This window comes from Arthrobacter sp. GQ119, from assembly GCF_059759125.1.
In genome coordinates this window covers 113618-171288 of sequence record NZ_JCAXEA010000008.1, presented here as the reverse complement: position 1 = coordinate 171288, position 57671 = coordinate 113618, and the positions used below count along the sequence as shown (strand labels likewise).

52 protein-coding genes and 3 pseudogenes (2 of these 55 running past the window's edge) are annotated in these 57671 nt (G+C 61.7%); 18 read left to right on the top strand and 37 right to left on the bottom strand.

The genetic code is table 11. From position 1 onward, the window contains the following. The 8 genes and pseudogenes from AC6CH3_RS09805 to AC6CH3_RS09770 form a co-directional block, all read left to right on the top strand. Positions 1-188: the 3' end of a YidH family protein gene (locus AC6CH3_RS09805; RefSeq protein WP_498132252.1), read on the top strand. Its footprint begins 208 nt before the window's first position; only the last 188 of its 396 coding nucleotides appear in the window; its start codon lies beyond the left edge, outside the window; the stop codon is at positions 186-188. Positions 189-193: 5 nt separating this feature from the next. Next, complete coding sequence (locus AC6CH3_RS09800) at positions 194-538, top strand: DUF202 domain-containing protein (RefSeq protein ID WP_498132251.1); 345 nt, start codon at positions 194-196, stop codon at positions 536-538. An 86-nt stretch (positions 539-624) separates the two neighbouring features. Continuing rightward, positions 625-1383: an IclR family transcriptional regulator gene (locus tag AC6CH3_RS09795; RefSeq protein ID WP_498132250.1), complete on the top strand. Its 759-nt coding sequence runs from the start codon at positions 625-627 to the stop codon at positions 1381-1383. A gap of 99 nt (positions 1384-1482) precedes the next feature. Beyond that, a complete protein-coding gene (locus tag AC6CH3_RS09790) occupies positions 1483-2673 on the top strand; it encodes a 4-hydroxybenzoate 3-monooxygenase (RefSeq protein ID WP_498132283.1) in 1191 nt (396 codons plus the stop codon). Positions 2674-2732: 59 nt separating this feature from the next. Continuing rightward, positions 2733-3602: a protocatechuate 3,4-dioxygenase subunit beta gene (gene pcaH / locus AC6CH3_RS09785; protein ID WP_498132249.1), complete on the top strand. Its 870-nt coding sequence runs from the start codon at positions 2733-2735 to the stop codon at positions 3600-3602. A gap of 14 nt (positions 3603-3616) precedes the next feature. After that, positions 3617-4183, top strand: a complete 567-nt coding sequence (pcaG, locus tag AC6CH3_RS09780) for a protocatechuate 3,4-dioxygenase subunit alpha (RefSeq protein ID WP_498132248.1) — start codon at positions 3617-3619, stop codon at positions 4181-4183. Positions 4184-4211: 28 nt separating this feature from the next. Further along, positions 4212-4703: pseudogene (locus AC6CH3_RS09775) on the top strand (lyase family protein); the annotation flags it as partial. Positions 4704-4742: 39 nt separating this feature from the next. Further along, positions 4743-4943: pseudogene (locus AC6CH3_RS09770) on the top strand (4-hydroxybenzoate 3-monooxygenase); the annotation flags it as partial. A 364-nt stretch (positions 4944-5307) separates the two neighbouring features. Here the strand turns inward: AC6CH3_RS09770 and AC6CH3_RS09765 are convergent. The 22 genes from AC6CH3_RS09765 to AC6CH3_RS09660 all read right to left on the bottom strand — a co-directional run bounded on the left by AC6CH3_RS09765 (position 5308) and on the right by AC6CH3_RS09660 (position 27194). Then, a complete protein-coding gene (locus AC6CH3_RS09765; protein ID WP_498132247.1) occupies positions 5308-5457 on the bottom strand; it encodes a PDDEXK nuclease domain-containing protein in 150 nt (49 codons plus the stop codon). 178 nt (positions 5458-5635) lie between these two features. After that, positions 5636-6328: a GntR family transcriptional regulator gene (locus AC6CH3_RS09760; RefSeq protein WP_498132246.1), complete on the bottom strand. Its 693-nt coding sequence runs from the start codon at positions 6326-6328 to the stop codon at positions 5636-5638. A 417-nt stretch (positions 6329-6745) separates the two neighbouring features. Beyond that, positions 6746-8020: an NAD(P)/FAD-dependent oxidoreductase gene (locus AC6CH3_RS09755; RefSeq protein ID WP_498132245.1), complete on the bottom strand. Its 1275-nt coding sequence runs from the start codon at positions 8018-8020 to the stop codon at positions 6746-6748. After that, the gene (locus AC6CH3_RS09750; protein ID WP_498132244.1) at positions 8017-8349 is read right to left on the bottom strand and encodes a 2Fe-2S iron-sulfur cluster-binding protein; all 333 of its coding nucleotides are present in this window, start codon (positions 8347-8349) and stop codon (positions 8017-8019) included. Before AC6CH3_RS09750 ends, AC6CH3_RS09755 begins: the two co-directional genes overlap by 4 nt. A gap of 36 nt (positions 8350-8385) precedes the next feature. After that, positions 8386-9360, bottom strand: a complete 975-nt coding sequence (locus AC6CH3_RS09745) for a phosphotriesterase family protein (RefSeq protein ID WP_498132243.1) — start codon at positions 9358-9360, stop codon at positions 8386-8388. A gap of 34 nt (positions 9361-9394) precedes the next feature. Beyond that, the gene (locus tag AC6CH3_RS09740) at positions 9395-10168 is read right to left on the bottom strand and encodes an HpcH/HpaI aldolase family protein (protein WP_498132242.1); all 774 of its coding nucleotides are present in this window, start codon (positions 10166-10168) and stop codon (positions 9395-9397) included. Beyond that, positions 10165-11253, bottom strand: a complete 1089-nt coding sequence (locus tag AC6CH3_RS09735) for an amidohydrolase family protein (RefSeq protein ID WP_498132241.1) — start codon at positions 11251-11253, stop codon at positions 10165-10167. The genes AC6CH3_RS09740 and AC6CH3_RS09735 overlap by 4 nt, the downstream gene beginning before the upstream one ends. Then, a complete protein-coding gene (locus AC6CH3_RS09730) occupies positions 11250-11816 on the bottom strand; it encodes a Rieske (2Fe-2S) protein (protein WP_498132240.1) in 567 nt (188 codons plus the stop codon). Before AC6CH3_RS09730 ends, AC6CH3_RS09735 begins: the two co-directional genes overlap by 4 nt. Positions 11817-11833: 17 nt before the next feature. Next, positions 11834-13042 (bottom strand): alpha-hydroxy acid oxidase, encoded by a 1209-nt coding sequence (locus tag AC6CH3_RS09725; RefSeq protein ID WP_498132239.1) that lies wholly within the window; start codon positions 13040-13042, stop codon positions 11834-11836. A gap of 2 nt (positions 13043-13044) precedes the next feature. After that, complete coding sequence (locus tag AC6CH3_RS09720; RefSeq protein WP_498132238.1) at positions 13045-14208, bottom strand: amidohydrolase family protein; 1164 nt, start codon at positions 14206-14208, stop codon at positions 13045-13047. Between the two features lie 35 nt (positions 14209-14243). Beyond that, positions 14244-15533: an MFS transporter gene (locus AC6CH3_RS09715; protein WP_498132237.1), complete on the bottom strand. Its 1290-nt coding sequence runs from the start codon at positions 15531-15533 to the stop codon at positions 14244-14246. Between the two features lie 321 nt (positions 15534-15854). After that, complete coding sequence (locus AC6CH3_RS09710; protein ID WP_498132236.1) at positions 15855-16295, bottom strand: DUF4913 domain-containing protein; 441 nt, start codon at positions 16293-16295, stop codon at positions 15855-15857. Between the two features lie 9 nt (positions 16296-16304). Next, complete coding sequence (locus tag AC6CH3_RS09705) at positions 16305-18080, bottom strand: type IV secretory system conjugative DNA transfer family protein (protein WP_498132235.1); 1776 nt, start codon at positions 18078-18080, stop codon at positions 16305-16307. Further along, positions 18077-19648 (bottom strand): helicase HerA domain-containing protein, encoded by a 1572-nt coding sequence (locus AC6CH3_RS09700; RefSeq protein ID WP_498132234.1) that lies wholly within the window; start codon positions 19646-19648, stop codon positions 18077-18079. The genes AC6CH3_RS09705 and AC6CH3_RS09700 overlap by 4 nt, the downstream gene beginning before the upstream one ends. Continuing rightward, complete coding sequence (locus tag AC6CH3_RS09695; RefSeq protein ID WP_498132233.1) at positions 19648-21156, bottom strand: SCO6880 family protein; 1509 nt, start codon at positions 21154-21156, stop codon at positions 19648-19650. Before AC6CH3_RS09695 ends, AC6CH3_RS09700 begins: the two co-directional genes overlap by 1 nt. Further along, a complete protein-coding gene (locus AC6CH3_RS09690) occupies positions 21143-22411 on the bottom strand; it encodes a TrbL/VirB6 family protein (protein WP_498132232.1) in 1269 nt (422 codons plus the stop codon). The genes AC6CH3_RS09695 and AC6CH3_RS09690 overlap by 14 nt, the downstream gene beginning before the upstream one ends. Next, positions 22408-23151, bottom strand: coding sequence for a DUF8175 domain-containg protein (locus AC6CH3_RS09685; protein WP_498132231.1), 744 nt, complete (start codon positions 23149-23151; stop codon positions 22408-22410). Before AC6CH3_RS09685 ends, AC6CH3_RS09690 begins: the two co-directional genes overlap by 4 nt. 20 nt (positions 23152-23171) lie before the next feature. After that, on the bottom strand, positions 23172-23444 hold the full coding sequence (locus AC6CH3_RS09680; protein WP_498132230.1) for a hypothetical protein: 273 nt from the start codon (positions 23442-23444) through the stop codon (positions 23172-23174). Positions 23445-23484: 40 nt separating this feature from the next. Continuing rightward, entirely contained in the window at positions 23485-24075 is a 591-nt protein-coding gene (locus tag AC6CH3_RS09675) for a DUF6668 family protein (RefSeq protein ID WP_498132229.1), read from the bottom strand. Positions 24076-24121: 46 nt separating this feature from the next. Further along, complete coding sequence (locus AC6CH3_RS09670) at positions 24122-25573, bottom strand: MinD/ParA family ATP-binding protein (RefSeq protein ID WP_498132228.1); 1452 nt, start codon at positions 25571-25573, stop codon at positions 24122-24124. A 35-nt stretch (positions 25574-25608) separates the two neighbouring features. Beyond that, positions 25609-26127 (bottom strand): hypothetical protein, encoded by a 519-nt coding sequence (locus AC6CH3_RS09665; RefSeq protein WP_498132227.1) that lies wholly within the window; start codon positions 26125-26127, stop codon positions 25609-25611. Then, entirely contained in the window at positions 26124-27194 is a 1071-nt protein-coding gene (locus AC6CH3_RS09660) for a CHAP domain-containing protein (RefSeq protein WP_498132226.1), read from the bottom strand. The genes AC6CH3_RS09665 and AC6CH3_RS09660 overlap by 4 nt, the downstream gene beginning before the upstream one ends. Before the next feature lie 173 nt (positions 27195-27367). Here AC6CH3_RS09660 and AC6CH3_RS09655 point away from each other — a divergent pair, with 173 nt between their 5' ends. Beyond that, a complete protein-coding gene (locus AC6CH3_RS09655; RefSeq protein ID WP_498132225.1) occupies positions 27368-28519 on the top strand; it encodes an alpha/beta hydrolase family protein in 1152 nt (383 codons plus the stop codon). Here AC6CH3_RS09655 and AC6CH3_RS09650 read toward each other — a convergent pair. Genes AC6CH3_RS09650 through AC6CH3_RS09640 form a run of 3 tightly spaced genes read right to left on the bottom strand, consistent with a single transcriptional unit; the run spans position 28516 to position 30336 of the window. Beyond that, complete coding sequence (locus AC6CH3_RS09650) at positions 28516-29430, bottom strand: hypothetical protein (protein WP_498132224.1); 915 nt, start codon at positions 29428-29430, stop codon at positions 28516-28518. The two genes, AC6CH3_RS09655 and AC6CH3_RS09650, sit on opposite strands and share 4 nt — an antisense overlap. A gap of 3 nt (positions 29431-29433) precedes the next feature. After that, a complete protein-coding gene (locus tag AC6CH3_RS09645) occupies positions 29434-29883 on the bottom strand; it encodes a hypothetical protein (RefSeq protein WP_498132223.1) in 450 nt (149 codons plus the stop codon). After that, a complete protein-coding gene (locus AC6CH3_RS09640; protein WP_498132222.1) occupies positions 29884-30336 on the bottom strand; it encodes a hypothetical protein in 453 nt (150 codons plus the stop codon). Between the two features lie 634 nt (positions 30337-30970). Here AC6CH3_RS09640 and AC6CH3_RS09635 point away from each other — a divergent pair. Together AC6CH3_RS09635 and AC6CH3_RS09630 are read left to right on the top strand one after the other, a co-directional pair. Then, a complete protein-coding gene (locus AC6CH3_RS09635; protein WP_498132221.1) occupies positions 30971-31207 on the top strand; it encodes a hypothetical protein in 237 nt (78 codons plus the stop codon). Positions 31208-31410: 203 nt separating this feature from the next. Beyond that, positions 31411-33252 (top strand): MarR family transcriptional regulator, encoded by a 1842-nt coding sequence (locus tag AC6CH3_RS09630; protein ID WP_498132220.1) that lies wholly within the window; start codon positions 31411-31413, stop codon positions 33250-33252. 144 nt (positions 33253-33396) lie between these two features. On the opposite strand, the gene AC6CH3_RS09625 is transcribed toward AC6CH3_RS09630, so the two are convergent. From AC6CH3_RS09625 to AC6CH3_RS09615, 3 genes and pseudogenes are all read right to left on the bottom strand, one after another. Then, positions 33397-34149 carry a hypothetical protein gene (locus AC6CH3_RS09625; RefSeq protein ID WP_498132219.1) on the bottom strand — a complete coding sequence of 251 codons (753 nt, stop codon included), beginning with the start codon at positions 34147-34149 and terminating at the stop codon, positions 33397-33399. Next, positions 34146-35087 carry a ParA family protein gene (locus AC6CH3_RS09620; RefSeq protein WP_498132218.1) on the bottom strand — a complete coding sequence of 314 codons (942 nt, stop codon included), beginning with the start codon at positions 35085-35087 and terminating at the stop codon, positions 34146-34148. The genes AC6CH3_RS09625 and AC6CH3_RS09620 overlap by 4 nt, the downstream gene beginning before the upstream one ends. 742 nt (positions 35088-35829) lie before the next feature. Further along, positions 35830-36584, bottom strand: a pseudogene (locus tag AC6CH3_RS09615) (DNA/RNA non-specific endonuclease). Between the two features lie 497 nt (positions 36585-37081). On the opposite strand from AC6CH3_RS09615, the gene AC6CH3_RS09610 reads away from it, so the two are divergent. Beyond that, on the top strand, positions 37082-37297 hold the full coding sequence (locus AC6CH3_RS09610) for a hypothetical protein (protein ID WP_498132217.1): 216 nt from the start codon (positions 37082-37084) through the stop codon (positions 37295-37297). An 88-nt stretch (positions 37298-37385) separates the two neighbouring features. Here AC6CH3_RS09610 and AC6CH3_RS09605 read toward each other — a convergent pair whose 3' ends face one another. Next, entirely contained in the window at positions 37386-37922 is a 537-nt protein-coding gene (locus AC6CH3_RS09605) for a calcineurin-like phosphoesterase C-terminal domain-containing protein (RefSeq protein ID WP_498132282.1), read from the bottom strand. Here AC6CH3_RS09605 and AC6CH3_RS09600 point away from each other — a divergent pair. The 3 genes from AC6CH3_RS09600 (at position 37902) to AC6CH3_RS09590 (ending at position 43356) form a co-directional block, all read left to right on the top strand. Next, positions 37902-38540: a ParA family protein gene (locus AC6CH3_RS09600; protein WP_498132216.1), complete on the top strand. Its 639-nt coding sequence runs from the start codon at positions 37902-37904 to the stop codon at positions 38538-38540. The two genes, AC6CH3_RS09605 and AC6CH3_RS09600, sit on opposite strands and share 21 nt — an antisense overlap. Next, positions 38537-38893, top strand: a complete 357-nt coding sequence (locus AC6CH3_RS09595; protein WP_498132215.1) for a ParB family protein — start codon at positions 38537-38539, stop codon at positions 38891-38893. The genes AC6CH3_RS09600 and AC6CH3_RS09595 overlap by 4 nt, the downstream gene beginning before the upstream one ends. Positions 38894-40104: 1211 nt before the next feature. Then, positions 40105-43356: an SNF2-related protein gene (locus AC6CH3_RS09590; RefSeq protein WP_498132214.1), complete on the top strand. Its 3252-nt coding sequence runs from the start codon at positions 40105-40107 to the stop codon at positions 43354-43356. Positions 43357-43416: 60 nt separating this feature from the next. Here AC6CH3_RS09590 and AC6CH3_RS09585 read toward each other — a convergent pair whose 3' ends face one another. Next, a complete protein-coding gene (locus tag AC6CH3_RS09585) occupies positions 43417-44640 on the bottom strand; it encodes a helix-turn-helix domain-containing protein (RefSeq protein ID WP_498132213.1) in 1224 nt (407 codons plus the stop codon). A 20-nt stretch (positions 44641-44660) separates the two neighbouring features. Further along, a complete protein-coding gene (locus AC6CH3_RS09580; protein WP_498132212.1) occupies positions 44661-44852 on the bottom strand; it encodes a hypothetical protein in 192 nt (63 codons plus the stop codon). A 295-nt stretch (positions 44853-45147) separates the two neighbouring features. On the opposite strand from AC6CH3_RS09580, the gene AC6CH3_RS09575 reads away from it, so the two are divergent. From AC6CH3_RS09575 to AC6CH3_RS09565, 3 genes are all read left to right on the top strand, one after another. Next, positions 45148-45729 carry a recombinase family protein gene (locus AC6CH3_RS09575; RefSeq protein WP_231456028.1) on the top strand — a complete coding sequence of 194 codons (582 nt, stop codon included), beginning with the start codon at positions 45148-45150 and terminating at the stop codon, positions 45727-45729. A gap of 118 nt (positions 45730-45847) precedes the next feature. After that, positions 45848-46438 (top strand): recombinase family protein, encoded by a 591-nt coding sequence (locus AC6CH3_RS09570; RefSeq protein WP_498132211.1) that lies wholly within the window; start codon positions 45848-45850, stop codon positions 46436-46438. Positions 46439-47225: 787 nt separating this feature from the next. Continuing rightward, a complete protein-coding gene (locus AC6CH3_RS09565) occupies positions 47226-47855 on the top strand; it encodes a hypothetical protein (RefSeq protein ID WP_498132210.1) in 630 nt (209 codons plus the stop codon). Between the two features lie 137 nt (positions 47856-47992). Here AC6CH3_RS09565 and AC6CH3_RS09560 read toward each other — a convergent pair whose 3' ends face one another. The 6 genes from AC6CH3_RS09560 to AC6CH3_RS09535 form a co-directional block, all read right to left on the bottom strand. Beyond that, positions 47993-48445, bottom strand: a complete 453-nt coding sequence (locus tag AC6CH3_RS09560) for an ASCH domain-containing protein (protein ID WP_498132209.1) — start codon at positions 48443-48445, stop codon at positions 47993-47995. Beyond that, positions 48418-49869 (bottom strand): GNAT family N-acetyltransferase, encoded by a 1452-nt coding sequence (locus tag AC6CH3_RS09555; RefSeq protein ID WP_498132208.1) that lies wholly within the window; start codon positions 49867-49869, stop codon positions 48418-48420. The genes AC6CH3_RS09560 and AC6CH3_RS09555 overlap by 28 nt, the downstream gene beginning before the upstream one ends. Positions 49870-50081: 212 nt before the next feature. Continuing rightward, the gene (locus AC6CH3_RS09550; RefSeq protein WP_498132207.1) at positions 50082-50801 is read right to left on the bottom strand and encodes a restriction endonuclease; all 720 of its coding nucleotides are present in this window, start codon (positions 50799-50801) and stop codon (positions 50082-50084) included. Between the two features lie 214 nt (positions 50802-51015). After that, positions 51016-53073, bottom strand: a complete 2058-nt coding sequence (gene brxL / locus AC6CH3_RS09545) for a BREX system Lon protease-like protein BrxL (RefSeq protein ID WP_498132206.1) — start codon at positions 53071-53073, stop codon at positions 51016-51018. Further along, positions 53070-55400 (bottom strand): BREX-1 system phosphatase PglZ type B, encoded by a 2331-nt coding sequence (gene pglZ / locus AC6CH3_RS09540; RefSeq protein ID WP_498132281.1) that lies wholly within the window; start codon positions 55398-55400, stop codon positions 53070-53072. Before pglZ ends, brxL begins: the two co-directional genes overlap by 4 nt. Positions 55401-55405: 5 nt before the next feature. Beyond that, positions 55406-57671, bottom strand: partial view of an Eco57I restriction-modification methylase domain-containing protein gene (locus AC6CH3_RS09535; RefSeq protein WP_498132205.1) — the 3' portion only. 935 nt of this gene lie beyond the right edge of the window; only the last 2266 of its 3201 coding nucleotides appear in the window; the start codon falls outside the window, past its right edge; it ends in the stop codon at positions 55406-55408.

The window sequence follows — 57671 nt, the reverse complement described above, 5'->3', positions numbered from 1 at the left end:
AAGGCATAGCTGTCCTGCTGCTTCTGCTCGGCATGCTCCTTAGCGGAGGAGCCGCTATGCGTTGGCTGAAGGTTGAGCACAGTATGCGGCACAAGGCGCCCCTGCCCCTGCCACTGATTGTGCCCCTGCTGGCCGCGGCGGGGGCACTGGCTGCCGCCGTCGTGCTGGTCTTCATCGTCTTGCCCTGAGTTCTATGGAATCGAAGTTCAGCGGATCACAAGGCGGAAAGCACGGGGACCCCGGGCTGCAGCCGGAGCGGACAACCCTTGCCTGGGGCAGGACGGTGTTGGCCCTGGTGACGGTTAGCGCCATCTTCCTGCGCTGGCTGCCCCACCATGGCTTCCCCGTCTTGGTGCTCATCGCGGTGGCCGCCAGTGCAGCCTCGGCCATCTACCTCACGCAGCGCCGTCGTTACACAACCAGCTCCCATGGGATTTCACGTGGAGCGGCCGCCCCCGACATTTCCGGAGTGCTATGGACCGCTTTCGCTGCCATGGCACTGGGCGCACTGGGTATGAGCGTCGTCCTGATACCTTGAACCTGCTATTAGGGATGATTCCCGGCATAGTTCTTCTTTCAGTAGTCCAAACCTCGTGAAGTGGCGTTCTATGGGAGGGCTTGCAGGTGGCGAATTCGAGTTCAGGGGATTCGATGGTGGACCGGATTGTCCGGCTGCTCTCGGCCTTTCCGCAGGATGTTCATGCCTTGCAGTTGTCTGAACTGGCTCAGCGGGCCGGTTTGCCGTTGACCACCACTCACCGCTTGGTTCAGCAGTTGGCCGGCCACGGCCTGCTGGAAACTCGTCCGGGCGGATCGGTACGTCCGGGGTTACGGTTGTGGGAGCTGGCGAACCGCACTTCTCCTACTCTTGCTTTGCGGCAGGCGGCTATCCCTTTTATGGAGGACATTCAACAGGTCCTGAATCAGAACGTGAACCTAGCGGTGCTGGACGGATGGGATGTCCTTTTTGTGGAGCGCCTGTCCCGGCGGGGTTCCGTTGTTAACCGCGCACAGGTTGCCGGGAGGATGCCAGTCAACATCTCGTCGGCCGGGCTGGCGCTGATGGCGTTTCAGGACAAGGCGCTTCAGAACCGCTACGTGGAACAGTTCGAGGACCTTGGCGATAACCTGGCCGCGAATTCACTGCGGGCCTTGTTAAGCGAAACAGCCCGCCAGGGTTACGCCCAACTGCCGGGGGTGTTGGATGCCGACACATGGGGCATCGCGGTTCCCGTGCTCAACCGGAGGCAACGGGCGGTGGCCGCACTCGGCGTCGTGGTCCCCCTGCGGGAAATGCGACTGCAAGCGCTGGTTCCGGTCCTGCAGACCGCGGCCAGAGGGGTTGGCCGCAGCCTGACGGACTTTGATCAAATCTCCCATTGAACGGAATTGTCGTAACTATCGTCACGGTCGGTGGCTCACACTGGTGCAGACGCAATCACCGGCACCGCCAGCGGAGCCCACAATGAAGTGAGAGAGATCATGGGAGCACGCAAGATCATCACCACCCAGGTGGCCATCATGGGAGCCGGTCCGGCCGGGCTGATGTTGTCCCACCTGCTGGCCAAGGCCGGCATCGAATCCACGGTCATCGAGGTGCGGAGCCACAAGGAAATTTCCGAAACCGTCCGCGCCGGCATTTTGGAACACGGCACCGTGAACATGCTCGTGGACAGCGGTGTCTCGGACCGGGTGCTGCGCGACGGCGACCGGCACGACGGTATTGAACTGCGCTTCAACGGCGAGAGCCACCGCGTCGACTTCAAGGAGTTGGTGGGGGAATCCGTGTGGCTCTACCCGCAGACGGATGTCTTTCTGGACCTCGCCGCGCGCAGGAAGACCGACGGCGGCGACGTCCGCTACAGCGTCACGAACACCACCGTCCACGACCTCGAAGGTAAGCCGAAGGTCTGGTTCACCGACGCCGAGGGCGTGGAGTATGAAATCCAGGCGGACTTCCTGGTGGGTGCAGACGGCTCCCGCAGCCACTGCCGGTTCCAGATCCCCGAGGCGAACCGCAAGTGGTACTTCCATGAGTACCCGTTCGCCTGGTTTGGCATCCTGGCCGAAGCCCCGCGCAGCTCCGACGAGCTGATCTACGCCAACTCGGCCAACGGGTTCGCCCTGATCAGCCAGCGCACCGAGACAGTCCAGCGGATGTACTTCCAGTGCGACCCCAAGGAAAACGTCGCGGAATGGGACGATGACCGGATCTGGTCCGAATTCCGCAGCCGGGTCAACGGCAACGGCTTCGAGCTCAAGGAAGGGCCGGTCATCGAAAAGATGGTCCTGCCGTTCCGGAGTTTCGTCCACACCCCCATGCGCCACGGCAACCTATTCCTGGCCGGCGACGCCGCACACACCGTGCCGCCCACCGGCGCCAAGGGCCTGAACCTTGCCATCCACGACGTCAAAGTCCTCTTCGAAGGGCTGGACAGCCACTACAACTCCGGGTCCGACCAGCTGCTGGAAACCTACAGCGACCGAGCCCTGGAGCGGGTGTGGAAGGCCCAGCAGTTCTCCTACTGGATGACCACCATGCTGCACACCCCCACTGATGCGGACGACTTCTCCCGCGCCCGGCAGCTCGGCGAACTGCACTCCGTCGTCTCCTCCCGGCACGGAATGGCCTACCTTGCCGAGGCTTACACCGGCTGGCCCGGCTTGGCGTAGAACAATCAAGCAACGCCGATAATCGCCCCGACCAACCACCAATAAGATAGGAGTCCGCCGTGCCGCACCAGACCGAGAGCCAGACGGACGAGCTTGTCCAGGCTGCCGAACCCAAGGCAGGCCACGCACCCTTAGACCGCGCCGTCGAGACCCAGGCGGATCTCAGTGCTGAGATCAACGCACTCGGGGACGCCTATGTGCGGGCTCTCAAGGACGGTGCACCGGCGGAGACCCACCCCCGGCTGGACTACGCGCCGTACCGCAGCAGCATCCTGCGGCACCCCACCAAAAGCCTGCACCACACGGACCCGGAGACCATCGAGCTGTATTCTCCCGCGTTCGGGCACCAGGACGTGCATGCCTTGGAGTCGGACCTGACCATCCAGCACAACGGCGAGCCCCAGGGTGAGCGGATCATCGTGGCCGGCAAGGTGCTGGACGGCAACGGCCGCCCGGTCGCGGGGCAGCTGGTGGAAATTTGGCAGGCCAACTCCTCCGGCCGTTACATCCACAAGCGTGACCAGCACCCGGCCCCGATCGACCCCAACTTCACGGGCATCGGCCGCTGTATCACCGGCCCGGACGGCTCCTACCGCTTCACCACCATCAAGCCCGGCGCCTACCCGTGGAAGAACCACCTGAACGCCTGGCGGCCGGCGCACATCCACTTTTCGCTGTTTGGCACGGAGTTCACCCAGCGGATCGTCACGCAGATGTACTTCCCCGGCGACCAGCTCTTCCCGCTGGATCCGATCTACCAGACCATCGTGGACCAGGACGCCCGCGACCGGCTGGTGGCCGACTACGACCACAACCTCACCGAGCCGGAGTGGGCGCTGGGCTACAACTGGGACATCGTCCTCACCGGTCCAAAGCGGACCTGGACCGAAAACGAAGCGCTCGGTACTGCAGGCGACGAAAGCGAATAGGTAGAGATAAGCACATGAGCAACCAGACCACCCAGCTTGTCCCCACCCCCGGCCAGACCGTCGGCCCGTTCTACGGCTACGCACTGCCGTTCGAGAAGGACAACGAACTCCTGGCCCCCGGCTCGCCCGGTTCCATCCCGCTCCAGGGCACCGTGTACGACGGCGCCGGCGAGACCGTCCCGGACGCGATACTGGAAATCTGGCAGCCCGACTCCGAGGGCAACGTCGTCCAGAAGACCGGCTCCCTGGTCCGGAACGGCTACACCTTCACCGGTTGGGGCCGCGGCTCCGTGGGATACAGCGGCGTGTTCACCTTCACCACAGTCAACCCCGGCCCCACCAAACCCGGCGCGGCACCGTTCATCTCAGTGGCCCTCTTCGCCCGCGGCCTGACCACCCGCCTCTTCACCCGCATCTACCTGCCGGAAAACGAGGAGGCGCTGGCCAACGACCCGTTGCTCAGCTCCCTGGAACCGGAGCGCCGACAGACCCTCATCGCGCGCCGCGATGCCGACGGCGGACTCACCTTTGATATCCGCCTTCAGGGTGAGGGCGAGACAGTTTTCCTAGATTTCCAGTGACTGAAGCGGCCAGTTCAGTGGGCGACGCCTGCTCAGCCCTGTCTCGGCGTCCCCTTTGGTGGGCGCGCTGACGGGGGACCGGGCAGTGCTGGCGGCGATCCTCGCTGTCGAGTCCGGCTGGGCTGCCGTGATGGAGAAGGAGGGTCTGGCGCCCGCGGGTGCTGCTGCCGTCGTGGCTTCCGCCGCTGAGGCGGGCCGCTACGATCCCGCCGATATCGCACGCCGGGCGCAGGGTGGCGGCAACCCGGTGATCCCGCTGCTGGCCGACCTCCGCAGGCACGTCGCGGCGCTGGATACCTCCGGTGCCGGGGCTGGGAAAGGGGTGCACACCTCGCTGCCAAGCCAGGACGTGCTGGACACGGCGCTGATGCTGGTTGCCAGGAACACCGTCGAGGCGCTGCTGGCTGACCTGAAAGGCACCACGAGGGGGCTCGCCACCCTGGCGGAGCAGCATGCGGACACGCTGTGCGTGGGCAGGAGCCTGACGCAGCATTCCCTGCCGTTTACGTTCGGGCTGCGGCTGCCGCTGGACGGCTCCTGTGGGCGGCGCAGTGGTTCCAATTCCTACAGCAACCGCGCCCTCGACCGGGTCTGGAAGGCGCAGCAGTTCTCCTACTGGATGACCTCTATGCTGCACACCCCGGCAGATGCCGACGACTTCTCCCGCGCCCGCCAGCTAGGCGAGCTCAACTAGGTCATATCTTCCCGGCACGGGCGTGCCTACCTCGCCGAGGCCTACACGGGCTGGACCACCGCCTAGGCTGCCAGATTGGGCCAAGAGTTCGGTGAAGAACTTCCTTTGCCGGAGCAAGTGAGCCTGGGCATGGTTTGAGCATGGCCGCACCTGCCCAGATGGCCGCTGTGCAAATGAAGCACACCCCAACCTGACGTCAGGCAGGTAGCCGGAAAGTTGTCAGAGTAGGGTCCGGTTCTGACTTTTCTGGCAACCGCTCGAGGAACTCTTAGATCGCAACCTGACACTCTTGCCTCGGTCCCCAACGGCAGCGTGACGTGGGGGCTGTTATCGGCCCTCTGCTTTGCTGATGGCCTCCGCTTCAGCGGCTTGAGCGTCGGCAGCCCATTCCAGTGCGGCGGTGAGGTGGTCCTGGTCCAGGAAGTGTCCGCTATTCGGCTGGGGGAAGCTTGTCGTAGGTGTAGGCGGCAACGGCCATGGGTGAGGTGGAGCGTCCGAGACTGTAGCGGACGCTGCGGTCGTTCTTGGTGCCGCAGATCAGGATGCCGACGGTTTCGTTGTGGTAGTCCCGGCGGAGCACGTCATCGACGAGGGCAACGTAGTAGTTGAGTTGCCGGCGAACTCGGGTTGGAACTTGCCTGTCGTAAGCTCGATGACCACATAGCCCGTTGACCGTACTAGAAGGCCGCTACTCCCCCACCGAGTTAGAGCGCTGAGGTGTGACTAAGTCAGGCTGCGGTCACGCTCCACAGCCCACCTTAGAGGACTGCGGCTTCTGGTTTAGACTCCCAGAGGTTCATGCCGTCCAGCCAGGTCACCAGCAAATTGCATGTGCTCTCAAAGTGCTTAAACATGAGGAGTCTGGCCCCGGAGGAGTCCCCTGCCTCGATCCGGTCAATAACCTCTGTGTGGCCAAATCGATTGATCTCGGCCCAGCCTGGGACCGAGTGAAAGTTTGAGTCGAATTGCAAAGGTACAAGTCGTCGTGCTGCGTCGGCGAACCAAAGTAATTTAGGGGCATCGGCGATGGTGTGGATTGCGGTATGCAGGTCGGAGTTGAGGTCCAAGGCGTGCTTGCTTTGATGGTCTTCAAGTTTGTGTAATTGGGCGTCGAGGCTGCGAAGGAGGACGATACTTTCCGGCGTGGATCGGCTCGCGGCGCGCGCCGCGAGCTCTCCTTCAGCGGTAGACCACATGAAGTAGGTGTCAATCACGTTGTCCCGTCGTATGGGTACAACGCGAAAGCCTCGGTTTGGCTGATGTTCCACCCATCCGTCTCGGGCCAGCTGCATCAAGGCCTCCCGCACGGGCGTGATACTGACATTTAGCTTTTCTGCAAGGGGAGCAAGCCGAAGAGCGTCACCATGCTTGACTTCGCCGCTGAGGATCTGTTCACGGATGAGGGCTGCAACAGCCTGGCCCATTAGTTCCAGCTTTAGGCTCTTTTGCATAAAAAATAATTTATCACGTCTGCTCGAAAGATCGGCGGTTCTCCTGGCGCTCCGAAGCCTTTGGACATGTTTGAAGTGGAGACAATAGTTGGCCTGATCGCTCAGTGCCGCTCCTCCGCTGGCTCAGTGTGCCACCACCCTTCCCATGCCATTGACGTAAGCTCACCTGAGGGGAAATTGGGAGCGTCCTCGCCCGGATCAGTTAACGTGGCGACAGCCCCGGATAAATGTTCCGCCCTTACGCGCAGCGCATGGCTGAAGGCATGGTCGTGGCTGATAAGGCCTCGACTGTTGAGATGTCCTTGCGAGTGGTGTCCCGAGTTCATATCAGTCATCCTTTATTCCGCTCCGACTCTTCAGTCCTGTCCGGGAGCTGTTTTCGGATGCGTCCAGTGACGCTTTCTGCTGCGCAGCCGCTCAAACTGTCGCCGTTCGTTCAAGGCTTTTCTCGACATTCGGGTTGAGGAACTCCGCCTGTCTGGAAAAGCGTTTCGGGTCGAATCCGGCGTCCACTACTAGTTCGGGGGTGAGCGGAAGCTGTTGTTCAAGAACCTTCCGGGCGGCCATATGCTCGGCAGGGCTGTTTACTGACTCCACTCCGGTGAGGCGTCCGTCCCGGAAGCAGTAGACGGAGAATTTGCCGGTAGCCGGCTCTCCACGGACGATCGATTCATCGTCGCTATGGATAATTCCAGCTATCTGGAGCTTCACCGTTCCCTGCTGGGACCAGAACCACGGCAGGCTATCGTACGGCGTAGGCTTGCCCGTCAGGGTCTTTGCCAGGCTTCTGGCCTGGTCAGTGGCGTTCTGGACCGATTCCAAGCGGATGCGTGTCCCCGTGTGCGGGCTGGGGTAGCTGCTGCAATCGCCGAGAGCGAATATGTGCGGGTCGCTCGTTCGCAAACACGCGTCGACGACGATTCCGTTGTCTATTTCCAGACGTGCCTGTTCTGCGAGTTCGCTGTTGGGAAGGACTCCGATTCCGACGACGATGAGGTCGGCTGGGTATTCGGTGCCTGTGGTGCTGACGGCACCGCTGATCTTGCCTGCGGTCCCGGTAAGTGCGGCGATGCCTTCGCCCAGTTTCAGCTTGATGCCGTTATCGATGTGGACAGCCGCGAAATAGCCTGACATGAATTGAGAAAGGACGCGGCCCATGGGACGGGGCCCGTACTCGAGGACGGTAACGTCAAGCCCTCGCTGCCGGGCCGCTGCTGCGAACTCCAGGCCGATAAAACCCGCGCCGATGACGACAACGTGTTTGGCGCTGCCCAGGTCGGCCTGTAGCGCTTTGGCATCATCCAGTGTCCTGAGATAGTGAATTCCTTTCAGCTCGGAGCCCGGCACGGTGAGTTCCCGGTTACGGGCTCCGGTGGCGAAAACAAGGTTTGTATAGGAGACGGTAGTGCCGTCGCTGGCGAGGATGCTTTGCCGCTCGGGGTCGACCGTAGTGACCTGCACCCCCTGGTGGAACGTTACTGCGCGTTCTTCAAAGAACGTGCCGGCTCTGAGGGGCAGCGGTGTGGCGCTGTCGTCTTCGGACATGAAGTCCTTGGATAGCGGCGGCCGCTGGTAGGGCAGGTGCGGCTCGTCGGCGAATAGGTCGATGGCGCCCTCGTAGCCTTCGGTCCGGAGTGAGTCTGCAAGTTGCACGCCTGCCTGACCACCTCCGATGATGACTGTGCGGCTCATGGTTCGACCTGGGTCAGGGGAAGATCAACGGCTATCTCTCCCAGTGCCGGGCCGACCTTTATTTGGCAACCGAGGCGTGAACGTTCTTCGTCGCGGGGGGATGAGGTGATATCCAGCATTTCGTCCTCGTCCTCATTCATGGCCGGCAGGGATTCGATGTATTCTTCACGGACATAGATGTGGCAGGTTGCGCACATGGCCTGGCCTCCGCATTCACCGATGATTCCATCGACTCCGTTGGTGATGGCGGCCCGCATGACGGATGTGCCCGGGACAGCGTCGATGACGTCTGTTGCGCCGCCAGGGTGGTGGTAGAAGATTTTTGGCACGGTCTTGTTCCTAACTGATAGTGCGTGAATTATGGGTCAGGCCCTGTGGCCGGCCATGACCCGGGCCGCGTTGGTGACCATGATCTGGTGGATGGTTTCGTCGGACACGCCCCGCGCCTTTATGGCGGGAAGAATCCGGTCGGAGATGTTGGCGTGGTGCCAGTTCGGTGCGTGTTTGGCTCGCCAGGACGGGGGTGTGTTGATGCTGAAGAACCCGGCGTCATGCGAGAGTGTGAGGCGGTCGGCGTAGCCGAGCTCGCAGAGTTTGACGAGCATGTCGATTCGTTGTTCGTCCGGCAGTACTTGTTCCATGCCGAACCTGTCGAGGCCGAGCGTTGATCCGTTGTCCATAAGTTCGCGGAGGTAGCTTAGGTCCGTGCTGTCCCCGCAGTGGCCGATAACGAGGTGCTCCAGTGGAACACCGAGGGAGTGGAAGAATTTTTGCTGGTCTCTGCCAGTGAAGTCCTCGGCGTGGGTGTGCGTGGTGATGGTTGCCCCGGTTTCCTGGTGCGCTACGGCCGCAGCACGCATGATCCGGTCAACGTCGGGGGTGATCCCGTATTCGTCGGTGGCGATCTTGATCATGGCCGCCTTCACTCCGGTGTCCGCGATGCCGGTCGTGAGATCTTTGATGAAGAACTCTTCGAGCGGTTCGGAACGGTCCACCATGAGGCCCGGGCCGTTGATCTTGTAGAACATGGGGAGGTCTTTGAAGGAGTAGAACCCGGTTGCGACCACGATGTTGATGTCCGTTTCGGCTGCTACCCGCTGGACCCGGGGGATGTAGCGGCCAAGTCCGGGGACGGTGAGATCCACTACTGTCCGGATTCCTTTGGCGGTGAGGGCGTTGAGGCCATCGATGGCGGTTTGTACCAGTCGTTCTTCGTCCCACTCCGGGTGCGGGTAGTCCTGCTCCAGTTCAGGGTTCTTGGTGAACAGGTGCTCGTGCGTCAGTGTGGTGCCAAGGTCCTCGACGGCAATGGGACCGCGGACGGTTTCGACAGTAGTCATGACGTGCCTTTCTAAAGCAGTTGTGAGGTCTTGCTTAGTGGCCGGCAGCGACTGCGGCCGGCCGGCGTACTTCGCTGATGGCTTTGCGGATCATTGTGAAATCCAACGCGGCGGTGATCATGTTGAAGCCTTCGGCGGCGAGCGTGCCGGGTTCTCCGCTGAGCCCGACGATCCGGTTCCTTTCGACACACGCCCGGCGGATCCTGCTGATAGCGTCCAGCTGCAGCGTGTCGCTGGTCTGCTCGAAGCTAAGAGGTTGGCCGCCGAGGCTCACTCCCAAATCCGCGGGACCGATATAGACGCCGTCGACGCCTGGGGTATCGAGGATCTCTTCAAGGTTCTTGAGGCCTTCGCTGGTCTCGATCATGACCAGGCAGAGCACTTCCTGGTTGACGGTTTGGGGGTCCGATCCGAGGCCGTAGCGCGCCCGGATCGGGCCCCAGCTCCTGATGCCCTGGGGATGGTAGCGGCAGGCTTGCACCGCGAGTCTGGCCTCGTCGGCGTTGTTGATCATCGGCACGATGACGCCTTCGGCACCGGCGTCGAGGGCGAGTCCAATGAGGGCCGTCTCGTTGGCGGCGACGCGCACCAGGGGGGTGGTCTCGCTGCGTGAGATGGCTCTGAGCATCTCGATCAGGGTGTCGTGGGATGTCAGCCCGTGCTGTTGATCGATGTAGATGAAGTCGAATCCTGCCATGGCGAATTCTTCAGCTATTTGTGCACTGCCCAGTGCGCAGGAGAAGCCTACCGCTGCCTGTCCTCTGGCGAGCGTCGCTTTGAGCCTGTTGGGATGGCTGTGGGCGGTCACAGTTTGTACCAGGCCTGGGCAGTTTCGGACATCAGTTTGGTCTTCATCGTGTCGGGGATGATGGCCAGGAGTTCGTCGATGTCGTCGTCGTGGCGGTGCGGATAGTCAGTTGCGAACATGAGAAGGTCTTCGGAGCCGAGCCACTCAATGATCCGTTGCGAATGTTCCCGCGGGCCGAGGTCTGCAGGGGCAACGGAGAATCGGACATGGTCCCTGATGATCTCAAGGGGAAGACGGTCAACCCACGGTGTTTCGCGGCGCAGGCCCTTCCACTTCTTGTTCATGCTCCAGCCCCAGGTGGGGACCCAGCTGAACCCGCCTTCCATGACAGCAACTCTGAGGTCCGGGAATTTCTGGAAAGTCCCTTCGAACACCAGGCTGGTGAGCTGTGCGATGTAGACCTGAGTTTCGGCCGCGTACTGCTCCGCGTACCACGATGCGTAGCCGGTCGGGGATGGTGCGTCCTCTGTGGTGCCACCCCAGTGGAGGCCGATCACGAGGTCATTGCGGGTGGCGGCTTCGTAGATGGGATTGAAGATCCGCTGACCATACAGACGCTCTGACCGCACGGGAAGCATGACCTGGACAAATCCCGGGTGCGATCCGACGCGGTCGATTTCCGCGGCCGCTGCGATCGGGTCGCGAGCCGGGATCACGAGTGATGCGACGAGGCGCGGGTCCTTGTCCAGCCATTCGGCAATGATCCAATTGTTGACGGCGGAAGCCAGGGCTGCCGCCCAGTCAGGGTGCCGCAGGGAGTCAACTCCGTAGTAGCAGTTGAGGACTGCGCGGTCGACCTGCCAAGGGTCGAGGATGTCGTTTTGGAGCATCGACAGCTTTGAGGCGGGCATCAGGCCGTCATGGCGCCATTCGTCCCGCGCGGTGGTGGCGGCTCCGGGCGGGTAGCTCAGGCGGGGACCCGTAGGCCCGTGCCAGCCGCGTTCCTGGGTCCCCTGGACCCATACCGGATCCATGTAGTCGAAAAGTGTCTCGATGGAAGGCACGTTTGCGTGGACGTCGCAGTCGATTACGGGCCCGGTCCACAAGGTGCTTCTCTGGGTGCCGGCGAGCAGGGGTGTGGTCATGGCCTGGCCTCTACTTTCATTTCGGTGGTCACAGCGGGCGGGGGCGCGCAGGCGCCGGGTTTGACGGCAGTACCGGGTCGTTGCGGCCGCATCGACAGAACCACGTAGTCGGATTCAACCGAAACTTCGATCGTTTCTGCCTGGTAGGGACCTTTGATCCGCCCCACACTCCCGCCGTCGACCTGGTCGGCGACGTCTGTGCCGGCTTCAACGTTGACGGCAAACGGGCGGGCGCGCATGTGTTTGGGATCCCAGTAGGACTGTCCGGTTTTGATGTCGAACTCCCAGTTGTGCCAGGGGCAGGTGAGCAGATCTTGTGAGTCGTCCAGGGTGATGCTTCCTGGGACGGTGGCTGTCACGGAGTTGACGAGTTGTCCCTGGCAGAGGGGGCCGCCGACGTGGGGGCAGCGGTTGAGCATGCCGTAGTAGGAGCCTTTGATGTTGAAGATTCCGACTTCGCGGCCGCCGACATCGACGATGAGGCGGCTGCCCGGTGGTATCTCTTCTGCCCGGGCAACGACAAACTTCTGGGGCTTCTTGAGGGAAGCTACTGATTCATTCATGACGTTTCGCTTTCTGCTTACGAGGCAACGGCGCCGGCGAGGGGTTGTTTGCTGAGCCAGGAAGGATTTAGCTCGTGAATCGATGAGCATCCGAGGAGGCGCATGGTGCGAATCATTTCGGTACGTGTGGTTTCCAGAACATGGGATACGCCGGCTTCTCCGTCGACCGCCAACCCCCAGGCGGGCAGCCTGCCTACCATGACTGCCTTCGCGCCGAGGGCGAGGGCCTTCAGAACGTCGCTTCCACGGCGGATTCCGCTGTCGAGGATGACGGCCACGTCGTCTCCGACCGCCTCTACGATCTGAGGGAGGACCGCGATGGAGGCTGGAGCGCCGTCGAGTTGGCGGCCGCCGTGATTGGAGACGATGATTCCGTCCGCACCGAGCTTGACCGCGGTGCGCGCATCGGAGGAACTGAGGATGCCTTTGATGATCAGTGGACCGTCCCAGTTCGCCCTCATCCAAGCAATGTCTTCCCATGACGGGGAATGCGATTCTTTTCCTGTCCGGATCATTTCGGTCAGTTCCATGGGTTTGCCGTCTACCGTGAGATCGGCGGTGTTAGGTAGCACAAACGGCATTCCGTCCCGCATGAACCTGTAGACCCATCCCGGTCGGCTGATCATCTTCGGAGCCATCCTGAAGACGTTTGAGAGATTAATGCTCATGTTGTAGCTGAAGCCGTTGCGGAAGTCCTTTTCCCGGTTGCCGGACACGCTGGTGTCGATTGTTGCCACGAGCCCTTCGAAGCCCGCCGCTTTGGCGCGCCTGATGAGGGATTTCATGGCGTCCTGGCTGGAGAATTTGTAGGCCTGGAACCACTGGGGACCGGGCGTCTCGGCGATTTCTTCCAAGGTGTATCCGGATGCCGAGGTCGCAACGTGGGCGATCCCGGCCTTTGAAGCCGCTGCTGCGATGCCGAGATCCCCATCCGGATGCACGAGCCGCATTCCCCCGCAAGGTGCGGTGAGGATCGGCATCGAGAGGTCAAGCCCCAGTAGATTGGTTCGCAGATCTGGTTTTTCAACCCAGGTTGCACCGCGTGGTTCGAAGACCAGGTCCCGGAATCCTTGAACATTTCTCCGTAGGGTGACTTCGTCTTCGGCGCCGCCGTCGACGTAGTCGAAGATGGCCACGGGGAGCCGCCTCCTGGCGCTGGCCCGGGCGTCGTCGTAGTTGAGGACTGATGCCCGTCGGCGTTTGCCCAAGGCATTTGTGAGCGCCACGGCTATGCCCCGTTCGGGGAGGGCAGTCCGCTGTTTTCGCGAAGCGGGATGCCGTAAAGCTTGCTGGCATTCTCGCCCAGGATGCGGCGGCGGCGATCTTCCGGAAAGCTCTCCGGCACGGATTCGTACGGCGAGTCGTAGTCCCAGTGGGGATAGTCCGAAGAGAACATCAGCCGGTCAGCGAAGCCGGAGTCTTCGAACATCCCGAATACGCCTTCGAGCATGTCTGGCCGTTCCGGTTCCTCCAGTGGCTGGGTGCTGAACCAGAAGTGTTCCTTCAGATATTCCGAGGGCTTGCGCTGCAGATGGGGCAGTTCGTGGCGGAGCTTTTCCCACGTTGCATCCAGGCGCCAGCTGAACGGGGCGACCCAGTCCCAGCCCATCTCGAGCATTGCAATTTTGAGCTTCGGGAAGCGGTCGAACACGCCCTCGAAAATGAGGCTCGGTACAAGAGCCAGCGGCAGAACGCCGAAGGCTGCGTGGGTTTCAGCGTAGAAGTTCTGCCGTCCGGCTCCGGTGGGCTGCCGTCCCATGCCGGGGACATGGAAGGACAGCGGGATGTCGTAGTTTTCGCAGGCCTCGAAGATGGGCCAGTAGCGGCGTTTTCCCAGCGGATCCTGGCCGGAGGGTGACATCAGCACCTGTACGAACTTGTCCCCGGATTCGCCCTCTTTGCAGCGCTGGATCTCCCGCTCGCCGCCGGGCAGGTCGCGGGCCACCGTGACGGAGGCCCGGAACCTGTCATCTGCCGCGCACCAGGTCTCCGCCAAGGCGTTGTTGTAGGCGCGGTACAGACTGGTTGCGAGCTTGTGGGGCATGTTGGCCCCGCCGTTGGTGATGATGTAGGTCTGCGGGCAGGTCAGCACGGCGGCGGTCATATCGAAAGGGTCAAGTACTTGCTCGACGGCCAGATATGGATCCAGGCCAACGCGTCCGTTGTCGTCTACGGCGTCAAGTCGGTGGGTGAATTCGCGCTGGGAGGGATAGACGCCGCCGCCCATGGCGCCAAGGCCATAGCGGCTGATGTATTCCTTCCACTGTTGCGGGAGGTGATCGGCGACCTGGGGGTCCGTGGGCAGGGGCATCGGGTGGAAATCCACGTCAATAACCCCGAGTTTGGATCCGGTTTTGGACGCGCTGGAGACACTCAAGTCAGTGATAGTCATTGTTTCCTTCTAGATTCTTGTCTTTGATGGAATCCCTAGAGCTTTGCTTTGTAGGTTTCCTTTGCCATCAGCACGCCAACCAGCGACAGCAGGCTCACGGCTGCGGTGAAGATGACGACGAGTTCGGAATGGGGGGCGCCGCCACCGGTGATCAGCAGCCAGGTGCAGACAGCGGGGGTCAGTCCGCCGCCCAGGGTGCCTGCGATCTGATAGCCCATCGAGGAGCCGGTGTAGCGAAGATGGGTGGGGAACAGTTCGCCGAGCCATGCCGCCAGGGGTGCGTAGCAGATGGCGTGGGCGATGGAAATGAGGGAGATGGACCAGTAGAGGCCTGCGACGCTGCCGGCGTTCATCTGGGCAAAGAAGATCACGCCTGTGATCGCCTGCAGAATCAGGCCGAGACCTACGACCTTCTTGCGGCCGATGTAGTCAGACCATGTTGCGAAGATCGGCTGCCCGATCACGCCCAGGGCGGCCGCGACGATGGAGGCCGTCAGCAGGTCCGAGCGTGAGAAACCGACCTGCAGACCGTAGGACGCGGCGAACGTCAGATAGACGGCGCTGACGGCAAACGGTCCAATGACCAGCAAGATGGTGACAATCAGAGTCCGGGGGTGCTTGAACACCTCCACAAGCGGTGCCTTCTTCTGGGAGGGAGCTTGCGCCTGCTTCTTCTGTTCGGCGAGGAATACCGGGCTTTCATTCACGCCGAGCCGGATCCACAAACCGATCATGACCAGAACGGCCGACAGCAGGAAGGGAATCCGCCATCCCCAGGCCAGCAGCTGATCTTCGGGCATTGCTCCAGCGACCAGAGCGAACACGCCGTTGGCGACGAGGATTCCGCCTGTCAGACCCATCTGGGGGAAGCTGCTGGAGAAGCCGCGGCGCTTGGGTGAGTGCTCCATGGCCATCAGCACTGCTCCACCCCATTCGCCACCGGCTGCAATGCCCTGGACGAGGCGGAGGACCAGCAACATGATCGGTGCAGCCACGCCAATTTGGGCGTAGGTGGGGAGCAATCCCATTGCCGTGGTACAGACGCCCATAGCCAGGATGGACAGAACAAGCATTTGCTTCCGCCCGACCTTGTCACCGAAGTGACCCCAAATGGCGCCACCAAGCGGGCGAGCGAAGAACCCAACAGCCAGGGTAGTGAAGGCAAGGAACGTGCCGACTAGTGGATCGAACTGAGGGAAGAACAGGACGTTAAACACCATCGCCGACGCGATTCCGAACAGGTAGAAGTCGTACCACTCGATCAAAGCCCCGACCAGACTCGAAACCAGAACCCTCCGCTGCTGCCGGGGAGTAGAGATAGACAAATCGGCATCTATGTCCAGCCCACTTGGAGGGTTAGATGTGCTCGTCTTAGATGTGCTCGTCATTGAGTCGTCCATTAGGGCCTCCGTGTAACAACCGGGCACTTCCCGGCTTTGAGACCGACTCTAGCTTTTATATTTTATTAAATCAACGCCCTTTGTGAAATGAGACACTTAATTTGGACTTGCCGGCGCCGACGCAGCGCCGCAAGAAATCGGACCTCGATCTGCCTTTTGCCATGCGGCCATGATCGCTGGCGGGCCGGCGCCGTGGAGTTCTCCAAGGAGGCAACGCAGCCGGGTTTGGCGTGTCCTCACGTCCGACTAATGTCCAACCAGCCTGACATCCGGGAACCATCCTGCTGGTGCACGCCCTGGCTCAAGGTGGGCGGGATCCCGGTGTCCGGACTTATCGCAGTTGTAGAACGGGCCGTGGGGGTCCATGAGGACGCGCATGTGGTGGTCGGCGTGGTCGCGCCACCACACGCTGATGCCGGTGGCGCCGTCCAGACGCAGGTGCTCCCAGGCCCGCCATAGGGCTTCTACGCGGGACACGGCCTCGGGGTGGAAGTACCATTCCATGCACCACTTGGCGCTTCGGTCATCGACGTCCCGGACGTAGGTGGGAAGCAGCTGTTCGTGCAGGAACTCCTCGGCCGAGCCGAACACCAGCTGGGGCGCATCTGCCGGCTCAGCCGCAGGGGTCGCGTGCGTGTGGCCCGTGTCGTTACCGGTTTCAGCGAATAGCCCGATTTCCTCTGGCATGTCTTGCTCCTACCTGGTGATCCACGGATTGGCTACCTCGGCATCACCGGCGGATACCAGCACATCGTCGTCTTCGCGGCGCGGGCTGTTGGCCTTGATGGAAGCTTCCACTGCTTCCTTGTGCGGGCCGGTGTACCAGGGCAGCGTGCGGACGAGGGTGGCGGGTGCGCCGGAGGCGAGGACGACGGCGCGGCCGCGGTCCAGCTCCGCGAGGTTGGAGACATCGAAGATCCGCTCCTTGGCTTCCTGGCGTGAGCGGCTGCGCCCGGACTTGCCGGAGGAGATGGAAACGTTGGCGTAGCTGTAGTCCCCGATCAGGTCCGAAAGTGCCCTGAGGAACCCGTCTTCTGCGACGCCGCCGCCATAGACCTTGATGTTCGCGGCGGACCAGATCTTGCGCATGTTCGCCTCTCCCCACAGTTCCACGCCCTGGGACCAGGACTGCAGGATCGCCATCACGATCAGGCCCTTGGAGCCGTAGTGGCTGAACTGGTCCGGCAGGCCGGCCCAGCGGACCACGTTGGCCAGCTCGTCCAGGGCGAACAGTGCGGGCAGGTCCAAACGGCCGCCAAGGCGCTCGGCCCGTTCTTCCATGGCTTCGGCGATGGCGACGGTGAGGGCCGTCGTTAGCGGCGCGGCCGAGCCGGCACCTTCCTTGGACAGGATGTAGATCGTCTCCCGGGAGGAGGCGAAGTCTTTGGGGTTGAACTGCCGGCGGGGATCCGTCGCCACGGTTGCCCCGGCACTGGGGGCGACCCAGCGCAGGGTGTTGCGGCTTTTGAGGCACTGGACCATCTTTTCGGCGGTCCCGAAAATACCGTCGCGCTGTTTGTCGGCCAGTTTCAGCGTGGACTCCAGGCCCCTGTACTGGAGCTCGTAGCCGTGTTCCTTCAGGATCTCGATGGGGGCCCGGCTGACCTGTTCTGTGACCCACAGGTAGACCTGCGTGATGGGCAGGTCCCCCAGGGCGGCGGCGAGGAAGTATGAGGAGAGAATGTCCTCGGCCTTCGGATCGAAGTACGCATCGGGCTTGGACCCGGGCGTGCGTGAGCCAACGGCGAAGTGCTGGGTGAGCTTGTACGCCTTTTCTTCGTCGGTGACGTAGGACAGCGGGTTCCACCACCAGGTGGGTTCCTCCTGGGCGATCTTCTGAGGATCGAACACCCATACCGGAGCGACTCCGGCACGGACGCTGCGCGTGCCGTCCACGACGTCGCGCTTGTTCGAGGTGGACACCACCGCGCCGGGAGCATCAAGGATGGCTGGCATGACGCGGGAGGTGGACTTACCCGTCCGCGGTCCCCAGATGTCGATGCTCAGGTCTTCCCAGGGCTGGATGAACTTCTGCCCGGTCGAGACCACGCGGCCGACCGTGATGCCGGGAGTGTCTTTCACTCCCAGGCGTTCGGCGGTGGCCATGGCACCCTTCTCGCAGAACGCCGCCAGTGACTTGCCTCGTCCGAGGTAGCGGGCGGCCTTGTCGACTCTGGCCTTCTTGCCGGCGGTGCTGGTGCGGATGACCAGGACCAGGATGACAGCGGCAACGAGGAGAGCAGCGATCACGGCTGCCACGACGGTGGACTGGACGGGCCAGGGCACACGGCCCTTGGCCAGGCCGGCGACCAGGTCAATCGGGTGTGCGGGAGGCGCGGCAATACCGGCCATCCATGAGCCGAGGTGAGCGGAGACCCAGGAACCGCCACCGAAGAGGACTACGGCGCCGATCGTGGACCAGATGCCCAATGCATCGTCCAGACCCGTTCCTTTACGGTTCGGCGCACTCACAGTGCATCATCCACGGTCAGGCCGGGTCCGGCCAGGAGTGTTTCGGCCGGGGCGTGCCAGCGCTTGTTCGTGTCATTCAACGCGACCTCGATGGAGGTCAGCCCAATCTGCACCGGGATCCCCGGGCGGCCGCCGACCTTGATCAGGAACTTCCCGCGTCCGGGGGGTTCGACCTCGCCGCCGCGCGAGTCCCAGGCGGGCGGGTCCTGCCAGGAGATGAGCTTCTGCTGTTCCTGCCGGGACAGCGGGATGGCCGCGGTCAGCAGCGGCATTTCCGAGGCCGGCAGCCCGCCGCAGATGACCTTGCCGGAGCGTTCGACGAAGCCGCGCGCTTTCATCCGGTCTTCCTCCGCCGGGAGCGCCAGCAGGTCAGACATCGTGTGGGAGATCATGACCTGCCCGACCCCGACGGAGCGGTTGAGCCGCGTGAGCGCATCCACCCGGTCGACCATGCCCTTGCCGGCGCGCAGCGCACGCCACAGCTCATCCAGGACGACGAAGTAATTCCGGCGCGGTTCCAGGCCCGCGTCGGCCAGGGCGTTGGCGACGTTCACTGTGCCGAAACCGTAGGACCAGCAGGCCAGCAGCACAGCAGCCTGCAGGTCCGTTTCCGTCTCATCAATGCTGGAGACGTCGAAAACCACGGCACGGTCCCGCTTCATCGGGTTCGTGGTCTGCCGGGAGAAGATTTCGCCGAGCTTACCGCCGCCAGTCAGGCCCAGCAGCGTGGCCTCCAATGCCCGGGTTTCTTTCAGGTAGACGTCCATGTCCCCGCGGTCCAGCGCCACCTGACGCAGCTCAGCCGGTGCGGCGGTGATGACGTCGAGTAGGTCTTTCAGGACCGGGATGCCCTCGAAAGTGTCGTCGAGGATGCGCAGGGCGCGGTCCAGGATCGTCTGTTCCTGATCGGTGGGAGGGTTGTTGCGGCTGATCGTGATGAGGGAGACGACCATGTTCAGGCGCCGGCCGTGGGCGTCGGCCCGGACCCGGCTAGCCGCCGCATGGTGACCCGCAGCCTCGAGGAGCTGTGCGACCTCCACGGCCTGGCCGGGGTCAAGAATGTTCAGGTATCCGCGCCCTCGCCCGAGCTCAATGACCTGCCCATCGACCGCTTCCACCGCGTCCACGTGCTCGCGTTTCAGGTCGCCCAGGACGAGCGGGTGGACGCCCTGGCCGGAGAGGCCGAGCATCATGCGCCGCACGAGGGTGGACTTCCCCAGGCCGGGCTTGCCGAGGATAAACGCCGAGGGGTTGGAAATCAGGTGCGCCCGCTGGAACCAGCTGATCGGGTCACAGCAGACCGTGGCCTGCGTTTCCTCATGCCGGCCCAGCGGCACCCCAATCATGGGCGAGGATGTGCCCGAGGAGAACGGCCACAGCCCACAGACCTGCACGGTGGTCCCCCGGTACTCCCGGACGCCCGTCACCAGGGACGCTGAGCCGCCGCCACGGCCGCCCCAGCCACGTGAGCCGGGAACGCGTTCACGAACCGTGGCGGACTTCCCCGTCTTGGCAGGACCGTGAGTGGCCTTCTTCTTCTTGGTAGGCAGGAACTTCATGCGGGCCATTACAGGGCCTCCCGGATTTCGCTGGGCAGAAGGATGTGCTTGGGCAGCACCAGGCCCAGCGGCAGGGACGCTGTGAAGGCGGTGTCCTGGGAGCCGTAGGCGCGGCGCAGCAACACCCGGGCGGTGCCGGAGGTCTGTTCGACCGCGGCCACCGCGTCGGGCAGCCTGGCCGCGTCCGTTACGGTCGCTGTGACGACCATGCCGAAGTTCACCAGCCCGGCACCCTGGGCTTCTTCCTGGGCGGTCTGGGCTGCCGACCGGGCATCAACCAGGGCGCGGGCGGACGGCCGGTTCCCGGCAGTAATGCGCACGTTGGCGTTGTTCTGGTCCCGTTCGACCACGGCGGCCGCCCGGGCGGAATCCATCGGGCGGTAAAGCAGGGAGACGCGCTTGCGGTCAATGTCGCCGTGCGGGGCGAGCAGGCGGGACAGGACCGAGGAGTTCACTGAGCCGCGCGGTGCCCCTGTCATGGTCCACGAGACGGAGAAGGCGCTGTCGTGCCGGTAATCGTCCCAGCCGGCCTGGGTGGCGGAGGGGCCGACCTCTCCCCAGGTCAGGGTGACCGGGGATCCTGCGGCGTGGGCTTCATCAATGATCAGCGCCGCGGGCGGATCGTAGGCGATCCGGACGACTTCGCAGAGTTCCTGGGCTGACATCGGCCGGGCGATACCGGCCCCGGTGGACTGCAGGCGGGCACCGAGGCCGGGGATGCGGGAGGCGACGTCGCGGGCGACGTCCCGCGGCTCCCGCCGGCGAGATCCTGCGCGCAGGGACGCGTTGAACGTCAGCGATACCCAAGCCCGGACGGTGGCTGAGCCTTCCGGGTAGGTGCGGACGACTTCGCGGAGGATGGCTTTGGCCGCATCCGGTGCGTTCTCGTCGATGTTCATTTCGACTTCATTGCGCAAACGGTAGCCGGAGTCCGGGGCGGTCTCCACGGTCACGGCAGCGGCTTCGAGTCCGGCTTCATCGCCCAGCCCGGCGATCCAGCCGCCCCAGTTCGCGACCCAGGCATCCACCTGTTCGGGATCCACCAGGGATGCCCCGTCGGGTTCGGTGGAAAAGATCACGGTGAAGTGGTTGGTGGTGGGGACGTGGAGCATGGCGAAGGGGCGGTTATAGGAGTCCGTGAACTGATACAGGCGGGACTTCGCTGCCAAGCCCGGGAGCTGGAACATGCCCCACTCCGTCACCCCGAGCGGACCGGACCGGTAAATGTTGGTTCCACTGGAGCGTGCGAGGCGGAAGTTCAGACGGGTGCCAAAGCGATCCACCACGGACTGTCCGTGCTTGTCTTTGACGGTCAGCAGCAGGACAAGCAGCCCGGCCACCGCCAGGACAGCCAGACCGGCGAAGAGTCCCCAGATTGCGAAGGTGACAATGCCCAGCAACAGCCCGGCCATAACAATGCCGGTCCCGATTGCCCCCAGGTTGCCCAGACCGGCTGATCTGGGGACCCGCCAATTGCCGTAGGACGGCTCCTTGTATTCGGTGTTAATTGCTGCCACTAGGGCCCTCCCCCGTTGAATCCTGCGCGGTCTGTTGTGCGGCCTGAGAGGCCCGTGAAGCTACTTGCGCTCCTGCAGCGACGACCAGGCCCGTTGGCCCTGCAGCCTTGGCCGCCCCTGACGAGACTCCGGCCCCTGCCGTGCTTGCTCCGGCGCCGGTCACGCTCTTGCCGCCGGGCGTGCCGCTTCCGGGAGAGCCACCAGGGCCGGAAGGACCCTGTGAAGCAGGAGCGGGTTTGGCATTACGCCCGTTGTTCCCACCAAGGCCTTGACTACCCTGCGGGTTGGTGCCCGATTGTGATGGCTGGCTGGGCGGCGTCGGGGATGCGTTGCCCCGGCCACTCCCGGAGCGTCCCAGGGAGACGGCACCGGTGGCCACTGCCCCAGCCACCGCTGCCGCTCCCCCGCCAGATCCGGAAGCAACGGCTCCCACCATCGGCGTGACGAAGCGCATCAGCGCAGGAAGGGCGAGCAGCGCGACGATCATCAGGGCGAAGCCAGTGATGGACCCCAATATGACATCGCCGCCCGCGGAGGCTCCCATGAGCTTGAACGCCGCGGCGTAGACGATGGCGGCCGCCGGTTTATAAAGGATGAAGGCGATCGTCCAGCCAACTGCTTTCTGGAACCACTGCCTTCCCATCTCGGTATTGGTGAAGGCGGCGGTGGTGGGCAGAATGCCGGCAAGGATCACGAGCATGCCGGTCCGTACCACCATGAGGACGATCTGCACCAGTGAGGCAATCAGGCCCACGAGCCCCAAGATGATCAGGATGAACACACCGACACCCGTCTGGTTCATCTGGATGAGGACGCTCATCGCTTGGGCAAAGCCCTTGCCGTCTGTTGATGCGTCGATAATCGAGGTGGAAAAGGCATCAGCGGCAACGACAAGAATGGCGATCGTGCCCAGACCCAGTCCCGAGACGAGCGTCAGAGTCAGCAGCGAGCGAAGAAGGTCCTTCAAGGGCGCGCCCCTCTTTTCCCAGACCATGCGTATTCCGCCAAGGATTACGGCGAGAACGGCAAGAGTCATGGTCCACATTGCCAGCTCATCTTGAAGAAACGTCACGGGTACGCTGGGCTTCGTCCCGCCAGCGGTTGTGAGGTTGGCTGTGGGCATCTTCACCCAGAACGTGGACAACGTGGTCAGCATCTGGCTCATGCCCTCCATGATGGCTTTGGCCAAATTGCTGATGGCGTCATCTGCCAGTCCGGAAACCCAGTCCCCCACGGGATTCCAGGTTGGCCTCATGCCCCACTCCAGGGGATGAATCGTGAGAGGTCACTGATCTGCCGCGGCTCTTCAAGGGGCTTCCCGTTCGAGTCGGAAACAAGTCCCTTCCAATCGCCGTCCTGCCACACGAGAGTAGTCCGAACTGAGGCTATGGCCCCGGTGTTGGCCCGGAATGCCAGCTCCACCAGAGCCTGCTGGGAGGTATAGGAGACGTTGAATCCGGCGACTTGGACCTTTACCCCTGCGGCAGATGTGGCTGGCGACTGGGGGGCAGCCATAGCGGCGTCACGCCCTGGCCCCTTGGCGACAAGCTGCTCTGCAATAGCCCGTTCTTTTGAGGTATCACTTCCAAGGGCCCAAAGATTCACGGCTGCGTATAGGGCGCCTTCTGGAGAGTGTGCGAAGCAGGAGCGGATGCCCTGGTCGTCAACCTTCCCTGGCCCGATCTTCGGGTCAGCCGGGGCGGCCATAGTTCCTACGAGTTCCCACTTAGACTTCGGAGCCGCCCCCAGTGCGGTTTCCGGCGTCGAGGGGAGTCCGCAGACACTGTTCCCTGCAGCGTCGGCCGACTTCGTGGGTGTTGCAGATGCCCTGCTTTCAGAGGGTGAAGACACCGGCTGTGCGGTGCCGTCTGCCTTCGGAAGAAAAAGGATCACGATTGCGGCAGCTATCAGCGCGACCACCAGGACGGCCGAAATGATGAATCCGGGCTTAGTAAACGGATTGCGTTCCGTGGTGCTTTGCGTGGATTCGCTCATGATGAACCTCCGATAGGTCGTTAGACGAATGCGCGGACGATGCCCGATGCGCCGGTGATGATGATGCAGCCGGCAAGGACCCAACCGAGCTTTCCGATGGACTCTCCGCCTTCCCCACGGCGAAGCTGGATGACCATACCGATGCCGACGATGATCACGCCCAGGACGCCGAGGACAAGGCCAATACCGGAGGCCCAGTTCAGCACGGTCAACAGGCCCGCCGCCTGCGGAGGGACTACGGGGGTCGGGTCCGGGATGACGCTGAAGGGAAGGGTTGGGGCGAGATTCTGCATGGTGAGACCTTTCGGTAGGTACTGAACTTTGGATTCTTGGTTAGTTAGCGAGGGCTGCGAGGTCGGCGGCGAAGCGCTGGTATTCACGACCGGGTGGATCGGTCAGATCGCCCGTCCGCCAGGCTTCGACCCATGGGAGCATCCAGAGCCGGGGTGCTCCTCCGCCCACGATGACGGCGAACTCTTTGAGGGCCTTGGGCAGCCTTCCAGGTGCGTCTGCCAGGACGGCGAGCCCCAGCAGCTCAACGGCCGGTGCCGCACCGGAGGCCCACTGAATGAGGGCGCTTTGTGCGGCTTTCAACCCCCGCATATCCGAGCGGCAGACCAGTACGACGGCAGGCTTTCTATGACCTTCCTCAAGGACGGGCCAAGTGTGGTCCGTTGGCCGGGCGCCGTCCAGGATGGTGCTGAGGCGGCTCTCGCCTGCTCCCCCATGAGCCCCTATGACCCAGAGCGTGGCCGTGCCGGTCACCGTCCGGCGCCCGAGGCGGTCAGCTGCATCTGGTTCGACGATTCCCAACAGGGGCTCCTTGATCGTGGCTGCCGGAGGAAGATGTGGCTCCACGGCAACGTCTTCAGTCTCGGCGTCCGTAGCCGGGCTGGTGATCCATGGGTTAAGTGGCTGGTTCATGTGTCCCCCTTTCGGAGAAGTTGTCGGGAGAAGGGTTGGCCGCCGGTCAGAAGCCGCGGGCAACGGCGGCCGCCGCTGCCAGCCAGGCCCGCTGCGTCGCAGGCTGCAGCGCTTCATAGCGGATGGGACCGTTGACCAGGGCAGGGTCGTACGGGATCCGCACGACTGCCCGGACGTAAGGGGCGAAGCCATCAGCGATCCGCTGGGCTTCATCCTTGGCCCGCTTGAGCGCTTCGCCGGTCATGCTGCGTTTGGCGTCGGTGGATTCGGAGACGATCACTACGGCGTTTCGGGCAAGTTCGGCGTCGTGGCCGCCACGGGACTCGAGGGTCTGCAGAGTAAGCCGGGCCGCTTCAGCGCGATCCTCGATGGCAGTGACGGGTACGACGAGCTGGTCGGTGTGGTCGATCATCCGCCGCCAGTTTGCTGCCCGGGCCGTGTTACCAGAGTCCATGATGACCAGCCGGTAGTACCGGGTGAGGACCTGGTGGGCGATGTCCACCTCTTCGGCGGTCACTTCGTGGTCGCCTTCCTCGTTTTCATCCGAGCGCAGGACGTCGAATTTATCGCCGGTCTGGTGGTGCACGAACCTGGCTATTTCGGCCGCGTTCGTGGACGGCGAGAGCAGTGACTGGGATGAATCGATCAGGTCCAGGACGCTCCTGTCGTGGGCGCCCTTTTCGGTGCGCCAGCCCAGTGTCCCCTGGGACTCGTTGTTGTCCCACGCGCAGGTGGCTGCACCGCTGTAGCGGGCCAGGATCGCCGAGAGCATCACAACAGTGGGTGTCTTGTTTGCCCCGCCCTTACGGTTCACGACTGCCACTGTGCGGGGGCCGGGCCAGTGCTGGCTGACAGTCCTGATGTCCTCGCGTTCGGCCATCTCTTCCTCGGAAGGGTCCATCCGGAAACCCAGCCGGGTCAGGGTCCCGCGCCAGCCCTTCGTGGCCGGTTCCAACACGGGGGCGCTGACCAGGAAGGAGGTATCCTTCAGGCTGCGCCGTGTCGGTGCTTCCTCGGCCTCTGGTGCCGGTGCGGGCAGGGTTTCGGGTGTAGAGCTCATGGCTGTTCCTGTCGGTACGGGGGCGGCGGCCGGGATTTCACTGATCGGCTCAGGACTAACATCAGCGGACAGGGTCGGCCGGGCCGATGCCGCGAGGGCCGTTTCAGTGTCGGTGGCCAGTGTGGGCGTCGCCAGTGGAGGCTCCGCACGGCGGCGTGCCGTCTTGGCCGTGTAGCTCACGGACTCTTTGCCACCGTCGGGGGTGACGATCAACTCACCGTGGCCCTCGGGGTCCTCAATCTGCACCCGGACAGGCCGGTCAAGCGTCTGCGCCTCCCTGACCACAATGGCCAGGGCGTTTTCGCGGAGTTGCTGCATGGACTCTGATGTCTTCACGGCGCGGGAGTTGCCGGCAACAACAACTTCGGCTGTGCCGTTGTCACGGACTATGGCTTGAATCTTCGGGAAAGCCAGGACATCGGCTGGGTTGAGGCCCATGAAGTTCTTCCTTTCTACGAGGGGGCGGGCTTGGGTTATCTGGAAGCCGGCGGAGTGAGCCGGTTGACCTTCCACGGGGAGTCTTTGGCGGTGCGGAGCAGCTGCAGTGTGTAGATCCCGGCGTCCGTGGGAATCGCGGCGGTGGCCCCGTAGCCGTTGGTGTCATCGACAGTGAGTTGGGCCGGGCCCGTCACTCGAGTGGCGGGAATATTGGCCGGGTCAACAGCGGAGTAATCTGCCGTGGCCTGCGGAGTCAGCCACCGGGCCAAATCATTAGCCCACTGAGCAGCTTCCGTGCGGGGTCGGGCGAAGTCTGACATGGCCTGTTCCGTAACTTCCGCTGCAGACTTCTTGCTGGCTTCATCCCAAGGGATACCGATCGTTGCGGGCGGCGTCGCTCCTGGAGCCTGCGGCCCACTGCTCGCGCTCAGCGAGATGGGAGCGGACGGTGTGGCTGTGGTGCTCGCTGGTCGTTCCGCAGGCTCGGTGCTGGTTGTCTGGGCGCATGAGGTGCACAGCAGGGCAGATGCCAGAAGGGCAAGGGACTTCTTCACGACTTCTCCTGTTCGGTGGGCATGTAGAGGAATGCGCTGGGGACGTCACTCTTGACCGTCCGCGTGTAGTACTTGTGATCCTCCGGTGGAGGATTGCCGTTGTAGCCCTCTTCGACGTAGGTCCCGTCGTCCTTGACGTCCTTGACCACGGCGACGTGCCCATAGGTTGGGTCCGCTCCCCCGGCACCGGGCGCGTACCAAACGACCGCCCCAACCCGGGGCGTCTTGCCGGTGGCCCAGCCCTTGGCGTCCCAGCCGGCCTTCCAGGTCAGCGCAGAACCCAGCTTCTGACCGTCGGGCCGGAAGGTGCCGTTGAGGACGGTGAACGGTGCACTGGTGGACCCCATCTGCTGGTTCACCCGCCACAGGGCAAAGTCCACGCATTCGCGGTAAAACATGCCCAACGGCGATGCCGCCGCCGCTCCGGCCTGCATCCAGGTCGGTGAGCTTTTCCACGGGTAGTCATCCCCGGCGCCGGACTGCCCCGGGATCGCGCAGCCGCTGCCCTCCAGCGAGAACTTGCCGTCAGAGAGTGCCTGGACGAGTTTCACAGCCTCGGGCCAGTGCCGCCGGTAGTGGTACGGGTCAGCGTTGCGCTGGACCTTGTTGCCGGCAATTGCCGGCTCCAGCAGCTCCCAACCGTCCACCTTCTGCAGCGCCTTGATGAAGTTCGTGGCACCGATAGTCGGATCCATCCGGTCCGAGTACGAGCCCCACGCACCGTTCCCGCGCTGCTGGAACAACCCCCGGGAATCCGGACCGGCACCATCGCCGTAATCCAAAACACGCAGCCCCGACTCCCCCAGGGCCACCATGACGCTGATCATCTGGCCCTTCACGGGCAGATTCAGCGTCTTGCCGGCGCCCAGGATCGCCGCAGCATTCTTCAACTGCTCCTGAGAATAGCCATCGACCTTGGTGTCGCCGTTGATAGCCGCTGAGACGGTCGGGCCGCAGTCGGCAGCGGCGGGCTTGGCTGGGGCAAGGAGCAAGAGTATGGAGAAAACCAGCCCGCACGAGATGCCGGGGACCACGATCAGCGCCAGGCCAAGCGACTTCCGCTGCATGTGAATCCCCCTTCGAGCCCCAGCTGTCGACCGGCTCAACCACAACGATACATGCAGGTAGTGAACATGTGCAATGTATGTAGTGAACATGTTTACCTCGAGGGGACTAAGGGAACGTTACGATGATTGGGCTCCGATCCTCTTCCTGGCTCGGCACTGGAGGGTGAGACCTAATGCTGATGACACGGCGCGGGCTGGCCGGTCTGGCGTTCCTTGTACCGGTGGCCGCACTATCTGGATTCGCCGTTGTCATGGCCCGAAAGATCGTTAAACGGGGACCAAAGGACTACCGTCGGGCCGAACTGACAGATGATGGCAGCAGAGTTCGCATCGATTTGGACGACTATACGAAAGCCCAAGGCGACTTTGGCGTGTTTGACCCTGTGGCAGATCGCTACACGAGAGTCGGCGAGGTCACCCTGATCGATGAGGATCGAAAGTACGTGGAGCGGCGGATCCATCCGCTGGACTCCGCGCCGGCATCCCTGGGGCCCCTAGTCGATTGGACCCCTGACGTGTTCTTCGAACCCTCTGCAGTGGCCGGACGGTTCGAAGAGGTGCACATCCCCACCGCCTACGGCGCAGCGCCCGCATGGCTGTTCCATGGAAAAACGCCAGACACATGGGTGATTCATATCCATGGCAGCTGGACCGACCGCTCGATCATGTTCCGAGACGTCCACGCTTTCAGACCCTTGGGATTTACCTCCTTGGTTCCGTCATTCCGCAGTGACCTGGAGGTCAGTCCGCCACAAGCCGAATCGAGCCACCTTGGGCAAACGGAATGGCGTGACGTGGAAAGCGCTGTGGCCTACGCCGTGACTCATGGGGCGAGGCGAATCATCCTCTCGGGCTGGTCAATGGGTGGGACCATTGCCCTGCTCACATCGGAGTGCAGCGCCTACCGGGACCGGATCGTCGGGATCATCCTGGTTGGTCCCGTCACGAGCTGGCGTAAGACCATCACAGCGGGGGCGGCGCGGGCCGGTGTGCCGGCGGTAGGGGCCGGCCTTGTCATGTCCCTGCTGCAGGCTCCCCCATTCGCGAGGATGATCGGACTGGAGGAACCGATCAACTTCAACGCACTTGAATGGGTCGACATACCTAAGAGGGTGGCAGTCCCGACGCTGGTCTTGCACTCCAGCGCGGATCAGGAGGTTCCCTGGGAAATTTCGGCGGCGTTCCAACGCGCGAATCCGGACACCGTCACCCTGATTCCCCTACCTGAGGCGCACCATACCCAGGAGTGGAATGCCGCGCCTCGTACCTTCACCAACGAACTCACGAGTTGGATCAACAAAACGATCCTGACCGAGCAAGGCTAGAACTGGGCGTCCAGCTTGGCCTCAATGTGGCTGATCCTGCCCTGAACAGACTCTGGGAATGTCGTCATGTTCCCCCGCTGGTAGTTGTGCAGAACAATGAGGCTTTTGTAGACCCCATTTTCCAGCGTTTCATTGAAAAGGTCCCACGCCGGACTGACTCGGGAGTGATCTGCATTTACTCGGATCCTCAGCGCAGTAAGCCAGAGCGCATCAATCATCCAGAGCCGCAACTTCGGGAGTTGCTTGGACAGGAAAAGAATCAACCATCCCGCAGCCGTCACCGAGAGGCCTGCGTAGAACAGACGGTCAAACCAAGCTCCGGTCGCCTGGGCGAAGGCTTGCCAGGGGGAGAAGTGGAACAGCAGCACGTATGAAATGTGGCACGAGCAAGCCGCCGCAACCACGAGCAGGCCCGCTGAGAATGTTGCGTACAGGCCCCTCGCCTTGTGCCGAAGCATGTAGATGATCCTGAGCACGGTGAACAACAACGCGAGCATGTACGTGCCGCTGTACGTGGCAGTTGCGAGCTGGTCCATGCGGGTATCAATGAAGTCCGCAGCTGTTGGAGCTTTGTCCTGTATCAGGGCGAAGCTGACAATCATGATGGGAATGCTCAGCAACGGGGCATAGTAGGTCCATCTGACAATGGGTACGTTCGCTAAACGCCGCACGCTGTCGTTGAAGAAGAAGATCGCCAGTAGCGCGAAGATGGCCTGAAGCAGGTTCGTCACGTTGATGCCACCGAGGTAGCTGTCGATGACCTCTAGTGGTGTAACCGTGCCCAGGACATAGAGCGCCGTAAGGCCGAACATCGATGCCAGCCACGACGCCCGGGATTCCGCCACCTTGACCACCGAGGGGATCCGAAGGAGGCATAGGGCACTCAGCAGCGCAAAGAGCAACAGTTTCATGGCCTAGCTGAGGAAAGGATCAGGATCGGACGAACTGCGTGCACGGGTCTTCTTCGACATCTCAAAAGCGAAATCCTCCACCCACCGTTCGACAGGATGATTCGGAACGGACCGGCAGGTAACGCTAATTGCGTCCGCGGTTTCCCTCAGCATCTCTTCAGAGAGATCCGGCAGAGCCAGGGAAATCCGAAAGCTCTCCAAATAGATGTGTCCGAGCTCGTGATAGATGCAGTGAAGTTTGTACTGCCGCGACTTCTGCGGGGGGAAATAGACGTTGATGCGATCTTCAAATTCGGCTTTGAAAGCCGTCAGCGCACCCCAGGACTCCTGGTACTCGATCAGATTGATCGGCTTCTCACAGATCGCGGTCAATCGGTCGATAACTTCCTTCATCGACGTCGTGCCGTCACCGCACAACTCCCGAACCTTGTCCTGAACCGGTGGGAGAGCCATTCACTCTTCCTCTTCGCCGTTTATTGACGCATCGATGATCCTGGTGATCGTCTTCAGCATTTCTGGCGAGGTGGCCCCCAGGTTTCTCGCGGCAAAGTTCTTCACCTTTAGCTTCCGCATCTGCACAAGAAACTCCATGCGCGCTTCCACTTCAGGCGGAGTCTCACTGTTGAGATCGCATAGATAACTGGCTGGTACGGCAAAAACGAACTCAGCTATGCCCTTCAGCAGTTCTTGATCTGTCACCAGGCTTCCAGTGCCATTGATCAAGTAGGACCACCGCGTCCGCGACAGGTGGATTCCGTGGGCGGAAAGTGCTTCTTCGACATGAGGGTAAGTGAGCGCAGTGTTGTTATCGGACTCCCAGATATCCACCAGGATGCCCATGCGATCCGCCAGCCGCTCTTTCTTCTGTTGCTGCGTAAGAAACACGCTGCGGCCCCCATTTGCCATCTATACAGCTCCTTAGCCAAGCTCAGCCACTTGTGTAGGCCGCCAACACAGAGTAGGCGGGCAGCTGACACCAAATGTTACCCGATCACTTCCGGAGGGTATAGGCAATGAGTTGTGCATGTGCGAAGCATGTATGTAGTCTGTCGCTTGCTTGGTCTTTTTAAGGAGCAATGGTTGCTACCGCACCTGGACCTGTATCTACAAGTTCCCTGAAACCGAAGTGAGGTGATGATATCGAGGAATACCGTCCACCGAAGCTAATCGGTAAGAAGGCGCCACTGAACTGCCTTGTGCTCCCAGATCAGCATCACGCCGCCTGGAAGGCGACGCAGCGGTACAACATGTCCTTCGGTGAGTATGTCGGCGCTCTGATAGACCGCGCGGAAGGACGCCCCAACAAGCTTGATGGGATGCAACAGGGGGCATTGCCTGTCGAAGAGTCGTAGGACGCCAAAAGCGACACGTCACAAAGACGACACGCCCCCGTTTTCTGAAAACAAATCCCCAGTGGGCTGCTGGGCCGGTGATAGTTTCGGAGCAGTCGCAAAGGATCATCCTGTGATTCTGCGGGGCGGGCACCACAACGATGAAGCTGTAGCGGCTTAGGTGGCTACAAAATCAAAGGACACAGCAAATGACGGCAGTAGCAGTAAATCGAGGCGGCGGGCGTCCTAGCAAGGGGCTGCGTAAGTTCATTGGTTTTCGCTCACCTGAACCTACCGCTGACGGTATCGCCAAAGTGGCAGCGCACAAGGGCCTGACCGTTACGGAATACCTTCTGTCCGTTGTCGAGCCACGACTCAAGGAAGACCTGGCCGCACTCGACCGGGATGACTTTCAGCAGGAGTTGCCCATCCGCATGGCCTCATAACCAAAAGAAGGCCCGCACTAGGCGGGCCTTCGAAGCTTGAGACTTACCCTCTGGATTGCTTGCCGGCGGATCAGATTGTAAGTCGGTGGAGGGCCTAAAAAGGCCATCCTTTGTGTTGCTATGAAACCGATCTGGCAGGATCGGCCCTTTTTCGTACCTCAATCCTCGAAAGGATTACTCACATCGTACATCAGCATGTCTCCGTGCTGCCAGCACGCCCCCCTTCTGGCGTGTCAGGACAGCGACATGACCCAGCCACCGTTTGGGCAGCACTAACACCGCTTCTGGCCGGCCAGCCGCGCGTACGGTTATCGCGTGATGGGGGCAAGACCTACCCTCAAAGACACGAACGGAACTTAACCGAAACACTTCCCTCGCTGCCCGCGGCGGTGAGAATTTTCGGTAAAGACGGTACCTGTGCGGCCATCTTTCTCGATTTTGACTCCTCGGTAGCTGGATGCGATTGGGTTGAGGCGGATGTCCGAGCCGTCCAGTCCTGGCTGCACTCGGTTGGTGCCCGGTGGATTGAGGACTACTCCCCCAATGGCGGTCGCCACGTCTACGTCCCTCTGGCGCAGCGGGTCACCTTCACCGAAGCGCGTGATCTTGTCGAGGCGATGGGCACCCGGTACCGGACACTGGACAAGACCCCGCATCAGAATCTGCTGCACGGCTGCATGAGAACCCCCGGTTCACCGCACAAGCGCGGCGGCCACCAGGAACTGGCGATGAGTCTGTCCATGGCCTACGACATCGCCCGTCGGCCCAACAATCCCACTGTCTGGGCCGCCATGACCGACGACCTGGCCGCCGAGATCAAGGCCGTCAGGGCCCTGCGGTTTGAGGAGACTTTCACTCCAGTAACCTCCGATGTACCCGCGGTTGAGCAGCCGGTAGGGCGCATGTCCCGGGAAATGCAGGTGCTGGCCCAGACAGGCCTGTACGACACCAACCGGTACGCCTCAGACTCCGAGGCCCGTCAGGCCGTCGTCCTCGGCGCAGCGGCCGCTGGCCTCGAACTGGTCGATGTTGAGCGCCGAATACTTCAAGGAACCTGGCCAGGACTGGCCTCCTTCTACGCTCGCTATGCCGCACGCCACCGCCTTTCGTCCCTGCGCCGTGACTGGATGAGCGCCGTCAGTTACCTCAGAAAACAACCCACCATAGACCACCTGAATAACAATGTCCGCAGATCCCCCACAAGCCAGCCAAACACACAGGGGGGAGGGATAAAGGGGATCACTCAGATTTCTGATCCCGATGCAGAGCATCGGTTCATTCGGACCTGGCGAAATGCGCTCCGGATCAGGGAGGTCAACTACCAGGACTCCAGGACCGGGATGGCACGCCGGATGGTCCTTAGGGCATTGGGGGAAGCAGCGCACATGACAGCGTCCAGGTTCGTTGAGTTCGGGGTCAGGTCCATTGCCGTGGCCACTGGCCTTGACCACACCACAGTTGGCTTGCACCTAAGGGAACTGCGTGCGGAGAAGGCCCCGATGGTCACCCTCGTTGAAGAAGCTAGGGGAACCAAGGGTGATTTGTACATGCTGACCGTGCCCGAAGAGCTGAAGGCGGTTGCCGAGCAAGCCAGCTGGCAGAAAGGGAAAGTCCATGCTCTTCGGCCAGTGTTTAGGGAACTGGGTCTACCTGCCGCCTACGTGTATGAAGCTTTGGAGCGCTCCCCTGCGTTGTCCATCGCCGAGCTCGTCAGGGCTACCCGGCTCTCTCGGTCAGCAGTGAACGAGGCGTTGGACATACTCGCGGCATGGAACCTGGTGGCCAGGAGCGCCGGGAAGTCCTGGTCAATTGTGACGGCAACATCGCTGCGGCAGCTTGCTGAACACTTGGGTGTCCTCGAGGCCGTGGCTGCCCAGCTGCAGCGCTACCGGCAGGAGCGGGTCATCTGGCGAGAGTGGCTAGCCAAGAACGTCAATACCGTCGCGGAACTTCTCTCCCCCGGTGAAGACTATCCCTGGCACGAGTTCGAAGGGCCACCCGACGAATGGTCGCTGTCCAACATGGCGTTCAGCAGAGCGGGATAGAGAGCAGCGCCGAGGTCTGCCCGCTGTGCGACCCCCCCCCCCGGCTGCAAATTCGACAATTCCCATTTCGGGCCAGAATCCGTGCCATAAGTTAGGCCATAATCACTATGGGAAGACGTGCCATACCGCTGAGGGAGTGCGGCTTCACTCTGCTTCGGTCTGTCCCGCCTGAATGTGGAGCCTTAGGACGGTCGAGACGAGGGCGCTGCGCGACGGTGCGTCGAATTCTCTGACTTTCTCGTCCAGCCAGGCAACCTGGAGTCCGTCGAGGCGCAGCTGGATCTGAATACCGGCCTCTCCCCGTTTCCGCGGGGCGCGGCGGGGCATCCCGGAGCTGGTCAGCGTGGTCTCGGGGATGAACTTCTTGGCGATCTGCTTGTCGTCGACGGTTTCGAAAGCGTCAATTAACAGGTCCGCGTACGTGGTCCTCTGCTGATAGACGGCATCCTTGACCTGGGCCAGGAGCGCCGGCGGCAGGTACACTCCGACGTTGCGCAGCGCTCCGGGAACCAGCTCGGAGGCTTTAGTCGCGTTAGCTGCCTTCTTGGCAGCAGGCTGCTGCCGCGTGGTGGCCTTTGGGGGCTCGACGGATGTAAGGGTGGGCTCCTCCGGCTCCCCTGCCGCCTCAAGAGGAGCCTCCTCAACAGGTGCCTGCTCAGTGGGGCGCTTGTCCCCCTGTGGCTGCTCTGTAAGTACTTGCGTGTCAGCGGGCTCGGGCGCTGCTGCTGGCGGCACCTGGACAAGCTCCCGGGCCAGTGCCTCCATGGACTCATCGGTTTCTGGTTCCGGTGCAGGGGCACCCCTCCCCCGCTTGGGAGCCAGCAACCCTTGCAGTGCTGCACCGCGGGCAGGGGCTGAAGGTGCGAATGCCCCGGCAAGGCTCTGTCGGCCGCTCATGCTTGGTTCCCGCTTTCGATCTCGTTCAGTCGGGCGAGGATCTCGCCAGTCAGCTGCTCGTACTCTTCAGCCAGTCCCCCAGCATTGCGCGAGAAAAATCCGTCCGCCGGCTTCTCCCCTGCCCGGAGCGCCTTCAGGCGGTTCTTCTGGGCGTCGGTAACGGCACCTTCAAGTTCGTGGAAGAGGAGGCCTTTGCGGCGGGCGTCGGCGCTTGCGCTCTCCAGGTTCCTGATGCGAGTTTCGAAGACCGGGGCGACGGTGCCGAGCATCTCTTCCAAGGTGTCCCGGACGCTGCGTTCCAAGCGCAGGGAGCGCGGCCCGACGCCGAACAGGACGACGCCCGCCAACTGCAGGGAAGGGTTCCGGTCTCGTACGGCCATAAAGCGGCGTGCGATGCGCTCGACACCGTCGATGCTCGCATCATCTGAGCGGGTAGGAATGACGACTGCGCTGGAGATCGCGAAAGCGCCTTCAACCAGGATCCGCTCCCCTGGCGGGGTGTCGATCAGGATCAAGTCGTATTCGTCTGCCATCGGGGCCAGGACGGCGTAGAGCATGTCGCCGAAGTCACCGGCGTCGGAGCGGCTGGAGCGGGACACCATGAGGCCCTGGATGTCTTCGAGGTCCTGGCCGCCGGGAATGACATCAAGGTTTTCCCGTACGTCGCGCAGGATCATCGGCGGCGTGCCGGCGATGAGGGCCTGAAAGAATTCCCTGCCCGTCTGCCGCTCGTATCCGAGGTCACGGGCCAGATCGCCCTGTGGGTCAAGGTCGATCAGCAGCACGCGGGAACCGGCCAGCGCTACGTACCCTCCAACGTTGGCTGCGGTGGTCGTCTTGCCGACCCCGCCTTTGCCGTTCGCCAAAGAGACGACGCGGTCAATGGCCCGTGTCGCTTGGCGTTGCGGGGGTACGGGGGTTTGCAGTGATCGTGCCATCGGCCAGCGACTCTCCTACTTGGTGGGTTGCATGTTGTCCTGCTCTCAACGCTATATGTACTCCTCCGGCGATGCTGGCAGTGACACGCATAAGAGGGATAGCAGTGCGTAGAGCAGGTCTATTCACGGCGCACCACGTTGTATATGCAGTTGGGTGTCAGACCTGTGCCCCTACGTGGCTCCAAGTCTGAAGCTCCATAGATGTGTCAATGCCATTACACGCTGGAACTACTGTTGTCTCTTCGGCATGAGATCTCATTGCGTGTCTTATGGTCACAACAGTAGCTTTTCCCGTGTTTCTACTTGCTTGACACCTTATGGAAAACCAAGCATGTTCGCCCATTGAGCAACCTATGGCACGTATGGCGGATTGTTGGGCATTGCATGACATTGGTTCAATGGCCGGGCTTCCAGTTTGTCTTCTGGCTAGGCTTCTATTTACGTGTTCAACAGGAGATATGGCATGGGTTATGGCATGAGTAATGGTTGTCCGGAAAATGGACTACATAACCTGTGGCGCAACAAGGAGTAGCGGTTGCGCTTAAGGTCAGGACACACGCCTGAATTCACCTGGCCGGATCTGTATCAGAATAGGCAGGGCCATTTGGATGGGGGTGACTCCTATCGGCTCGTCGAGCAACTCGTTGACAGACGTTTGCCCTTCCAGCTCTCCGGACTTATCCCTCTCCATGCTTTGACCCTAGGTGGGCTTAACAGCCTGGGATCCTAAGACACGCGGCGGCTAACCGTTGTCGCGCCCGAGGTCCAGATCCCAGTCGAGGTCCAGGTCCTCGGGTGAGTGCAGCTGGCGCCATGTGGAGGCTATCCGGTCCGTAGGCAGGGCGGACGCGATGGGCATCCGGTCCACGTCCACGAGCTGTTCCAAACCCAGGCCTGTCAGGCTGGCAATGTCCCGGATGGGTACCTGGAAGGTCCGGAACGGGCCCAGCGGGGGAGCATCACTGGTGACGCCGGGCCGGGGAAGGTCCGGGAGTTCAGCCAGCTGAGGTGTCTGGTCCACGACGTAGCCGGTGGCAGCAAGCTCTCCATTGTGCAGGAAAACGGCCACCTTGAAGAACTGCAGCGGAATGTCCACGCCCCGGTACACCGGGTCAACGTCACTGAAGATCGGCCCGGTGAAGACGATGAGCCGGCGGCCATGGTCCGCAGCGTTCTCCAGCAGGTAGGACTCCAGCCCCAGCCAAAGGTCCAATCCTTGATTGAACCGGGCAGCCTGCGGGCTGCGTTCGTGTAATGGAAGGTGTCCTCGTTGGCCTGGGCCGCCTCGGCCCTGCTGTCGCCCCACACTGCTGAGGCCCGGCGCACCAGGTGGCCCCGGTCAATGTCGTTGCGGGTGTAAACCCTTTCCCCGGTCTGCTGGTGCTCCGCCAGCCGGGGGTCAAGCCGCCATTGAATCCCGGACCTGTCCAGATCCATCAGCTTATCCCCGTCGATCCCGAGAGCGGTCACCGCGGCGAGCCGCTTATCGAGGCGCATGAGCACGGAGAAGTGCGTGTATGGCAGCAATACCGTCTCGATGCCGTCCAAAGCAGGGAGTGACACCTCTGGGCCGAGGAAGTTGATGTTGAACCCCGCCCGGCCGGACAGGTCGCGGGCTGCTGCGGCGGTCTGTGTCCGCGAGAGCTCATCCATGCGCCGACCCTAACAGTGGCACATGACACTGACGTGAACCAGGGTCTGCAGTGGCACCGGACAGGACGCCTGCCTAACCGGGAACAGGTTGGCAAATAGTGCCCTTATGGTGAGCTGTGATCTAGTCGCGCGTAGGAGCTCGTGGGTGGTTTGAGGTCTCCGGTTAGGGGGCTGCTTCGTGCTGGGCCGGGATTCTGCTCCCACGCGTTGTTCACCGCAATGCCTTGTTCCTGTGCCCATGCCCGCACCTGCGCGGTGGTGGGACCGTCATCGCGGGGTACAGGTCGGCGCTTGGGTGCAGTGGCGTAGCGCTGCTTCCGGCCTGGATGTAGGGGCGAAGGATGGAGCGCAATTCGTCAGCATGTGCCGCCAAAGGCATCGGAGCGATGGAGGCCATTAGAAACCTGCACCTGCTGCGGAATTCGCGGTCAAATCCCCGCAGCGCGGCCTTCGTGCAGCTTCGGGACATCCTGCCCACAGCCCCGACAGGGCTCAGGGCTCGGCTGAATGCCAAGAAGCTTGAAGGAAAGGCCACGCCGGCCCGGGTGGTGAAGTAAGCACTGCGCGAACTGGCCCGGCGTGTCCACGCCCGTCGGCGGGTGGCTGCGTTACGCAACCATCCGCCGACGGATATTAGGTAGAGGGCTACTTGACGACCTCGAAGGTGATGGTCTCGGTGAACTCGCGGCCGTGCACGTCGGTCGCGGTGACCTTGGCGGTGTGCTTGCCGACGGCCAGGTCGGCTGGCGGCTCGAGGCGCCACAGGTGGGACGTGCGGTCGTGGAGACCGCCGCCGTGCACCAGCTGCTCGAGGGTGGCGGCCGGATCGGTGTACTCCGCGCCAATCAGCGGGACGTCGTCGGCGGTCATCGATTGGGTACGCGTGGCCTCGGTGGTCTCGCCGCCGTCGATGGACACCTTCACGGTGGAGCCGGTGGAGCCCATCCAGAAGTTGGTGGTCAGCCAGGTCTTACCGAGTTCGCCTTGGGCCACGGCGTTCGGGTTCGCCGGGGCCGGGGCCTTGCCGCGCTGGCGCTGGTGCTTGTATTCGTCGAACCAGGCACGGTAGGCGGGGGAGTTGATGCCCAGGGCCATCTGGTCGGAACCGTCGTCGTCGGTGCTGCGCTTAAGCCCCTTAAGGGTATCCGGGAGAACCTGGACGTGGTGCCTGGGGGAGCGCACCTCGATCAAGCCGCGGCAGGTCTCGTTTCCCTCGCTGGCAAGGATGCGCGCAAAGCCAAGTTGGCGTTGGCGGCTGCCTTGTCCCCGGTCGCTGAGCAGTACGACATCATCTTCATCGATTGCCCCCCGGGTAATGAACCGCTGCAACTGGCGGCGCTGGGTGCAGCGGCCCAAATTATCGTTCCCACTAAGACGGACCGTGGCGGCCGCGAGGGATTGCTCGGCGTTGCCAAGCGCCTTGACTCCGTGATTGACGTCAATCCTGGCATCGACTTGTTGGGTGTCATCGTTGCCGCCACATCATCCTCAGCGAAATCTGTTCAGCGCACGGTCAGGGAAGCCATCGTCGATGCCTTCGGCACCGCCGATGTGCTCTTTGACAACATGGTCCGCCACGCGGAATCGCCTGCCCAGGCCGTCCGGGAGCGGGGAGTCCTCGTCCATGAGTTGGAGGAGCAGGTCAACTCGGGACCAAAGTGGTACGAAGTTTTGCGCGGAACTGCGAAGGCAGGGCCTAGTCAGCCAAGATCCGCCGGAAACGTGGCTGAAGATCTTCACCGCGTAGCCCAGGAACTTGTTGCCCGGTTGGAAGCTGCAGAACAAAGGAACGCCTCATGAGCCAGAACCGTGAACCCATAGGTCCTCCGCCGCGCCGTCCCGCCGCCGGCGTCCAGAACCTGCTTAAAGCCAACAGGGCAGCCGCTGCCGAGACGGGGTCACCCGCGGCGGCATCAGCCGCGCGAGTCACTGAGACAAAACAAGTTACTTTCTATATGCCGGCCTCAGACCGGCAGCGGGCCAAGGCGGCCTACCAGGCTACTAGCGGCCAGGAGCTGGACGCTTCCTGGTCAGAGTTCATTACCCGCGCCGTGATGAGCGAAGTCCTTCGCAGGGAGCGTGTTTACAACAACGGCGAGCCGTTCCCTGGCGGAACAAGGAAGCTGGCCCCAGGACGAAAGCTTGCCCCCTAGCATTACTGGCATTGCTGTCAATGACAGTAATGGCTAGCGAATGCCTGGGACTCTGTGTGCGGATTTGAAATGACTCGTTGACAGGTAATACGGGTCAATCCCCGCCAGCGTGACCTTCGAACCAGACGAAGGTACCAGGGGGAGTCCATGGCGGGGCGCAAGAAGCCGCAGCAGTCCACCCCTACAGCCGCCGCAGGCACCACCACAGCAACCCGGCAACAGCCGGCAGAACAACGGCGCCAGCAAGACTCCGACTACGGTCGCTAACCCGTGGCGGATGTAGGGAGGCCCTGCACAGCCTGGAGGCTGTGCAGGGTTTTCCCGGTAAACGGCTACCCCTATCGGGGGGCGTGCACGGCATTAAGCCCCCAGGGGGTTAGAGGAAGAGGCTTATAATCTTCTCTATTGCATCAATGCACCACTGTCCCAGGTCTTCCCAGGGAATACGGTCAAGGATGTTGCGTGCTACCCAAGCTGCAATAGCGTTGAATACCATCTGAGGTAGCTGTCCGAACTTCTTCTTGCTTAGGTTTTTCGACTTATCGTCCATGTTTATCTCAATCTCTTAGTGGGATTGAAACAGCACGGATCGACACACATACCAGCGGTCTTATATACCTCCTTCCAAAGGGGTTGATTTGACGAGGAGCTGTAAGGTGTGTATGTTTGAAGTGTTAAGCCAAACATAGTGATCCGAGTTGTTTCACTATAAATAACACGAAAAAAATCTCCGACGGTCGCACCCGTCGGAGCAGTTTTCGTGTGTAATGAACATTCTATCAAATCAGCACCGGTTTGTCAATTCGGTTTAGCAACTCGGGAGCGCCCCCGCGGCGCCGCTCCCACCGCCCGAAGTTCCCGGCTCCTAGTTCTTTCGTGGGCGTTATTTAGTTGGCCTTGCTGCACGAGTCGCGCAATAAGTTGTGCCCAGTAGCGTGACTGAGGCGGCCGTCTGTTTCTGTCAGTAGGTGCTGGTAGCTTGCCACTCACATCACTTTGGTCGTCGTATATCTGCGGCGCAGTGCGTAGAGGAGGACGACTATGCCCGTTTCGGAGAGGGGCGGGGGCTGGTCAATGGCCTGGCTCGCAGGATTTGTGCCCGAGGGTGGCCAGACGGGCGGACGAGTGCACCGATCGCTTCGAGGTCGACGGTGAGTCAGCGAGGGGCGAGTCGGCGTCCACGTCGTGACGAGTGGGAGGGACAGGCCGACTTGTTCTCGGTAGAGCCGGACGGCTACGTGATGGAGAAGTTGGCGAGCCTCGGCTGGCCGGCGGCCGACCAGTTTCCGGTGAACCACGCAGGTGCCCGGGTACGGGACATTGTGTTGAACGACCTGGTCTCGTCGGAGTCGCCACTGATGGTGGCCGGGTTCTCATCAATCGCCTCGCTGGTCGATCTCATCGCAGACTGGGTTCGACAGCCCCATGGCGCCCAAGCGAAAGCGAGGGTGCTGCTCGGCACGGAGCCGTTCGCATCGTCAAGGTCGAGCTTCGCCTCGGCTGAGGTGACGTTCACCGAAGAGGTCCGGCGATACTGGCTGGAGGAGGGAGTATCCCTGCGGCTGTCGGCGAAGGTTCTCCAGGTCCTTAAAGCGCTGGACGAAGAACGGCTGGTGGTTCGCTTCGTCGATGGGAACACGCGACTGCACGCGAAGATCTATGTAGGTTCGGACGCAGCAACGGTTGGTTCGAGCAACTTCACAGGTGCCGGCCTCAGCACCCAAATTGAAGCCAACACGAGGTTCGAGCGGAGAACCGATGAAGGACGCTACCGAGGCCTCGTACGGACAGCGGAGAACCTTTGGAGTGTCGGCCAACCGTGGAGTGACCAGTTCCGGCAGCTGCTGCACGCCTTGCTTCGATTCGTCCCTTGGCAGGAGGCGCTTGCGAAGGCGTGCGCTGATCTGCTGGAGGGTGCGTGGGCCGAGCGCTACTTGTCCAGTGACGGTGCGGGCTCCCGGCTTTGGCCGTCGCAGATGTCAGGGATCGCGCAGGCGCTCTGGATCGCGGAGAACGTCGGCAGTGTGCTCGTCGCTGATGCCACCGGATCCGGCAAGACGCGGATGGGTGCCCACCTCGTACGCGCTGTACGCGACCGGTTGTGGAGCACAGGTCGGGTGAGGCGAGACCTCAATGCCCTGGTCTGTCCGCCGTCGGTGGAGAACGCCTGGTATCGCGAGGCGGTGCATTGCGGCATCTCGATTAGCACGGTGTCCCATGGTCTCCTCAGCCGGCCGTCAGAGGACGGACCACGGCCGGAGGAGCTGGCGGTCAGGCACGCCCAGATTCTCGCGGTCGACGAATGCCACAACTTCCTGAGCAGAGATGCGAACCGTACTCGCCAGGTCCGGGAGAGTCTCGCCGAGCATGTCCTGCTGTTCACCGCCACGCCGATCAACAGGGGACCGGCCGATCTTCTCCAGCTGGTCGGCTTGCTGGGTCCGGACAACTTCGAGGACGAGACCCTGGACGTCCTGGAGCAGCTCGAACGGCGCCGCGGCCAGAACCCCGAGCTATCATCCCAGCAGCAGGAGCAGCTTCGCCGCGAGATCCAACGCTTCACCGTTCGGCGCACAAAGTCGATGCTGAACGCGATGGTCGAGGAGAATCCCGAGTCCTACCGGCACCCCGTGACGGAGCGGATATGCCGATACCCGCGGCACGAGACCAGAATTTATCCAACCGGCGAGACAGGCGAAGATGAGCTAGCAGCACGCAAGGTGCGTGAGGCATCGGCGGAGTTAACTGGTGTAGCCCTGCTGGGCCGCCAACTCGCCGTTCCACCCGGGCTGGCTCACGAGTACACCGACGCGCGCTGGTTGGAAAGCCGCCTCGCTGCCAGTCGCGGACTCGCAAACCATCATGTGCTAACCGCGATGCGGTCATCGAAGGCAGCGCTCGTCGAGCATGTGGCCGGAACGGAGGAGGCGGTCAAACAATGCTCAATCCACACCGCCTTTAAGCCAAAGCCGACAGGCAACATGCTGGACGCCATCATGCGGCTCGCTGATGAAGGACCGCCGGAGATACTTCTCGAGTGCGAGCTGCCACGATGGCTCACCGACATCGACGAATGGCGCGCAGCCTGCAAGCAAGAAGTACAGCGATACCGCGCGATACTTGACGCAGCGCTTCTGTTGACGACGGCACGTGAGCAGGCAAAGGCCGACCTGCTCACAGAGCTGAGCCGGAAACTCGAGCGAGTCCTAGCGTTCGACCGCCACCTGATCACGCTCGCGGCGATCGAACCGCTCATTGACACCGTCGGGACCCAGGTGATCGTTGCGACCGGCGCCAACAAGAAGAACCGCAAGGAGGTCGAGCGCGTCTTCGCCCCCGACAGCAACGTCCCCGCGATCGCACTGTGCTCCGATGCGATGAACGAGGGACTCAACCTCCAGGGCGCCGCGGCCATGGTTCATCTCGACGTACCAACGACCCTTCGAGTCGCTGAGCAGCGTGTCGGACGCGTCGACCGGATGGACAGCCCCTACAACGCGATCGAAGCCTGGTGGCCCCGCGATGGCGCAGCATTCGCCACCCGAGCAAATGACCTCCTTGCGGCACGGGCAGAGGAAAGTACGTCACTGTTGGGCGCAAATCTGAACGTGCCAAACCTTGCAGCGGGCCGGGACGACGTGGTTCCCATCGAGAAGCACATCACTACCTTGGAGACGTCCCACGAAGCCTGGGACGGCATCCGCGACGCACTCGACCCCGTGCGCCGCCTGGTTGAGGGACCAGACGCTTTGATCTCTCGTCAAGTGTACGAGGAGCACCGCAGCACCACCCACCGCGTTCTCGCCCGGATCAGCCCGATCAGATCCACAACGCCCTGGGCGTTCCTTACCGTCACCGGCGCCGGGCACGGAGCCCCGCGCTGGATCATGCTAGAGGGGACCGGCGCTCAACCGATCATCGGTCTTGAGAACATCGTTGAACCTCTACGAGAAAAACTCAGCGACAACCCACCAAGCCTTCCCTACGATGCAAAATGCGATGAGTGGCTGAACCGCTATCTCACCGCAGCCACACACCAGGAACGGATGCTCCTTCCGCGCCGAAGACTCAGAGCACTGGACCAGATGAGCGAAGTCACCAGACACTGGGCAACCGACGCTACGCGGCGAGGGGACCACGAGATCAGCGAGCGTTGGAGAAAGATCGGCACACTCGCCGCCCCCAGCAGCGATGAGCCGCACGCTGACCTGTATCTCGTGGCCGAACAATGGCTCGCTCTCGTCCAGCCGCTCCTTGACACGACTCAGCGAGAAATCCGACGCTCCCGCTACCTTCGACTTAGACAAATAACCCCGAAGCTTCTCGCAGAGCCTTTTGCCATCGAACGCGTCGAGGAAGCCTTCACAGGCCTGCCCCTCGCAGCGCCGCTGGCAAAACGCGTCACAGCCTGCATCCTGGGAGTCCCAGATACCACTCCGCAGCTGCCACAGTTGACATCGTAGGCGTCTCGGAACCCTTGGGGTTTCGCCGCAGAAAGGTTTCGAGACTCGGAATTGGGGCCCTCAGATGATGGACCGTATGGTCTGGCCGGCGTACCGCAGCGTTTCATCGATGGCTTTCTCCATCTCGCGCAAGGCGTCGGGCTTTGCCGTCAGGAGGGCGCTGATGTTGATGCTGCTCACGGCGAGGAGGCATCCCGCCAAGGTTAGGAACTCCTTGTACCGCTCCTGCCCATCGTGCCCGAGCGCTTCCCAGTCCCGGGGTTCCGGCGGCAGGTTTTTCCTCCACTTCCCGAGGGCGTGGGTGCCGTGGATGCTGACGTATTCCATGATTTCCGCGGCACGATCCAGCACGTCGATCATCACGTTGAAGCCTTGCTGAGACTGGCCCAGGGCCTCCTCGGCAGCCTCGACCTCGGTTCGTAACCGCTCCTCCTCCTTCTTGTTGCGACGCTGTTTCAACACGTAGAAGCCTGCGGCGGCCAAGGCAGCCGCAGGAGCGGCGACCATGCCTGTGAGCAGGAGAGCTCCGCCGGCCATGCCTGCGCCACCTGCGGCCAGGGTGCCTCCGCCGAGAACGGCAAGGGTTGCGTTGGTTGCTGCTACCCCGGACAGCGTTGAGATGGCCGCGCCAGTTGAGGCGCTTCCGAACATCGCGACGGCAGCGAAGGCTCCATAGGCCGCGGCGCCGCCGGCGGCCGCCCCGACCGCACCACCAGCGGCGGCACCACGGATCGCATTGGCGATCCCCGCCGACATGGCCCCGATATGGATTGCAGCAGGTGCTTCGCTTGTACTCTCGAGCTCTTGCTCGTTCGGCTTTTCGGGTTCGGGCGCATCGCTGATGCTCTCGGCGAGCCCGACGAACGCCATGAAGAACTTGTCGCGAGCGTCATCGTGGACCTTGTTGAATGCCTCCCCCAGCTCTTGGGTGATCCTCGACCGCTCGGCCGCGATCTCGTTGACCCTGGCGTGACGCCTTTTCGTCTCGGCGACCTGGTCACGCAGTCTCTCCGGCCGCTGGCCTCGCTGATTAGCGAGGGACACGGTTAGGTCCTTCGCCTGCTGCTTGAGCCATTCGGGCGTCATTTGGAGCGCAAGGGCGATGGCAGCCAGACGGTACTCCCCAGGACTTACGAGCCCGCGCTCGATCCGGGAGATTGAGACCGCGCCCCCCTTGCCGTATTCGGCCCGTTTGGCCAGCTCTTCCTGAGTCATCGGAGGCGTCTGAGCCTGGCGGTGCTCGTGGATCACGAGACCCAATGCCTCTGCGCTGTAATCGCTCATCTGTTCGGCACCCTTTTCCGTCAGCGGCTGTTGCGGTGCCAGGAGGATCGAGTTTCGCGGAGCAGGGCACCGCCTGAGCGGACGGCTCGGGTGCCGTCTTCTGCGAACTGTTTCGCGGCCTTAACGACGGCCGGGTCACGACTGACCTTGTCGGCGGTCTGAATGTTCTGCGCGGCGGTAATAGCGAGATTCGTGAGATCGAGGCGAGACATGGCAGTGGACCCTTCGTTGTCGATGATGCCTAACTTGAACCAGCATAGTGTTACATAGTGCTTTATGTAAACACTATCAAAGACACTATGTCTATCCAGCTCCTTCCGGGAGGGTAGAAGCCGTCTCGTAACCCTTGGGATACGAGACGTCTCACTGGCTCTGTCCCGTAAGATCCTGATTCCCGTGAAATCTCACGACTTTCTCTGCGCCCGGCGATTCTCATAACTATGTCTCGAAACCTTCTGCTTGAATTGGCGGACTAATCATTAGTTATGAGACACATTGGAGGCAGGCGTGTCGAAGCTTATTGGCTATGCACGGGTTTCGACGCGGCAGCAGTCCACGGACCGGCAGCGGGCGGATCTATTGGAGGCCGGCGTTCGACGTGATGACCTCTACGTCGACCAAGGTGTCTCCGGAGCGCGCGCGTCGCGACCCCAGTTCGATCGAGCACTCGACGCACTCATGGAGGGTGACACCCTCGTCATCACGACTTTGGACCGGCTCGGGCGATCCACTCAGAACATGCTTGCCTTCGCCGACGAACTCCGCAGCAGGGGCGCCGGCCTGCGCGTCCTGAACTTGGGCGGAGGCGACGTCGACACAGCAACACCGATGGGCTCTATGTTGTTCACGATCATGGCCGCCCTCGCGCAGATGGAACACGAGATCAAGCGCGAACGCGTCACTGATTCCATAATCAAGCGAAGAGAAGCTGGCAAGGACCTTGGCGGCCGACCCCGCCGGGTCACGGATAGTCAGATCAGAAGTGCTGTTCGCCTGGTCAAAGGTGGCGAGCCCGCGGCGCAGGTTGCCCGGGATCTCGGTATGTCCCGAGCGACGTTCTACAGGCGGTCACGAGCGCTTGCCGACTAGCAGGGCGACATTTAGCGCTGCAAAAAGACCGCCATTTATCGCCAACAGTCACAATCGTTGGTCAGAACTGGTTTCCGAAATGAAAGCTGGTCAAAACCTAACGTGGAGGCTTTTTGACGTGTCTGGCAACGTAATTGGTTATGCGAGGGTCAGCACCCGGGGCCAGTCGTTGGATTCCCAAGTGGATGCACTCGTCGCGGCAGGGGCAGTGGGGGTGTTTCAGGAATATGCCTCCGGCGCCACCCAGGCAAGGACGCGATGGAAGGAATGCCTCGACTACCTGCAGCCAGGCAACGTTCTGACAGTTGCCGATTTGACCAGGCTGGGTCGCAGTACCGCGGACCTGGCTGACATTGTCACGGTGCTGGGACAGCGGGGGATAGGGTTCCGGTCTCTCGCTGAACCGTGGATCGACACCACCAGCGCCCACGGCAAGCTCATCTTCGACATGTTCGCATCCCTTGCCGAGTACGAACGGTCCCGACTGTCGGAACGAACGAAGGCAGGATTGGTGGCGGCGAAAGCACGTGGGCGGCTTGGTGGCCGGCCTCGAACGATGACTCCTTCAAAGACGGAAGCCGCCCGGCAGTTGCGCAGCCAGGGAAAAACTCTGAAGGAGACAGCCCAGATACTCAGCGTGAGCATCTCATCATTGACTCGGGCCCTTAGTCGGAACGACGTCCCAGATGCTGTAACTGCAGCCGCGTAGCCGTGCCTCTCGTTTTGGAATAGCTTCCGGGCCGTCTAGGTTACGGACAAGGCGACATAGGTTGCGGGACAATTGGCTATGCAAACTACCGCGGGGTTTGCAGGAACAATCAACGGCCAGGATAGCCAACCTGTGGTCTCTCGCCACAAGCCTTTTCGAAGCGCGCGAAGAATTGAGGTCTTGACAGTGCGCAACCCTAACTCTGTTGCAATCGTGTGCGCCGAATGCTCTGCTACCACTCGATTAAATGTTCTCACCGGCCGTATCTACTCCCACCCTTTGCCGGGACGGCTAGAGGCATGCGCCAATTCCGGCAGGCAAGTCGAGGTTCCAACGGACGGGGAAAAGTTTGAGGTTAAACGGCTCCGATACGAGGCTAAGCCGTCCGTGTATCGCGTGGCCGAATCTGATGGTTCCTCCAGCATCAAGACCATCAGTGGGGGTCTCCCGGGCAAAGGACGTCGTCGCTAGGGTGGCTAAGAGCGCTCATGCAGTCAGCACTGTGGCGCGTAAAGCAAAGGATGCAATTCCCGATGGCATCAGCGCTGGGGTGGTGCTGCTTTTGGGTCGATGCGGCAGATCGCGGGCCAGGCCTCTGGAGGCTTCACTTTAACCTGGGGCTGGTGACTTGCTAGACGAGGTCGTGCGAAATGCGCCGCATGATGTTGGCCTGTTGGATCACCAGCTGTCGGCGGCGATGCCGGCATCCCTTCCGGAGCCGCAGGGCCGAGACCGGCGTAGCCGTTATTCGTGCGTATCGATGGTGCCTCGTATCTAGACTGTGGCCATGCCGATAACAGTTGCCTCTTGTTTCGCCTCTGCGGATCTCGTCTCTAAGGGCAAAGTCCGATGGGACGAACATCTACTGGAACGAGCCCCGGGGGTATATGTCCTCTCCCTTGCGTCAGAGATTAACTCCATCACACCTTCGCTGGCTAAAGCCCCGATTGACGCCGTCGAAATTGAGCGGCTTCTTGCCGCCCGGCCTTACCTCCAAATTGACGGAAGCCGTGCCACCGCTAGCCTGCTCGCCCAACGCCTCAGCTGCTATTGGTTGCCAACCGAGCCTATTTTGTACATTGGTCAGACCAGTAAGCCACTTCGGTCTCGCCTACAGCAGTTCTACACAACCCGGATTGGGGAACGTTCCCCGCATGCTGGCGGATGGTGGGTAAAAGCCCTTACCTGCCTCAATGATGTTTACGTCTACTACGCTCCCACCAAAGATTTTAAAGAGTGTGAACGGAGCATGCTCCGCTATTTCCGAGAAAACGCAGAAGTGCCTTTGCCTGAAGTGGCGGAACGGCGGCATGACGGCATGCCGTTTGCGAACAAAGAGTGGTGGACCGAGGATAACCGAAGGATTCTACGAGAGCACGGCATTCGGTATGCGACCAGCAACCCTAAAAGAATCTGAGACGCGACCTTGACCGAAAATCGACCGGTTTAGTAGACCTTGCAATGCACCAACCAGCCGGGCTGTCCGTTTCCAAGGAAGTGGGATAGGGCTCGGAGGGCAATTCCTCTGCGCCAATGCTCGGCCGGATCCGTAGTTCAGTTGCTTGTTGCCTCAGAGGGTTCGGTCACCATACGGAAAAAGGTCGCGGCTTGATTTTCGGTGAGGTACTGGAAGCTTTGAGGAGGACGGGACACATCCCCTAGCTCGGCAAGGGGAAGGGGTGGACTGAACCTTTCGGCGGAGCCTACGAGTATGCCTGTCCCGGATTCTCTTTGCGCGTAGTACTCAAAGAATCGATCCTCCGTGATGCCCCCGATTCCCTTGAACTGATCCCAAAGTTCCTGTGGAGAGGTTGTGGACTGACCTTCCACGAGGAACCATCCGAGCAGGGACCCAACAGGCAAAGTCGCGTAGATCAGCACGTGACTTACGTCGTCCGCGACCGGACGCTTGCGGAATTCCACGGCCTTGTCACCGGAGAGGATGGCAGTGGCAAACTCAGGCCGAATCGACATCAGGGCTACACGTCCTGGAGGCTTGTTGCCCACTTCATTCCTTCCTCAGACCTGATTTGAGCTATGGATTGGGGTGAATCCTCGAAAACGCCCAGCATCCGGAGTTCTTCTCGTGTGACCGGGTGCTCGAGGACCTGATCCAGCCTGAACTTGATTGCTAGTAAGTCTTTTCTACACATTTCCTTGAGTTGCTCCACCGAGTAAACGGTCCGCGCGCCCGCGAAGTTGAGGACCTCGGCGAGGTCCGACGTCCGAACGGTGTCTTCGACGACACCGACAGCGTGGACGGCTTGTCTTTCGTGAGTCCTTAGGAAGAACAGGGTGTCTCCTGCCCTTAATGTTTTCATCGGCGAGTGGCAGATGTAGACCTTACGTACTGCGTTTCCGTACGTCGAATCGAATAACGACCTTTGAGCTTCGGAGGCGGGAAACAGCATGCCGTGATAGCTAGGGAGAATTGGAACAACGAACGCTCGGTGGACGAGCCTCCGGCCGGGGCCATAGCGCCGGTTGAAATCCAGGGGATCGGTGGGCGCAGGGCCGTCAGCCTCAGGGTTGAGGACTTTACCTAGGACCAAGTCCGATTCGTGTCCAGGCTTTACGCCTAGATTGAAGAAACCGAATTCCTTGAGCAGGGCTAGAAGCGCCTCCTGCTTGGGAGACACTTCGATAAAGCAGGCGTCAGCTCCTTTCGCCCGGATGTGCGCAACGACTGCCTCCAGGAGGCTTTCCCCCAGCTTCTTGCCTTGATTTTCCTCGTTGATCTTGAAGGTGCAGATTTTGATGGTGTTGTCGGAAAGCCCGGGAATTTCCGGTGGCTGGCGGTGAAGGACGGCTAAGCCTCGAATATCATCACCCCGGCCGATGAGAAGGCAGGTCCGCTGTTGGGCGACGACTTTGTCGTGCCACCAGTTGAGGAATCCTGGGTAGTTGCTGGCGAGGGACTCAAAGAAGGGCTGCGCTGGATCGACAGTGTGTGGTTCCGCCACATCAACTGTGTAGTGAAGGGGCAGGCCGCCGCTGAGGGCGCTGAGCGCGCCAAGGGCGTCCTCCAGTCCCATTACTCGGTCCTGAAGCCCCAGTCGACGGGCGTGGGAGTGAAGTTTTCGATCTTCGCTAATCAGCCAAGAGGCTGCATTGCGTTCAATGGCGAGGAGAAGAGCCGCGTCGACGCCGTCATTGCTTCGAACATTGATGCCCGGGGCGTAGCCGGCCGCGGAGAGGAACTCAGCGGGCAGAGGGAGGCGTTCCAGTCGGGGGTATTTGTTCAGCTGACGGCGCCGTCGCTGTTGCAGCTCCTTGTCCCTGATTCGGGAGAAATCATCGAGTTGGTTGGCAATTATCGAGACATGGCCGCCGGCGGCGAGAACGAGTCGATGGACCGATGACGCTGCTTTGTTGTTGACGTGCTGGGCTTCACTGTCGCCCTCGATCGCGACGATGATATTCGTGTCCATGAGGACATGTAAACCAGCGTTCTGTGCAGGAGTGCTCGTCAATTGTTTCCCCTGCTGGACGTAGGGACACCGGGCAGAAGCTGCTGGCAGCTAAGCCAGGACGAAACCCGTGACTTGAACACCGTTGAGATCATGGTCCAAAACTATCGGGACGGTGGGACACTTGCCCGCAGCCTTGCCATGGTGACGCCTGAATGAGGAACAGCGAGTGTCTAATCAACGGCTCTTGACTCTCTTCTTCTGCGGGCAGCAACAGCGGCCGGAGCCGAGAGACGTCTCTCCAGCTCAGAAAGTTCCATTTCAAGCCACTCAATAGCGTCGCCCAGATCGGCGATCTTCCAGGCTTCCCGGTTCTCCGAATAGACGCCTCGGGGAGGGTATTGCCCGGCGAGACTGCTCAGGAGTACGTCCTGCGCGGTCCCCAGCACAAGCTGGCCAAGATAGCCTCTGTCGTCCGTATCGGTGCGTATGCCCAGCTCGATACGATCCGTTTTACTGATGGACCAGTAGTCTCGGTGGGCCTGGGCGATCCGGAAGGGGAAAGCAAGGAGTTTCTGTTGATTCAAGGCATCCGAGGCCATGGTGCGCAGGCTCGCAATGCTCGTTAGCGACACGTTGCTGTTTTCCGCCGCTTCCAAAGACCCGCTCTGGAACCCACCCTCGGCAAGCAATATTCCGCGGTCAGCACCGACTTCTTGAACGATCCCACGAAGTGTGAGGACATGGGACTTTGGAACCCGCGAATTCCAGTCTTTGCACTCGACGATCCACTTAAGGTCCAGGCCGCCATGCTTGAAGGTAACCAGCACATCGATATCGTGGGTCGTTCGCACGCCGTCGACTGTTGCATCGGTAACGGCAGTCATTCCCAACTCACGGAAGAACTCCGCGGCCTTCTCCTGGTATGAGCGCCATGCGGGGGTTGAATTCACCCGATCAATGTAACAACCGCACTGTTCGGGCGAAGACACAGTTCGAGGCCCGGGCGAACGGTTGAGGGCGGCAGGGGCCGCAGCGTCCTATCCGCGGCAGGGGGCCTGCCGTTTTTGATATTGCAGCAGGCCCCGAGCCTAGACCGTCCCGCTGCCAGCCTAGGTTTCTGAGCTATCAAGAGGATAAACCCCGGGGCTGCTTAGCGGGTGTGTCTCACTCGTCTAGTGCTTTCACTAGTGCGTCCTGGGCGTCGCTGTAGAACAAAAACGAAACCTTGGTGGCCACCTCGTCGCTGACGTCGAGCAGTTGCCGGCGGGCCGAGACGGGAAGCAGAAGTGCCGAGGCGCCCTTCTCCATTGCATGCTCGGCGAGAGAGGCAGCGTTCAGCACGGTCTCGACGCCGCCGCCCAGGGAGAGGTTACCAACCGTAATAAGCCCGCCCCGAACGGATCGCTGAAGCATCGAGGATGCAAGCGCAAGAAGGATCGGTAACCCAAGCCCAGCCCCCGACTTCGCCGCGTCAAGTGCCCGGACCTGGGCTGTGAGGTTATGTGCCCGGGGGTCGCGGTCGCCGATAAGGATGCGTGCTTGGGCAATGAGGTTTTGCTCTGCGACCTTGAAGCTCTCGCGCAGGGGAGCAGGCGCTGCCTGGTTAAGCAATCCGGATGTTCCAGCACCTGGAGTGTCTGCCGCCTCAATACGGTAGAGGCCCGGACCGACCTCTCCGCCACCCTCCGCGATTGCCCAGACCTGCCCCGGAGGGAGTGGATCTAAGCCGATTGAGTCTGGGCTTGCAAGTTCCGGCGTCGAAACGAATTGTTCTATTCCTTCGCCGATTCGGTACCCGAACTGGGTATTGCGAAATTCAGCCGTGCCAATGCGGCGTTGCTGTTCTTTGACACGACGCCGACATTCGAGCGCGATCCGGACCGCCCATTCAAGGTCCTCGTCCGGGATCGGCGTCTCGGCATCCGGATGGACCAGCTTCAGCAGCCCGTCAACCGTCTTGTTGACCGCCGACAGATCGCGTCCGGAGAGTGCATCTGAATAGTTAACCCGTCCTTGGACAGATGTCAGCCGAGATTGATCGCGAAGGCGCGACCAGCACTCGGAAAGGAAGTCGCTCACTAGACCAAAGTGTTGGGTGAAGTACGAGGGGTTTAACTTTGGGACGTCCCACCCAGGCAGGTATGCGTGGATCCGGTCCATGAAGGCCGTATCATCCCGCATCTCAGGCGGAAGGGGTGAGAGCAGATGCCCAACCCTCTGCTGGTGAGCGACATCTACATCGAAGTTTCCGACAAGAACGATGGAGCCGTCCGCCCGGATGGACTCTCGCCCACGAGAGAACTCTCCCGACTCCATGTAGCCCTTCATAATGTTGACGCCGTCCTTCTGGTCAAAGGAGACACCTGAAACCTCGTCAAAGCAGACGACGTCGTATTGGGCAACCAGCCCGCGCTGGCCGGTCGCGTTGTTGACGAACATCCGCGCGACGCTGGCCTTACCTCCACTGATCAGATGGGCGTATGGCGAGACTTGCTGGAACAGGTGCGACTTGCCGGTACCACGCGGTCCCAGCTCAACCATATTGAAGTTGCGCTGAACAAACGGGACCATGCGTAGCAATAGAACGTCCTGCTCGCGGTCCGTTAGTTTCTCCGGCTCAAACCCCACCGAACGGAGCAGGAGGTGCTTCCACTGCTTAGTCGTAAAGCTTGAGCGACCTTCAGCCAACCGTGTTAGTGAATCACGGGTCGAGAGTTGAATGGGACGAAGTGACCCTATGGCGAAGGGCTTGCCGTTGTTCTCATCAGCGATGATGGCGTCGTAGAAAAGGTCCACTTCGGCGTAGAAACCGCCGGTGAGCATGCGCTCGTTGTCACGGACTACGGCGTCGTCGATGCGGACGTCTTTGATGCCCAGACTCGGCAGCTCTGCGAGGTATGCGTTCGCCTTGGCGTCCAGCCGTGCCTTGACCAGGTCGATCAACTTGATCGTCATGCGTTCGCGGGCCCGGGATTTGAAAAGCTCCTCCTCACCGGCCCGAACTGTACGGTCGGCGAGTAACCGACGCACGATCTGCAATCCTTCTTCGATCTCATCGGGATTGGTTGTGGCGCAATAGCGACCGATGAGGAACTCACCGACGTAGGTTGGTACTGGATAGGCGCCCTTGAACTGCTGAGCAAGGTCCTTGCGGACCACGTAGCCCTCAAAGACCGATGTCGCCAGCTCATCTATCGGGTCGAGGACGATCGCTTCCGTCATTCGGCACCTCCCACCGTTGTCTGACGTTGTGCAATGACGGCACCGTCTGAGTCGATCAGTACAACGTACGCTGCGGTGCCATCAACAGCCTGCTCCTCGTCGACTAGCACCTTAATCTCCCCTGGCTCGGATGGCGGCTTCGGGCCGCCGACTGTGCTGCTTGGATCCCCTGGCGAAAGCCGAACCTCTGCGACCACGTCGGCCTCCACGGGCCTGAAGTCAATTCGACAGCGTTGCCCCGTCCAACGGATGCCTTCAATCTGTGCAGGTCCAAATGCACTCTCACGTGCCGAAACTTCGATGACCGGGATCACGCACTCCTGGGGGCTTAGACCGCCGTGCTCGTAGTAGGTTCCAGCTTCGAACGCCGAGGCTCCAGGCGCGCTGATCATGTCGATAGACGCATCCCAGGTCCACGGAATGATTGGGAAGTCGGGCCGTGCCGCCCCGGCCTTCAGGCGCGCGACTCGCGGTTTGCGGGCGGCATCCCCTTCTGTGACTGCAAGGGGCAGTGTCACCTTCAGCGCAGGACCCGCTGGGAGGACGAAGCCGTGGTCAGTTACGACGACGACGTGCCTCCAGCCTGCCGCGAGGAGACCCTGGATTCGTTCTGCAATGAGATCGAGCTGCTGATCGACCATGTCCGACAGTGCATGCCCATGGTCGTGGCCGAGCGCATCGATAGTGTTGCTCTGGGTCCACCCGATGCCGTTGACTTCTCCGGTTTCAGAGGACTTCCAATCGAGGTACTGGACGCCCGCATCGGAAAGGGCGGCGCGGAGTACATGCCCTTTTACTGAACGTCCTTGGGAGTCTGCCGCGTCGAACGCTTGGCCCGCCCCGAATGTGGCTGTCACGGGAGCAACGGCCGGCTGACCCGTGGGGGTGACAGTGGGGAATGCCGCAAGACGCGGGAAGATGGCAATGTTTAGGGCTGGGAGCCGCTTTGCGAGGCGCTGTCCGAGGTCGAATCGGAGGGCATCAACGAAGACGACACAAGTGCCTGCTTGTACATCGAGGCCGACTTGGCCCTTGTAGTCGGAAACCGCCGCGGCTTGGAATGTGCGAGCAACCTGTTCCAGCCATGGGTCGTAGATGAACTGGAGCGCCTTGCGAACAGCGCCACGGTCTGCCGCGGTTGGCGAGGTGGCAATTGCGCGGAGCACCAAGTCATCGACCTTGTAGCCGTCAGCTGCATACCAATCCGCGAGGGAGAGTACGTCGGTCCCGGACGCGCCGGTAGAAGTTAGATCTGAGAGCTCGGCCAACAAGCCTATCGCCCGCGCTAGTGGGGCCTGCCCAAGCTCGCCCCATACGCTCTCCTCGCGGCGAAGGTGGGCGGCAGCCAGCTCCCGCACCGACTCGCGGGCCTGATCCGGGTCGTGCATATCAACCAGGGCAGAAAGAGACTGGCGGAGGCCATCCTCCTGCTCAAGATTCCAAGATGGCCATGAGTCCGGATGTGGATCCGTGCTGCCGAAGAGATCACCTTGGGGGCGTGCCTGATCGAGGGCGGCGGGGATGTTGGGGTACCGACGAGGGCTGTCTGCAAACCGAGCCCATACATCGTCCCAGGCGCCCTCCCGGGTCCCGAGACGTGCGGCAGCAGTGAGCGCACCATCCTTGGCTGGATCGAAGTTGTATTTCGTTCGACACGCCTCGACGAAAGCGTTCCAGCGAGCTCCCCGAAGTGCACTGCGGGTGCCGTCGGGATCGTCCAGCCACTCCAACAGGGTCCGGACGCTGTCGGACATGACGAGCGAGTGCAGCCGAGCGGCGTCAAGGCGACCGGTACGCTGAAGCTCATCGACGTCCTCAGCGAGCAGGCGGTCGAGCACGCTTGTGAGCGCCGACTTTGTTTTTGCATCCCCTGCAAGATCCAGGCCAGCGCCGCTCTTCGAACCTAGGAAAGAGTGGGGCGTCCACAACGTCTGCCCATGCGCGGACGGCCACCAGCTGGAGCGCAGTGCCATTTCCACGAGGGGCGACACCGCCGGGTCGGGACTGGTGACGTCGGAGAGTGAACTTCGGCCGAGGCCTGGCAAATAGATCACCCAAGGATTTTTGTCGTTGTGCTCGGCTAGATGTTCTGGGAGGTCTACGGATTTCGGGTCTGCCAGGACGGCACGTATCCATATCGCCGGCCCTTGGGCTTTCGCACTGTCGTAGTTGCCGAGCACGAGGATCGGGACAGCCTCTTGAAGAAGGCTGATGACGGGTTCCCATGCACGATCCGGATCAGGCCAGAAGACGGCCGCCGGGGGTGTACTCGAATCCGCGTTGTACTTTGCTGCGTCGCGCAGAGCGTGAGCAACGACGGCCCGCACCGAGGTCAAAGTTTCGCTCCTACCAGGCGTCGTGCCTCACGGCGCTCCTCCAGCGTGGGGTGAAGATCGTTGGTGCGCTCCGATCCGTCCGAGTTGGTACCGCGATCCTTCTTCCAATTCACGTTAACCTTGGATCGCAGCACACCGGCCAAGATGAAGGGACGGATGTTAAGGCGCACACCGTCGTCGAGGTCGGGATGCCAACCGATCGGCTGCTCGTGTAACGGCTTCCAGCGCACGTACACGTCATACGGCGGCGCACCTTCCAAGATCAGCTTTAGACGTTCCTGTAAGTTTTCGGCGGCGCGAAGTCGCGCGTCCGCTCCGGCTCGACCGGCGCCCGCCTCATGCTTCTGTCGCTCAATCCATGCACCTAGAGAAGTGAACGTGAGCTTTTCGAGTGTTCGATGGTCGAGTCGGTGGTAATTAACGACAGCCGAGAAGCCGTCCTTGCGGCCGTCCCAGATGTGCCACAGGAAGGGGCGGTTATCGAATACCTTGACGTGCTGGGAGAAGAAAACGTCACGGAGCCAATCCTCAAGCCGCCCGTTCTGTCCCCCCGCCTCGGTCACAAGCGTTCGTTCTAGGCTGCTCGACCACTGATTACCGTACGCCGCAGCGAGAAGCTCCCGCAGCCGGGTAGCGAGGTCGGGCTCACCGGGCAGCGACGGTAGCGCGGCGATGCCATCTGTGTCAGCTAATTGGTCAAGATTGTCTGTTTGCTGCTCAGGCCAGCGGTAGCCAAGCAGCTTCGCGACCGCGACCTGGAGGGGCTGTGTGGCAGAGGCGACTTCGCCGTGGAAGATCCACTGGGTCGGGTCATCGGAATGAGGTGATGGAAGCGTCCCAACCTCCGCAGCAACCTTCTGCCAGCGTTCACGATCAAAGGAAACCTTGACGAGCGTGGAGTTAGTTACCTTTAGCGTGTCGTCGATGTCGCGGACATCCTCGGCGAATTCAGGGCTTGAGCAGTAAGCCCAGATAGCATTTAGGTCCTTGGGGTCGCGGGGCACGATCGGCGATGCGTTCGTATCGAAGAGTTCACCCGTGTACATGGTCACGGGAAGTGTTTGACTCATCTGACTAACTAGGACACCCCGCTTGGCCCATGCACCCTTTCCCACAATCCGGGCACCGCTGCTCCGAGCCATCTCGCCTGCTCCGTTCTCCCAGGCCACAACGTAGCTTCGGCCTCCGTATGGAGTAGAGCTGGGCACCGACGAGAGGAAGCGGCTCCACTTCTTCTGCTCGGCATCGATGACCTCCCAGAAATTGCGACGAAAGTGCGGGTCGTCGCCTGTTTTGATTCCTTGAAGGCCGTCGGCGTAGCGAGCCAGCAATGTGCCAGGCTCGATGCGCGTAAGTGTGATTCGGCTGTCCGGATTCTGAAGTTGCACCGCTTGGTTTACGCTGAGCAGCGTGTTGGTGCGCAATACCTTCGCCTTCGCGTCAGCCCCAGCCGTTTGATGCGCCATTAAGCCTGGGAACGAGTGAGCCGGCGATGGCTTGGAGGCGCTGATGACGCTTAGCGCCACCTTCACCACTTCGCCTGTAATTTGTCGGAACGCGCCAGCGCCAAGGCGAGCAACGACATCAAATCGGCTCTGCCTAAGTAGTTGTTGCCGGAGGTCACCATAAGAAGTGAGAAGTAGCCATGCTTGAGGGGAAACCACTGCCAGGGTGCCCCCTGGTTCCAGGAATGCGATGCATCTTTCAACAAACGCTGTGGCGATATCAGCCTTTGCCCGGGGGTGGTGCGTGTCGATGTAGGACTGTAACCGCGTATCCATCGATCCGCGCGTGAGGTAGGGAGGATTGGTTGCCGCAAGCGTGTACTGGCGTGCCAACAGTGCTGCGGCATGCACGACGTCTTCAGCCGCGTGACCAAGCACCGTGCGATCCTGCTTCTCCTGCCGCAGGATCTGGCCGAGCGTGCCGCGCACGGACTCCCAGCTGGCTCCCACGCTCAAATCACGGCCGAATAGCGTCTCCCCGATATCGGCGGGCCGCGGCGCAATCAATGATCCAAGTGTGTCGGCGTGTTGAAAGAGAGAATGCAGCCGCACGAGGACCTTGCGAAGCTCGTCGTCTTCCTTCGCATAGGCTTCCCATTCCCCCCGTGTCCCTCGTACCGGAACTCCAGAGCAAGCGATTTGGGGTGCAGGCAGGTCGCGGAACCCACCTTGCTTCCAGGCTTCGAGGGCTACGTTGAAGGTGGCAATCTGGGTGCACCGAGGATCGAGTTCGAGCCCATGAAGATTCTCTCGAAGC

Excerpts from the sequence above, each read along its gene's own strand:
- AC6CH3_RS09800 (WP_498132251.1), top strand. The coding sequence starts at position 194 with ATGGAATCGAAGTTCAGCGGATCACAAGGCGGAAAGCACGGGGACCCC.
- AC6CH3_RS09790 (WP_498132283.1), top strand. The coding sequence starts at position 1,483 with ATGGGAGCACGCAAGATCATCACCACCCAGGTGGCCATCATGGGAGCC.
- pcaG (WP_498132248.1), top strand. The coding sequence starts at position 3,617 with ATGAGCAACCAGACCACCCAGCTTGTCCCCACCCCCGGCCAGACCGTC.
- AC6CH3_RS09760 (WP_498132246.1), bottom strand. The coding sequence starts at position 6,328 with ATGCAAAAGAGCCTAAAGCTGGAACTAATGGGCCAGGCTGTTGCAGCC.
- AC6CH3_RS09755 (WP_498132245.1), bottom strand. The coding sequence starts at position 8,020 with ATGAGCCGCACAGTCATCATCGGAGGTGGTCAGGCAGGCGTGCAACTT.
- AC6CH3_RS09745 (WP_498132243.1), bottom strand. The coding sequence starts at position 9,360 with ATGACTACTGTCGAAACCGTCCGCGGTCCCATTGCCGTCGAGGACCTT.
- AC6CH3_RS09735 (WP_498132241.1), bottom strand. The coding sequence starts at position 11,253 with ATGACCACACCCCTGCTCGCCGGCACCCAGAGAAGCACCTTGTGGACC.
- AC6CH3_RS09730 (WP_498132240.1), bottom strand. The coding sequence starts at position 11,816 with ATGAATGAATCAGTAGCTTCCCTCAAGAAGCCCCAGAAGTTTGTCGTT.
- AC6CH3_RS09720 (WP_498132238.1), bottom strand. The coding sequence starts at position 14,208 with ATGACTATCACTGACTTGAGTGTCTCCAGCGCGTCCAAAACCGGATCC.
- AC6CH3_RS09710 (WP_498132236.1), bottom strand. The coding sequence starts at position 16,295 with ATGCCAGAGGAAATCGGGCTATTCGCTGAAACCGGTAACGACACGGGC.
- AC6CH3_RS09700 (WP_498132234.1), bottom strand. The coding sequence starts at position 19,648 with ATGGCCCGCATGAAGTTCCTGCCTACCAAGAAGAAGAAGGCCACTCAC.
- AC6CH3_RS09690 (WP_498132232.1), bottom strand. The coding sequence starts at position 22,411 with ATGAGGCCAACCTGGAATCCCGTGGGGGACTGGGTTTCCGGACTGGCA.
- AC6CH3_RS09685 (WP_498132231.1), bottom strand. The coding sequence starts at position 23,151 with ATGAGCGAATCCACGCAAAGCACCACGGAACGCAATCCGTTTACTAAG.
- AC6CH3_RS09680 (WP_498132230.1), bottom strand. The coding sequence starts at position 23,444 with ATGCAGAATCTCGCCCCAACCCTTCCCTTCAGCGTCATCCCGGACCCG.
- AC6CH3_RS09675 (WP_498132229.1), bottom strand. The coding sequence starts at position 24,075 with ATGAACCAGCCACTTAACCCATGGATCACCAGCCCGGCTACGGACGCC.
- AC6CH3_RS09670 (WP_498132228.1), bottom strand. The coding sequence starts at position 25,573 with ATGGGCCTCAACCCAGCCGATGTCCTGGCTTTCCCGAAGATTCAAGCC.
- AC6CH3_RS09660 (WP_498132226.1), bottom strand. The coding sequence starts at position 27,194 with ATGCAGCGGAAGTCGCTTGGCCTGGCGCTGATCGTGGTCCCCGGCATC.
- AC6CH3_RS09655 (WP_498132225.1), top strand. The coding sequence starts at position 27,368 with ATGCTGATGACACGGCGCGGGCTGGCCGGTCTGGCGTTCCTTGTACCG.
- AC6CH3_RS09650 (WP_498132224.1), bottom strand. The coding sequence starts at position 29,430 with ATGAAACTGTTGCTCTTTGCGCTGCTGAGTGCCCTATGCCTCCTTCGG.
- AC6CH3_RS09645 (WP_498132223.1), bottom strand. The coding sequence starts at position 29,883 with ATGGCTCTCCCACCGGTTCAGGACAAGGTTCGGGAGTTGTGCGGTGAC.
- AC6CH3_RS09640 (WP_498132222.1), bottom strand. The coding sequence starts at position 30,336 with ATGGCAAATGGGGGCCGCAGCGTGTTTCTTACGCAGCAACAGAAGAAA.
- AC6CH3_RS09635 (WP_498132221.1), top strand. The coding sequence starts at position 30,971 with ATGACGGCAGTAGCAGTAAATCGAGGCGGCGGGCGTCCTAGCAAGGGG.
- AC6CH3_RS09625 (WP_498132219.1), bottom strand. The coding sequence starts at position 34,149 with ATGAGCGGCCGACAGAGCCTTGCCGGGGCATTCGCACCTTCAGCCCCT.
- AC6CH3_RS09620 (WP_498132218.1), bottom strand. The coding sequence starts at position 35,087 with ATGGCACGATCACTGCAAACCCCCGTACCCCCGCAACGCCAAGCGACA.
- AC6CH3_RS09610 (WP_498132217.1), top strand. The coding sequence starts at position 37,082 with ATGGAGCGCAATTCGTCAGCATGTGCCGCCAAAGGCATCGGAGCGATG.
- AC6CH3_RS09595 (WP_498132215.1), top strand. The coding sequence starts at position 38,537 with ATGAGCCAGAACCGTGAACCCATAGGTCCTCCGCCGCGCCGTCCCGCC.
- AC6CH3_RS09585 (WP_498132213.1), bottom strand. The coding sequence starts at position 44,640 with ATGAGCGATTACAGCGCAGAGGCATTGGGTCTCGTGATCCACGAGCAC.
- AC6CH3_RS09580 (WP_498132212.1), bottom strand. The coding sequence starts at position 44,852 with ATGTCTCGCCTCGATCTCACGAATCTCGCTATTACCGCCGCGCAGAAC.
- AC6CH3_RS09565 (WP_498132210.1), top strand. The coding sequence starts at position 47,226 with ATGCCGATAACAGTTGCCTCTTGTTTCGCCTCTGCGGATCTCGTCTCT.
- AC6CH3_RS09555 (WP_498132208.1), bottom strand. The coding sequence starts at position 49,869 with ATGGACACGAATATCATCGTCGCGATCGAGGGCGACAGTGAAGCCCAG.
- brxL (WP_498132206.1), bottom strand. The coding sequence starts at position 53,073 with ATGACGGAAGCGATCGTCCTCGACCCGATAGATGAGCTGGCGACATCG.